The sequence below is a fragment of the Streptomyces sp. NPDC046349 genome, from assembly GCF_055587885.1.
The window spans coordinates 222,026-273,679 of record NZ_JBVJFK010000014.1 but is presented as its reverse complement, the minus strand read 5'-3'; the positions used below and the strand labels follow the sequence as shown (position 1 = coordinate 273,679).

General features: G+C 72.2%; 42 protein-coding genes (1 of these 42 running past the window's edge). 23 read left to right on the top strand and 19 right to left on the bottom strand.

Annotated elements, in window-relative coordinates; translation table 11 throughout:
* The 5 genes from ACZ6JS_RS30300 to ACZ6JS_RS30280 all read left to right on the top strand — a co-directional run.
* Positions 1-495 (top strand): molybdopterin-dependent oxidoreductase (locus tag ACZ6JS_RS30300; protein ID WP_469302637.1); only part of this gene is annotated, 495 nt, incomplete at its 5' end.
* 411 nt (positions 496-906) lie between these two features.
* The gene (locus ACZ6JS_RS30295) at positions 907-1,323 is read left to right on the top strand and encodes a hypothetical protein (protein ID WP_469302636.1); all 417 of its coding nucleotides are present in this window, start codon (positions 907-909) and stop codon (positions 1,321-1,323) included.
* Positions 1,320-1,652 (top strand): winged helix-turn-helix domain-containing protein, encoded by a 333-nt coding sequence (locus ACZ6JS_RS30290; RefSeq protein WP_469302634.1) that lies wholly within the window; start codon positions 1,320-1,322, stop codon positions 1,650-1,652. The genes ACZ6JS_RS30295 and ACZ6JS_RS30290 overlap by 4 nt, the downstream gene beginning before the upstream one ends.
* Before the next feature lie 575 nt (positions 1,653-2,227).
* Positions 2,228-3,682: an SDR family NAD(P)-dependent oxidoreductase gene (locus ACZ6JS_RS30285; protein WP_469302632.1), complete on the top strand. Its 1,455-nt coding sequence runs from the start codon at positions 2,228-2,230 to the stop codon at positions 3,680-3,682.
* Positions 3,683-4,038: 356 nt separating this feature from the next.
* Positions 4,039-5,589: a vWA domain-containing protein gene (locus ACZ6JS_RS30280; RefSeq protein ID WP_469302666.1), complete on the top strand. Its 1,551-nt coding sequence runs from the start codon at positions 4,039-4,041 to the stop codon at positions 5,587-5,589.
* Positions 5,590-5,828: 239 nt separating this feature from the next.
* On the opposite strand, the gene ACZ6JS_RS30275 is transcribed toward ACZ6JS_RS30280, so the two are convergent.
* A complete protein-coding gene (locus tag ACZ6JS_RS30275; RefSeq protein WP_469302630.1) occupies positions 5,829-8,030 on the bottom strand; it encodes an endonuclease in 2,202 nt (733 codons plus the stop codon).
* A 459-nt stretch (positions 8,031-8,489) separates the two neighbouring features.
* Between ACZ6JS_RS30275 and ACZ6JS_RS30270 the strand changes: the two genes are divergently transcribed.
* A complete protein-coding gene (locus ACZ6JS_RS30270) occupies positions 8,490-9,182 on the top strand; it encodes an N-acetylmuramoyl-L-alanine amidase (protein ID WP_469302628.1) in 693 nt (230 codons plus the stop codon).
* Positions 9,183-9,198: 16 nt separating this feature from the next.
* Here ACZ6JS_RS30270 and ACZ6JS_RS30265 read toward each other — a convergent pair whose 3' ends face one another.
* Complete coding sequence (locus ACZ6JS_RS30265; protein ID WP_469302626.1) at positions 9,199-10,674, bottom strand: M1 family metallopeptidase; 1,476 nt, start codon at positions 10,672-10,674, stop codon at positions 9,199-9,201.
* Positions 10,675-10,878: 204 nt separating this feature from the next.
* Between ACZ6JS_RS30265 and ACZ6JS_RS30260 the strand changes: the two genes are divergently transcribed.
* From ACZ6JS_RS30260 to ACZ6JS_RS30250, 3 genes are all read left to right on the top strand, one after another.
* A complete protein-coding gene (locus ACZ6JS_RS30260; RefSeq protein ID WP_469302624.1) occupies positions 10,879-12,273 on the top strand; it encodes an MFS transporter in 1,395 nt (464 codons plus the stop codon).
* Between the two features lie 86 nt (positions 12,274-12,359).
* The gene (locus ACZ6JS_RS30255; RefSeq protein WP_469302622.1) at positions 12,360-14,348 is read left to right on the top strand and encodes a helix-turn-helix domain-containing protein; all 1,989 of its coding nucleotides are present in this window, start codon (positions 12,360-12,362) and stop codon (positions 14,346-14,348) included.
* Between the two features lie 77 nt (positions 14,349-14,425).
* Entirely contained in the window at positions 14,426-15,175 is a 750-nt protein-coding gene (locus ACZ6JS_RS30250) for an SOS response-associated peptidase (protein WP_469302620.1), read from the top strand.
* A gap of 6 nt (positions 15,176-15,181) precedes the next feature.
* Here ACZ6JS_RS30250 and ACZ6JS_RS30245 read toward each other — a convergent pair whose 3' ends face one another.
* Positions 15,182-16,120, bottom strand: coding sequence for a glycoside hydrolase family 16 protein (locus ACZ6JS_RS30245; protein ID WP_469302618.1), 939 nt, complete (start codon positions 16,118-16,120; stop codon positions 15,182-15,184).
* 953 nt (positions 16,121-17,073) lie between these two features.
* Here ACZ6JS_RS30245 and ACZ6JS_RS30240 point away from each other — a divergent pair.
* Positions 17,074-19,161, top strand: coding sequence for a bifunctional polysaccharide deacetylase/glycosyltransferase family 2 protein (locus ACZ6JS_RS30240; protein ID WP_469302664.1), 2,088 nt, complete (start codon positions 17,074-17,076; stop codon positions 19,159-19,161).
* Positions 19,158-20,426 carry an acyltransferase family protein gene (locus ACZ6JS_RS30235; protein ID WP_469302617.1) on the top strand — a complete coding sequence of 423 codons (1,269 nt, stop codon included), beginning with the start codon at positions 19,158-19,160 and terminating at the stop codon, positions 20,424-20,426. Before ACZ6JS_RS30240 ends, ACZ6JS_RS30235 begins: the two co-directional genes overlap by 4 nt.
* Positions 20,427-20,437: 11 nt before the next feature.
* On the opposite strand, the gene ACZ6JS_RS30230 is transcribed toward ACZ6JS_RS30235, so the two are convergent.
* On the bottom strand, positions 20,438-21,472 hold the full coding sequence (locus ACZ6JS_RS30230) for an endonuclease/exonuclease/phosphatase family protein (protein ID WP_469302615.1): 1,035 nt from the start codon (positions 21,470-21,472) through the stop codon (positions 20,438-20,440).
* A gap of 249 nt (positions 21,473-21,721) precedes the next feature.
* Here ACZ6JS_RS30230 and ACZ6JS_RS30225 point away from each other — a divergent pair, with 249 nt between their 5' ends.
* Positions 21,722-22,588 carry an ATP-grasp domain-containing protein gene (locus ACZ6JS_RS30225; RefSeq protein WP_469302613.1) on the top strand — a complete coding sequence of 289 codons (867 nt, stop codon included), beginning with the start codon at positions 21,722-21,724 and terminating at the stop codon, positions 22,586-22,588.
* 59 nt (positions 22,589-22,647) lie between these two features.
* On the opposite strand, the gene ACZ6JS_RS30220 is transcribed toward ACZ6JS_RS30225, so the two are convergent.
* The 4 genes from ACZ6JS_RS30220 to ACZ6JS_RS30205 all read right to left on the bottom strand — a co-directional run bounded on the left by ACZ6JS_RS30220 (position 22,648) and on the right by ACZ6JS_RS30205 (position 27,530).
* Complete coding sequence (locus ACZ6JS_RS30220; RefSeq protein ID WP_469302611.1) at positions 22,648-23,319, bottom strand: hypothetical protein; 672 nt, start codon at positions 23,317-23,319, stop codon at positions 22,648-22,650.
* Between the two features lie 145 nt (positions 23,320-23,464).
* On the bottom strand, positions 23,465-25,468 hold the full coding sequence (locus ACZ6JS_RS30215; protein ID WP_469302609.1) for an RICIN domain-containing protein: 2,004 nt from the start codon (positions 25,466-25,468) through the stop codon (positions 23,465-23,467).
* A gap of 504 nt (positions 25,469-25,972) precedes the next feature.
* Positions 25,973-26,170 (bottom strand): hypothetical protein, encoded by a 198-nt coding sequence (locus ACZ6JS_RS30210; protein WP_469302608.1) that lies wholly within the window; start codon positions 26,168-26,170, stop codon positions 25,973-25,975.
* 859 nt (positions 26,171-27,029) lie between these two features.
* Positions 27,030-27,530, bottom strand: coding sequence for a cupin domain-containing protein (locus ACZ6JS_RS30205; protein WP_469302606.1), 501 nt, complete (start codon positions 27,528-27,530; stop codon positions 27,030-27,032).
* A 909-nt stretch (positions 27,531-28,439) separates the two neighbouring features.
* Here ACZ6JS_RS30205 and ACZ6JS_RS30200 point away from each other — a divergent pair.
* The 4 genes from ACZ6JS_RS30200 to ACZ6JS_RS30185 all read left to right on the top strand — a co-directional run bounded on the left by ACZ6JS_RS30200 (position 28,440) and on the right by ACZ6JS_RS30185 (position 31,836).
* Positions 28,440-29,129, top strand: coding sequence for an esterase/lipase family protein (locus ACZ6JS_RS30200; protein ID WP_469302604.1), 690 nt, complete (start codon positions 28,440-28,442; stop codon positions 29,127-29,129).
* 1,086 nt (positions 29,130-30,215) lie between these two features.
* On the top strand, positions 30,216-30,644 hold the full coding sequence (locus ACZ6JS_RS30195; RefSeq protein ID WP_469302602.1) for a hypothetical protein: 429 nt from the start codon (positions 30,216-30,218) through the stop codon (positions 30,642-30,644).
* Between the two features lie 11 nt (positions 30,645-30,655).
* Positions 30,656-30,871, top strand: a complete 216-nt coding sequence (locus ACZ6JS_RS30190; protein WP_469302600.1) for a helix-turn-helix transcriptional regulator — start codon at positions 30,656-30,658, stop codon at positions 30,869-30,871.
* Positions 30,868-31,836 carry an NAD(P)-dependent alcohol dehydrogenase gene (locus ACZ6JS_RS30185; RefSeq protein ID WP_469302598.1) on the top strand — a complete coding sequence of 323 codons (969 nt, stop codon included), beginning with the start codon at positions 30,868-30,870 and terminating at the stop codon, positions 31,834-31,836. Before ACZ6JS_RS30190 ends, ACZ6JS_RS30185 begins: the two co-directional genes overlap by 4 nt.
* Before the next feature lie 28 nt (positions 31,837-31,864).
* On the opposite strand, the gene ACZ6JS_RS30180 is transcribed toward ACZ6JS_RS30185, so the two are convergent.
* Together ACZ6JS_RS30180 and ACZ6JS_RS30175 are read right to left on the bottom strand one after the other, a co-directional pair.
* Positions 31,865-32,371 carry a CAP domain-containing protein gene (locus tag ACZ6JS_RS30180; protein ID WP_469302596.1) on the bottom strand — a complete coding sequence of 169 codons (507 nt, stop codon included), beginning with the start codon at positions 32,369-32,371 and terminating at the stop codon, positions 31,865-31,867.
* 311 nt (positions 32,372-32,682) lie between these two features.
* Positions 32,683-34,026, bottom strand: coding sequence for a TraB/GumN family protein (locus tag ACZ6JS_RS30175; protein ID WP_469302594.1), 1,344 nt, complete (start codon positions 34,024-34,026; stop codon positions 32,683-32,685).
* Positions 34,027-34,266: 240 nt separating this feature from the next.
* Between ACZ6JS_RS30175 and ACZ6JS_RS30170 the strand changes: the two genes are divergently transcribed.
* Both ACZ6JS_RS30170 and ACZ6JS_RS30165 read left to right on the top strand, forming a co-directional pair.
* A complete protein-coding gene (locus ACZ6JS_RS30170; protein WP_469302592.1) occupies positions 34,267-34,692 on the top strand; it encodes a pyridoxamine 5'-phosphate oxidase family protein in 426 nt (141 codons plus the stop codon).
* A gap of 715 nt (positions 34,693-35,407) precedes the next feature.
* A complete protein-coding gene (locus ACZ6JS_RS30165; protein WP_469302591.1) occupies positions 35,408-36,001 on the top strand; it encodes a DsbA family protein in 594 nt (197 codons plus the stop codon).
* A gap of 447 nt (positions 36,002-36,448) precedes the next feature.
* On the opposite strand, the gene ACZ6JS_RS30160 is transcribed toward ACZ6JS_RS30165, so the two are convergent.
* The 4 genes from ACZ6JS_RS30160 to fusA all read right to left on the bottom strand — a co-directional run bounded on the left by ACZ6JS_RS30160 (position 36,449) and on the right by fusA (position 40,984).
* Positions 36,449-36,874: a DUF6069 family protein gene (locus ACZ6JS_RS30160; RefSeq protein WP_469302589.1), complete on the bottom strand. Its 426-nt coding sequence runs from the start codon at positions 36,872-36,874 to the stop codon at positions 36,449-36,451.
* 401 nt (positions 36,875-37,275) lie between these two features.
* A complete protein-coding gene (locus tag ACZ6JS_RS30155) occupies positions 37,276-38,022 on the bottom strand; it encodes a polysaccharide deacetylase family protein (RefSeq protein WP_469302587.1) in 747 nt (248 codons plus the stop codon).
* Between the two features lie 188 nt (positions 38,023-38,210).
* A complete protein-coding gene (locus tag ACZ6JS_RS30150) occupies positions 38,211-38,750 on the bottom strand; it encodes a heme-binding beta-barrel domain-containing protein (protein WP_469302585.1) in 540 nt (179 codons plus the stop codon).
* Between the two features lie 149 nt (positions 38,751-38,899).
* The gene (fusA, locus tag ACZ6JS_RS30145; protein WP_469302584.1) at positions 38,900-40,984 is read right to left on the bottom strand and encodes an elongation factor G; all 2,085 of its coding nucleotides are present in this window, start codon (positions 40,982-40,984) and stop codon (positions 38,900-38,902) included.
* 454 nt (positions 40,985-41,438) lie between these two features.
* Here fusA and ACZ6JS_RS30140 point away from each other — a divergent pair, with 454 nt between their 5' ends.
* Together ACZ6JS_RS30140 and ACZ6JS_RS30135 are read left to right on the top strand one after the other, a co-directional pair.
* The gene (locus ACZ6JS_RS30140; protein ID WP_469302582.1) at positions 41,439-42,338 is read left to right on the top strand and encodes a thermonuclease family protein; all 900 of its coding nucleotides are present in this window, start codon (positions 41,439-41,441) and stop codon (positions 42,336-42,338) included.
* Between the two features lie 23 nt (positions 42,339-42,361).
* Positions 42,362-42,646 (top strand): hypothetical protein, encoded by a 285-nt coding sequence (locus ACZ6JS_RS30135; RefSeq protein WP_469302581.1) that lies wholly within the window; start codon positions 42,362-42,364, stop codon positions 42,644-42,646.
* Positions 42,647-42,877: 231 nt separating this feature from the next.
* Here the strand turns inward: ACZ6JS_RS30135 and ACZ6JS_RS30130 are convergent, their stop codons facing one another.
* On the bottom strand, positions 42,878-44,251 hold the full coding sequence (locus tag ACZ6JS_RS30130; RefSeq protein WP_469302662.1) for a sensor histidine kinase: 1,374 nt from the start codon (positions 44,249-44,251) through the stop codon (positions 42,878-42,880).
* 85 nt (positions 44,252-44,336) lie between these two features.
* Positions 44,337-45,014, bottom strand: a complete 678-nt coding sequence (locus ACZ6JS_RS30125) for a response regulator transcription factor (RefSeq protein ID WP_469302579.1) — start codon at positions 45,012-45,014, stop codon at positions 44,337-44,339.
* Between the two features lie 135 nt (positions 45,015-45,149).
* On the opposite strand from ACZ6JS_RS30125, the gene ACZ6JS_RS30120 reads away from it, so the two are divergent.
* A complete protein-coding gene (locus tag ACZ6JS_RS30120; RefSeq protein WP_469302578.1) occupies positions 45,150-45,788 on the top strand; it encodes a hypothetical protein in 639 nt (212 codons plus the stop codon).
* Between the two features lie 661 nt (positions 45,789-46,449).
* Here the strand turns inward: ACZ6JS_RS30120 and ACZ6JS_RS30115 are convergent.
* The gene (locus tag ACZ6JS_RS30115) at positions 46,450-47,220 is read right to left on the bottom strand and encodes a hypothetical protein (protein ID WP_469302576.1); all 771 of its coding nucleotides are present in this window, start codon (positions 47,218-47,220) and stop codon (positions 46,450-46,452) included.
* Between the two features lie 558 nt (positions 47,221-47,778).
* Between ACZ6JS_RS30115 and ACZ6JS_RS30110 the strand changes: the two genes are divergently transcribed.
* Positions 47,779-48,357, top strand: a complete 579-nt coding sequence (locus ACZ6JS_RS30110) for an RNA polymerase sigma factor (protein ID WP_220818769.1) — start codon at positions 47,779-47,781, stop codon at positions 48,355-48,357.
* A gap of 815 nt (positions 48,358-49,172) precedes the next feature.
* Complete coding sequence (locus ACZ6JS_RS30105) at positions 49,173-50,054, top strand: IclR family transcriptional regulator (protein WP_469302660.1); 882 nt, start codon at positions 49,173-49,175, stop codon at positions 50,052-50,054.
* Positions 50,055-50,140: 86 nt separating this feature from the next.
* Here ACZ6JS_RS30105 and ACZ6JS_RS30100 read toward each other — a convergent pair whose 3' ends face one another.
* Positions 50,141-50,629 (bottom strand): YfbM family protein, encoded by a 489-nt coding sequence (locus tag ACZ6JS_RS30100; RefSeq protein ID WP_469302575.1) that lies wholly within the window; start codon positions 50,627-50,629, stop codon positions 50,141-50,143.
* A gap of 304 nt (positions 50,630-50,933) precedes the next feature.
* Positions 50,934-51,654: the 3' portion of an ammonia-dependent NAD(+) synthetase gene (nadE, locus tag ACZ6JS_RS30095; protein ID WP_469302573.1), read on the bottom strand. It continues 110 nt past the right edge of the window; 721 of the gene's 831 nt are visible here — the last part of the coding sequence; the start codon falls outside the window, past its right edge; the stop codon is at positions 50,934-50,936.

The window sequence follows — 51,654 nt, the reverse complement described above, 5'->3', positions numbered from 1 at the left end:
GAACCCCTCCCGTTCGACCACGGCTTTCCCGTCCGCATGCTCGTCCCGGGCCTGTACGGGTACGTGTCGGCATGCAAGTGGATCACCGACATCGAACTGACCACCTTCGACGCCTACGACCCGTACTGGGTGAAGCGGAAGTGGGCCCGCCGCGCGCCGATCAAGACCCAGTCCCGCATCGACACCCCCAAGCCCTTCGCCCGTCCCGCCGCCGGCACCGTCGTGGTCGCGGGCGTCGCGTGGGCCCAGCGCCGCGGCATCACCCGGGTCGAGGTCCGCATCGACGAAGGACCGTGGCAGGACGCCGACCTGGGCGCCCGGCACACCGCCGACACCTGGCGCCAGTGGTCCTACCGCTGGAACGCCGCACCCGGCGGACACACGATCACCGTCCGCGCCACCGACGGCACCGGCCAGGTCCAGACCGAGCAGCGCGCGCGGACGATCCCCGACGGGGCGAGCGGCCGGCACAGCGTTTTCGTCACCGTCCCCTGACACCTCTCGAGGGCGCGCAGTCGTTCGACGGCCTGGCCAAGGCCCCCGGGTGATGCACAGGCCCCACCTCGCTCCCGCCGGGCCTGTGCACTGACGCCGGAGGGCGGCGCCCGGGCACCGTGACGCTGCCCCGGTGGGTCCCAAGCGGCCCGGAGCAGCGGGATGGACCTCTTCGAGTCCGGCCACCGAGCCGACGCGTGTCCCCAGAGCCGGCGACCTGATCCACGTCCAGCCGTCGCCCGCAGGTGGATCCCAGGGCCGCCCGCGAAGCGGAGCGCAGCTCGCCACTTTGCTCCGGGAGGCCTCGCGCAGCGAAGCAAGATCCCCACGTCGGCAAGTAGTTGCTACTCTGGCAAGTAGATGCCGGGGCGGAGTACGGGGAGGTCCCGGCGACGACGGGAGGGGTGCGCGATGGGCGAACACAACGATGCGGCCGCAGCGTTGAAGGGGATTGCGCGGATCGAAGCGACCGCGCGGGTGCGAAGCCGCTGGTATGTCGGCTACCTGTGGCTGTTTGCCGTATGGCAGTTGGTCCTGGTTCCCGCCGTGCTGCTGTGGCACGGGCCGACAGGGACACTGGTCAGCACGCTGGCGAACGCACTTGTGGTCATGGGGCTGTCCCTGTTCGCCACGAGGCAGCCTGTCGTTCCGCACGGCTACGGCAGTCTGCACCTCAAAGTGATCGGGACCTGGGCGGGTGCCTACGTCTTGACCCTCGCGCTCGGCTGCACGGTTCTCGTGGACAGTGTCGCCTTCGCGGTCGTAGCCGCTCTGGCGTGCGCCCTCCCCGCCGCCGCGGCAGCCATGCGGGAAGCGCGCGCTGTATGAAGCCGGCACCGTCGACGGCCGTGGGACAGGGCCCTCACCCGCGACACGCACTCGCCCCCCTTCTTGCTTCGGCCGTACGTCTGTCGATCGTCGCAGCCCTCGCGGTGGTGGAGAAGGCCGAGTTCGCCTATGTGCGAGATCTCGTGGAAATCACCGACTCCGCACTGTCGAAGCAGGTCTCGCGCCTGGAGGAAGCGGGCTGGGTGACGGTCGAGAAGGGTCAGGTAGGACGTCGGCCGCGGACCTGGCTGCGGCTGACCGAGGACGGTACAACTGCTTACCGACACCACCTCGCCGCGCTCACGGCAATCGCCGGCCCACTGCGATGACATTGGCGGCGGACTCCCGCGCTGGTCCGCCGCGGCGCCGCCGCACCACGGCGCCGACCGGGCTGCCGAACCGGCCGATCCGCAGGCCGGGGTGGACGCCCGCGACGAGTTCCTCACCGTGGCCGACCGCCTCGGCGCGTACGTACGGGAGTGGACGCTGCGCCACCCCCGCCTGTTCGCCGGCCTCCCGTAGGAGAGGACCCGGCCGCCGCAGGAGGGCCTGGTCCGCTCCCGCGCCACGCTGGAGCGGATCGCCGGGAGGGCGTTACCCGCATCATCCACCCTCGGCGGCAGTGCGCCCACCGACATACAGCGGGCCGAAGTGCGCGACGTGGCAATGCGGTTCCCGCTCGTCCTGGGCTGCCCCCCGTATCGGACGGCTCCGGCTCCACGCCGCCGGAGCCGGAGCGCCGGAGGAAAGCGGCGGGCCGTCCCCGTGTTCTGAGCAGCAGGCGCATGCGTGGTGCTGGTCAGCAGTCATGGCGCTGAGCCCGGGGCCCCGGCCCGGCGGCTGCCTTCATCGCTCCTGAGGGGCGGCAGGCCGCGACGAGCCGGCCGACCCCGAGAATGGGGCGGTGAATTCGAAGACGTGTATGGACAGCGAGTCCGTGGAGAACCTGCTGGAACTCCTGAAGCAGGCCGCCGAGCTGCCGGCGCAGGACACGCAGCGGCGCCGCATCGAAGGAGCCGCCAAGAACCTCCTCCGGCGCGGTCGGCGCGACCGCAGGGCCCAAGCACGCGTACGCGACCGGGAGATCGACGCCGCGCTCCTCGCCACCACGGCCACCGGAGCCCGCGACCGGATCATGGACACCGCCCTCCCCGCCCCGTCGCGAGGCCCGCGGCAGCTCACAGAAGCGGGATCCGACGCCGAGCCGTCCGCGGAGACGCCGACGCCCGCCGGCCAGCGGCCCGGGTCCCTCGGCACCTTGCGCCGCGGCCAGCGCTGCTACATCTGCAAGGACCACTACCGCGAAGTTCACCCCTTCTACCACCAGCTGTGCATGCCCTGCGCCGCATCCAACCTTGAGCAGCGCACAGCGCGCACCGACCTCACCGGACGCCGCGCGCTGTTGACCGGCGGCCGCGTCAAGATCGGCCACGAACTCGCCCTGATGCTGCTGCGTGACGGCGCCGACCTGACGGTCACCACCCGCTTCCCCCGCGACGCCGCCGCCCGCTTCGCCGCCGCCCCGGACCGCGACCGCTGGTGGAATCGACTGACCATCGCCGCGCTCGACCTGCGGGACCCGCGTCAGGTACTGGCCTTCACCGACCAGGAGCTGGCCCGTGCCCGCCCGCTGGACATCCTCGTCAACAACGCTGCACAGACGCTGCGCCGCGCACCCGAGGCGTACGCGGCCCTGGCCGCAGCCGAGTCCGCCGGGCTGCAGGCCGCGCGCCACTGGGCGGCCCCCGGCTTCGTCGTGCCCGGCAGCCCGAGCCTCGCCCTGACCGCAGGCGGCCCACCGGCCTCCACCGCAGCCGGCATACCCGTGGGTATCGGCGCTGCGGTCGACGCGGCAGGACTGCTGCCCGACACGGCCCCGATGAACTCCTGGACCCTGCAGCTCGGCCAGATCAGTGCCGCAGAACTCATCGAGGTACAACTCGTCAACGCGGTCGCCCCGTTCCTGCTCGCCGACCGACTGCTGCCGCTGATGGAGGCCTCACCCCACCCCGCCCGCTACCTGATCAACGTCTCCGCGGTGGAAGGCCAGTTCGGCGCCCTCAACAAGTCGCCCGACCACCCGCACACCAACATGGCCAAGGCCGCCCTGAACATGCTCACCCGCACCAGCGCCGCCGCTCTCGCCTCACGAGGAATCCACTGCTGCTCCGTCGACACCGGCTGGGTCACCGACGAGAAGCCCTCAGCCGCCCGCGCACGACACGCGGAGACGGGATGGAGGCCGCCGCTGGACGTCGTCGACGGCGCGGCGCGTGTCTACCACCCCATCCGCGAGGGCGAGGCGGGTCGGCCCCTGCATGCGGTGTTCCTCAAGGACTACCGTCCTGCCGCCTGGTAGCCGCACAGGGCGGACGGGCGGGCCGACGCAGGCCCCCGTGCCCCCCGGCGGGACCCCGCCGTGGCCGACGATTGCGCAGGGCCGGGTTCCCCGGGGCCGCTCGGCGCGTCGCCGGGGGTTGCCCTCCGTGACGTCATCGTGTCCTGATCTCCGCCAGAGCCTGACGTTCCGCCCCCCGTTGCCCTTTCGAGACGCGTTCGCAACACTCTCGACGGGTCCAACTCGCCTTCCCGGACGTCACATTCGCAGACACCGATCGTCCTAAGGGGGACCCCATGACGTTGCGCAAGCGCAGCCGCGACCGCAGCCGCGACCGCAGCCGCGACCCCGGCTGCAACCGCAACCGCCGACCGGCGATGCCTGCCGTGCTCGCAGTCGTCGCCGCCGGGGCGGTGCTGCTCTCCGGGTGCAGCGCCTCCGACAGCGGCCACGACCGCAGCGGCGGCACCTCCCAGGAGGGATCTCGGGGGAGCCACGGCGGCCACCCCGCCCCGGCCCCGGCCCAGGGCGGGCCCGGCACCGCCGACCGGGCCGACGGAACGGCGCAGGGCGAGGACGACGGTCGCCGCACCGGGGCACCGCCCACGGACCACCTCTCCACCTTCGCCCTCGACGTGGACACCGCGAGCTGGGGCTATGCCCGCCGGACCCTGGCCGACGGCAACCTCCCCGACCCCTCGACCGTCCGCCCGGAGGAGTTCGTCAACAGCTTCCGTCAGGACTACCGGCAGCCGGACGGCAACGGCTTCTCCGTGACCGTCGACGGCGCCCGCACCGACGCCGCCGACTGGTCCCTGATGCGCGTCGGACTCGCCACCCGTACCGGCCCGGGCAACGACCGGCGACCGCCCGCCGCCCTCACCTTCGTCGTCGACATCTCCGGTTCGATGGCCGAACCCGGCCGCCTCGACCTGGTCCGGAAGTCCCTGGACCTGATGACCGACCGGCTCCGCGGCGACGATTCGGTCGCCATCGTCGCCTTCAGCGGCGAGGCCGAGACCCGGCTCCCGATGACCCGCCTGGACGGCAACCGCAAGCGCGTGCACGAGGCCGTCGACCGACTGCGCCCCACCGACTCCACCAACGTGGAAGCGGGCGTCACCCGCGGCTACGACACCGCGGTCAAAGGCCGCCGGGCCGGCGCCACCAACCGCGTCGTCCTGCTGTCCGACGCCCTCGCCAACACCGGCGCCACCTCCGCCGACGCCCTGCTGGAGCGGATCGACGGCGCCCGCCGCGACCACGGCATCACCCTCTTCGGGGTCGGCGTGGGCAGCGACTACAACGACTCCTTCATGGAACGGCTGGTCGACAAGGGCGACGGGCACACCGTCTACGTCTCCGACGAGGAGGAGGCCCGCAGGGTCTTCTGCGATGAGCTGCCCGCCCAGGTCGAACTGCGGGCCCGCGACGCCAAGGCCCAGGTTGCGTTCGACCCGCGCAACGTCGAAAGGTTCCGGCTGATCGGATACGACAACCGGCGCGTGGCGGACGACGCCTTTCGCGACGACTTCGTCGACGGCGGCGAGGTCGGCCCTGGCCACACGGTGACCGCGCTGTACGCGGTGCGGCTGAGGCCGGGCGCTTCCGGTCACGTGGCCACCGCCACCGTCCGGTGGCTCGACCCCCAGGGCCGGGCTCCGCACGAGGAGTCCGGCCGGGTGGAGGCCGCCGAGCTGACGGGCGGAGCCTGGGAGCAGGCCGCGCCCCGCTTCCAGGTCACGGCCGCGGCGGCGTACCTGGCCTCGTCGCTGCGCGAGCGGGGAGGCGGCTGGGACCCGGTCCCGGGCGCGGTCGGTCTGGGCAGGCTGTCGGATATCACCGCCCGACTGGCCGAGCGGACCGAGGACCCGGAGGTCCGGCAGCTGTCCGAGGCGGTGCGGCAGGCCCGACGACTCCTGGGCTGACCGCCGGCCCGGTACCGGCAACCCGGCCCCGCCGGTCCGGTATCGGGCCCCGGCCCCGCCGCCCGTCGCGCCGGCCCGGTACCGGCAGCCCGGCCCCGACGGTCCGCTCCGGCGGTCCGGTCGCGATCCCTCGGCGGCCGGCCCGCCGCTCTGCCGCAGGCCACTTCACGACGGCCTGCGGCAGCTCCCGCAGCCCCTGTTCCGGTGGTGTGGCGGCCGTACCTGACGGGACCGTCGGCTCAGGGCCAGGCACCTGCGAAGTCGATCTCCTCGGCCCACTCCGGGTGGTCTATCAGCGGATTGCGGTTGCCCTGCATCTCGGCTATCGCCGCGTTGCGGTGCTGCTCGTAGACGCCCACCGGATGCTCTCGGTGCCAGTTCAGCAGCACCTCGAGACCGGTCCGCTGGAGTTCGCGCGCCTCGTCGCCGATCTTGCCCGGGTAGCGGAGGAGGAAGTAGAGCGTCGCTCTGGCGACCGGTCCCTTGCCCTGCGAGGGCTCGAACCGTCCGGGCTCCCGCCGCCCGCAGGCGGGCCGGATGACCTCGTCGAAGTCCGCGAAGTCGAAGTAGGGGATGTTTCCGCGGAAGCTGTTGCACGTCGACTCGCAGGCGAAGAGATGGTGCAGGTCTCCACGCATCGGCTCCTTCTTGGCGAACCAGGACTGGGGCACGACGTGTTCGCAGTTGAAGGGCAGCGACGCCTCCAGGAGGTCGAACTCGGCCTCGATGGCCTCCCGGCCGGGTGCGCCCTCATGGAGCATGAACTCCTGCCAGCGTCCGATCCGGGCGGCCTCCACCGCCGCGTCGGCCTCGATGAGTTCCTGGGGAGTGAAGCCCTTGTCCGAGTAGATGCCGTGCAGCTTCTCGTCGGGGTGCAGGTCCACCCACGGGTAGAGCAGGCGCATCGGCTTGTACGCGGGCCGGCGCTCGTGCGTGGACTCCAGGCGCTCGGTGAGCGCGAGGCGCAGGCTCGTGGGATTGCCGACATGAAGGCCCGCATAGTAGTCGTCGCGTGCCCTCAGGTCCGCTGCCTCGTCGTAGTAGGGACGGGCGCGGAAGGCCGCGAGGTTGGCCATGGCGGCCGCCAGGTCCCGCTCGGCGGGCGACTGACCGTCGATCCTTCCGATCCCGTCGGGCACTCCCCCGTACGAGGGTGTGGTCGCAGGCGGCACCGGACCCGCAGCGGGTGATGAGACCCGGTCCTGCAGTGCGTCGCCGTCGAGGCTGACACTGATGTGCAGGGGGACGCTCCAGCGGACCGTTCCTGCCGTGGCGTGCCGTTCTCCGCGCCGGTCCGAAGCCCCGTTCCGGGACGCGGCGCCGTTCATCCGGTCCGGCCCGACCGTCGGCGGCGAGACTTCCACGGGATGCAGGGAAGAGCCGGCAGCGAACAGCTCCGCGCGGAGCGCTGCGGCGGCGCCGGACAGAGGGAACTGCTGGATCACGCCGAGGATGCGGCTGACCCGCACGCCCTCATTGGCCTTCCAGTCCACCCGGTGCTCTCCCACGCCCGGATGCCAGCGGGTTCCGTCGACGGCCAGCACATTGCCGTCGCCGTCCTTGCGGGGAGCTCCCGCGTGGTGCAGGGCCACGACCTCCCACTGGTCGTTGAACACGGGAGCGCCCGAGGAGCCGCGCGCCGTGTCGGCCGAGTAGTGCACGAAGTCGTCCAGCACGTCCACGATCCGGTTGTCCCGGAGGGCAAGTTGCTTGGGTTCGCCATTGGGGTGCTGGATGATGTTGACCAGTTCCCCGATGACGGCCTTCCCCTGAGCCTCCTTGAGGGGCAGTCTCCCGAAGGTCGCCAGGGCTTGGCCGTCCCGGGAGCGGTCGGAGACAGCCACCACCGTGAAATCGAGGTCACGGTGCGTGACGAAGAAGCTCTGCGGATCGAGAGGGAACACGACCGGAACCAGCGGCTGCCCGCCCAGGCCCGCCTGGAAATCGAACTCGATCACTCCGGCGGCCGCCTCCTCGGGCGAGCCCAGCACGTGGTTGTTCGTCATCAGCAGTGAGGGGGACACCAGGAAACCGGTGCCGTGGTGGGACGCACCGGGGGTCCGGACGGTTATTCGGCCGATCGAGCGGGCGGCGAGGAACCCCACTTCGAGGTAGTCGATTCCGATCAGATCGTTGCGGCCCATGAACCGTTCAAGCGTCAACAGGTCGGTGCTCACCAGCTCGCGGTCCAGATCCAGGCTCGTACCGGTCGTGGCGGTCGCCGGTGTCCGCTCGATCGCCGTGGCCATCGCCCAGTCGCTGCCCAGACGGGTCAGCCTGCTGTCGACCCGCTCCCGGGTGTCCGCATGAAGGATGCCGTACCGCTCGAGCGCCTCCAGGTGGCCGTCGCGTTCGCCGGTACGGCTTGCGTACCGCCGACCGGCATCCTCCATCTGCTCCAGGAAGGCCCTGTCGACTGGTGACAACTGCTCCACGGTCATTTCGGCTCGCCTCCTCGGCGCGCTCTTCATGCCCGGATGTCGGAATTCCTCCCCTCAATTCAGTATGGGCACAGGGCCCGACCGAGTGCCGCTCAGCCGAACAGAGCGGAGTTCCGCAGTGGTTGCCGCGTCAATTTCTCGACGGCGCACGGCCCCGTGAGGCCCCTCCTCGGTGGCCGCACGGGCGCGGTGCCGCGGCACGCCTTTCCCGCCCCTTCGCCTCGCGGGGTGGGCCCGGACGCGTGCAACCCCCGCCGCTTTCCGAACGGGCCCCTCCGCTCCGGCTCTGCCGGGCCGGTCACGGGTGAGAGCGTGCGCCGAGTGGTGGAGGACCGGCTTGCCGGGGTGCGGGCACTGGTGAAGCATCAGGTTACGGGACGTGCCGCCTGCGCAGTGTGATGCCGGGATTCGCGGCGCGTCGTCCTTCTGCCTGCCTGCTCGACGTCATGAGGAGTGGCCATGGATGACAACCCGCTGAGCCGTCGACGGCTGATGTGGGGTGCTGCCGGAGCGGCGGGTACGGCTCTGGCCGCTGTCGGGCTGCCCCAGCTGATGAGGCCCGAGGAGAAGGCGAAGGCCGCGCCGCCCGGTCCCGGGCGCAAGGCCCCGGTTGCCGCAGGGCCGCCTGCGACGCCGCGAACGGACTCCTCGGTGGACTACGCCCCCGCGGTCTGGGTCGAAGCCTGCGAGTCCAACTACACGGCCTCCGACCGTCCCGAGGCGTACCCCATCGAATACGTCGTCATCCACCTGACGACGGACATCATGCCGGTCATGTTCGCCAAGTTCAACGACGCGGCCGAGAGGGTGTCCGCCCACTACATGATCAGCGCAAGCGGCACGCGGATCGCCCAGTGCGTGCGCGAGCGCGACGTCGCCTGGCACTCCGGCAGCGTCTGGTACAACTACCGGAGCATCGGCATCGAGCACGAGGGCTGGACCGATCAGCCCGCTTACACCGACAAGATGTACGAGGCGTCCGCCGTGCTCACGGCCACGATCTGCGCGAAGTACGACGTGCCGGTCGACAGGGACCACATCCTGGGCCACGTGGAGGTCCCTCTGTCCACCCACGACGATCCCGGGACGGTGTGGGACTGGGACAAGTACATGAACCTCGTCGAGACCGCGCGCCGGCGCATCAGGACCTGACACCGCGTCGACCCCGTCACGCGGGCTTGCCGTCGCCGTAGAGCCACGAGTCCCAGATCGAGTCGAGGTCCCGGCCGGCCTTGGCTTCCACGTACGCGGTGAAGTCGCCCGTGGAGGCATGGCCGTGGCGGTGGCGCAGGGTCCACCCCCGCACCAGGGCGCGGAAGTCCTCGTCGCCCAGGGCCTGGCGGATCTTGTGGATCACCATCGCGCCGCGCACGTACACCGGCTGGCCGGAGATGTCCGACGCGCTCGGCGGCTCGGCAGGCGGGAAGTCCCACTCGTCGTCGTCCGCGGCCTTGGCGTGGTTGCGGTCGAAGTGGTCCTGGGCGCTGGCCCCGCCGTGGTCTTCGGTCCACAGCCACTCCGCGTAGGTCGCGAAGCCCTCGTTGAGCCACATGTCCCGCCAGGTTCGCGGGGTGACGGAGTTGCCGAACCACTGGTGTGCCATCTCGTGCACGACGTTCGTGGTGTGGAAGACGGCGGCCGGAATGGTCGGCCTGGTCTGGGTCTCCAGGGCATAGGGCACATCGGCGGCCTGGTCGACGATCACCCCGGCGGCGGAGAAGGGGTAGGGGCCGAACCTCCCCTCCGCCCATTCCATGATCTCGGGGAACCGGTCTAGGACCGCTCCGTCCTCGTCCACGCTCGCGGTCGTGTCCATCGCCGACACGACCGGGATGCCGGCCCGGGTCCGGGAGGTCCTGATGTCGTAGCTGCCGATGGCCACGGTCGCCACATGGCTGGCCATGGGTTCGGCCTGGTGCCAGTGGAAGGTGGCGCGGTCGCCGCTGGTGCGCCGGGCGCGGAGCTGTCCGTTGGAGATCGCCTGGACTTCCTTGGGGACCGTGACGGTGATGTCGTACGAGGCCTTGTCCGAAGGGTGGTGATTGCCGGGGAACCAGGACATCGAACCGGTCGGCTCACCGAACGCGACCGCCCCGTTCGCCGTCCTCAACCACCCTTCGCGCCACCCGTGGTCATGGGTGATCGACTCCGGCGTGCCCGCGTAGTGCACGACGCTGCGGAAGGCGGCGCCCTTCCTGAGATGATCACGCGGCTGCAGGGTCAGCTCCTGCCCTTCCTGGCGAACCTGCGCCGTGCGGCCGTCGACGGTGGCGCCCGACACCTCCATGCCGAGGAGGTCGAGATTGAAGGCGCTGAGGTCCGCCGTGGCCTTCGCAGTGATCTCCGCGGTGCCCTTGAGGCGGCCGCTGCCAGGGTCGTAGTCCAGGGTCAGGGCGTAGTGGGTGGCGTCGTATCCGGCGTTGCCGAGCTCCGGGAAGTACGGGTCCCCTGCGCCTGCGGCGCCCGGGCGCCCGCCCCGGAACACCGTGCCGTGTCCCTGCGCCGGAGCGGCTTGCCCGCCCGGATGGGCACCCGCCCCACCGCCGGCGCGGCCGTCGGACTCCGAGCACGCGGGGAGGGCGGCGAGCAGGCCCGCGACCGCGAAGGCGGCCAGACGTCCGGAAGTCTTCACGCAGCCGATCATGACCCAGGCTCCGAGCGACCCGACCTCGCCACGCCGTGCCCATGGCCCCTACGGCGGGCCCGCCGTGCCTGCGTCCGCGGTGTATGGGCCGGGCACACGGGACGGTCCCCGAATGTGATGCCCTGCCACATACGCCGCCGCACTGCGTGCTTCTACGGTGTGGCCACACGGAACGTCCCCGCAGACCCCCGGGAAGTGGTGCACATGACCTCCCCCGCAACGGCCGCCGCCCCGGCCCCGTCCGGCATCCGGAGAATCGTCGCAGCGAGCCTGATCGGCACCACCATCGAGTGGTACGACTTCTTCCTCTACGGCTCCGCCGCCGCGCTGGTCTTCAACGAGCTGTTCTTCCCCGACAGCGAACCCCTGGTCGGCACCCTCCTCGCCTTCCTCACCTACGCGATCGGCTTCGCCGCCCGCCCCCTCGGCGGCCTCGTCTTCGGCCACTACGGTGACAGGATCGGCCGCAAGCAGCTCCTCGTCCTCAGCCTGCTCCTCATGGGCGGCGCCACCTTCGCCATGGGCCTGCTGCCCACCCACGCGAGCATCGGCGTCGGCGCGCCGGTCCTCCTCACCCTCCTGCGCCTCATCCAGGGGTTCGCGCTGGGCGGGGAGTGGGGCGGTGCGGTGCTGCTGGTATCCGAGCACGGCAACGACGGCAACCGCGGCTTCTGGGCCTCCTGGCCCCAGGCGGGGGCTCCCGGCGGCAACCTGCTGGCCACCGGCGTTCTCGCGCTCCTCGCCGCCGTCCAGTCCGACGAGGCCTTCCTCGCCTGGGGCTGGCGCATCCCCTTCCTGCTCTCCGGTGTGCTCGTACTGATCGGCCTGTGGATCCGGATATCCGTGTCCGAGTCCCCGGTCTTCCTGGAGGCACAGGCCAAGGCCGCACAGCGGGCCGCCGCCGGTGTCGTGGCGAAGCCGCCCGTGACGGAGGTGTTCCGTACGAACTGGCGCGGCGTCCTGACCGCGATCGGCACCCGCCTCGGCGAGAACATCTCCTACTACGTCATCACCGCCTTCCTCCTCGTCTACGTCACCAGCCACCTCGGCCTGCCCAAGAGCGACGGCCTGAACGCCGTCCTGATCGGCTCCGCCGTCCATTTCGCGGCCATCCCCGCGTGGGGAGCGCTCTCCGACCGCATCGGCCGACGCGCCGTCACCCTCATCGGCTCGGTCGGCATGATCGGCTGGGCGTTCGCGTTCTTCGCCCTGCTGGACTCCAGGTCCTTCCCGGGGATCGTCGCCGCCGTGACCGTAGGGCTGCTCCTGCACGGCGCGATGTACGGACCGCAGGCCGCATTCATCTCCGAGATGTTCGCCACCGAGGTCCGCTACTCCGGTGCCTCGATGGGCTCCCAGCTCGCCTCCGTCGTCGGTGGCGCCCTCGCCCCGATCGTGGCCGTGGCCCTGCTGAACGACTACGACTCCTCCGTACCCGTCTCGATCTACCTGGGTGCCGCAGCAGCGGTGACCACGCTGACCGTGCTGGCCGCCAAGGAGACCCGCGGGCGTAGCCTGGCCCGCGAACACGCACCGGCAGACGGCTCGGTTGCCGTCCCGCGCACGACCGGGCCCGAACCGGTGCCCGCCGACACCTGAACCGGACCCCGGACCGGCCGCAGGCCGGGCACCGCCGCCGCCGGTGTCCGGCCGGCCCCGGCCACCACGACGACGGAGAGCGCCCGATGCCCACCAGCGCAAACACCGCGAGCGCCACCGCCGACGCCAGCCCCGAGGAGTCCTCGAGCGCCCTGCGCCACCTGCGCCATCTGCTGGACCTGCTCGACCGGGGCGCCCCGGCCGAGCAGTTCGCACCACCGGCCGCGTCGGCCCGCGGCCCCCACCTCGCCGAACCGGAGGCGGCCGTGGTCGCGGACGCCACTCGGGTCGCGCTCCGCATCCGCCGCACGCTCGGCCAGCACCGCCGCCGCGAAGCCGAACTCGCCGCGCTCTTCGACACCGCCGGTGATCTGGCCCGGCTCAGGGACCTGGACGCCGTGCTGAAGGCCATCGTCCGCCGCGCCAAACTCCTCCTGGGCACGGACGTGACGTACCTGTCCCTGAACGACGACGAGGCCGGCGACACCTACATGCGGGTGACCGACGGCTCGGTCTCCGCCGCGTTCCAGCAGGTCCGCCTCGGCATGGGGGAGGGCCTCGGCGGTCTGGTCGCGGAGACGGCCCGCCCCTACTCCACCGGCGACTACCGCGACGACCAGCGCTTCCGGCACACCACGACGATCGACGGCGCCGTCGCGGAGGAGGGGCTGCGGGCCATCCTCGGCGTGCCCCTGCGCCTGGGCACCCGGGTGATCGGCGTCCTGTACGCGGCGGACCGCACCGCCCGCACCTTCATACCCGAGGAGGTGGCCCTCCTGTCCTCCCTCGCCGACCACGCCGCCATCGCCATCGACAGCGCCCGCCTGCTCGAGGAGACCCGCAGCGCACTCGTCGACCTCAACCAGGCCTCGCGGACCATCGAGGCGCACAGCGAGGCCATGCGGCGGGCCGAGGAAGCCCACGACCGGCTGACCGACCTGGTGCTGCGCGGCGCGGACATCTCCGACGTCGCCACCGCCATCGGCACCGTCCTGCAGGGCGGCACCCTGATCCACGATGCCGACGGAACCGAACTCGCCCGGTCCGCCACCGATTCCGGGCCGCCGTCCGCCCGGGCCGTCGGCGCGTCCCGCACCGGAGGGCGCGCCGTGCCGGCCGAGGGCACCTGGGTGTGCGCCGTCCTCGCGGGCCCCGAGCTGCTGGGGAGCATCGCCCTGACCGGCCGCCCCGACCTCGGTGACGCAGACCGCCGCCTCTTCGAGCGGGCCGCAGTCGTCACGGCCCTGCTGCTGCTGCAGCGCCGCTCGGTGGCCGAGACCGAGGACCGCGTGCGGGGCGAACTCCTCGGCGACCTCCTCACCGGTGCCGCGGACCCGGCGGGCCTGCCGGCCCGAGCCCGCCGGGTCGGAGTGAACCTGGACCACCCGCAGGCGGTGTTCGTCCTGCACTCCGCCACCGCCCCCAGGCAGCGGCTGCTGGCCGCCGCCACCCGCGTCGCGCACTCCCGCAAGGGGATGTCGGGGCTGCACCACGACGACGTGGTTCTCGTCCTCCCGGCCGAGCACCCCGGACCCGGACCCGGATCGCAATCCGGATCCGGATGTGGTCGCGGTGCCGCGAGCCTGGCGGCCGAGCTGGGTCAGGTCCTCGCCGGCCCCGTCACGGTCGGCGCCGCCGGCCCGGTCATCGGGCCGCGGCGGTTCCCCGACGCCCATGCCGAAGCCCTCCGCTGCCGGACCGCCCTGCACGCGCTCGGCCGGGAGGGCTCCGGCGCCGCCCTGGCCGACCTGGGCTTCCTCGGCGTACTGCTCGGCGACCGGACCGACCTCGGCGGATACGTGCGCCGGACCCTGGGCCCCGTGCTCGACTACGACGCCAAGCGCGGCACCGAACTCGTGCACACCCTCCGGACCTACTTCGACCAGGGCACGAGCCAGGCCCGGGCGGCGGAGGCCCTCCACGTGCACGTCAACACCGTGGTGCAGCGCCTGGACCGGATAGGCCGCCTGCTCGGCCGCGACTGGCAGCGCCCGGAGCGGGCCCTGGAGCTCCAACTCGCGCTTCGCGTGCACGGGGTCCAGCGGCCGGACGGTTCTGCTCCGCCCCGCGCGTAGCCCGGTCCGCCCCATGCGCCCGGCCCGGTCCGCGGCGCAACCGGCCGAATCCGCCGCCAAGTGGCAAGGTGGAGGACATGTGCGGCCGTTACGTCTCCACCCGTGGACCCGAGGACCTCTCCGGCCTCTTCCAGGCGGCGCCCCCGGATCCGGGGCATGTGCTGGAGCCCAGCTGGAACGTCGCGCCCACCGACGCGGTCTGGGCGGTGCTGGAGCGCGCCGACCGGGAGAGCGGGCTGCTGGAGCGCAGGCTGAGGCCCCTGCGGTGGGGCCTGGTGCCGTCGTGGTCGAAGAGCCCGTCCGGCGGCCCGAAGATGATCAATGCGCGCGTGGAGACGGTGCACGAGAAGCCCGCCTACCGGCGTGCCTTCGCCCAGCGCCGCTGCCTGCTGCCGGCGGACGGGTTCTACGAGTGGCAGGCCGTACCCGCCTCCGCCGGCGTGAAGGCCTACAAGCAGCCGTACTTCATCCGCCCCGAGGACGGTGCCGTCATGGCGATGGCCGGGCTCTACGAGTTCTGGCGCGACCCCGGCGTCGCCGACGACGATCCGGCGGCGTGGTGGGCGACCTGCACGATCATCACCACCGAGGCGACCGACGCGGCCGGCCGCGTCCACCCCCGTATGCCGCTCGCGCTCGCCCCCGCCGACTACGACGCCTGGCTCGACCCCGCCCACCAGGACGCGGACGCACTGCGTGCCCTGCTCGCCGCGCCCGGGGGCGGCCGGCTGGACGTCCGGGCCGTGTCGACGGCGGTCAACGACGTGCGCAACAACGGGCCCGAGCTCCTCGACGCTCCCGAGAACCCCGCGCCGACGGCGGAGTGAGGAAGGTCAGGCCTTCGGCACGGTGTTCACGTAGTCGGTGCCGGCACTGTAGAAGCCGTCCACCGTCTTTTGGACATCCGCGGGGGAAACAGCCTCATCGGCCTTGTAGTAGACCCAGTTGACCTTCACGTCCCACGTGCGCGGGCCGCCGGTGAAGGGCAGGTCGATGAACCAGTTGCTGAAGTGGATGTCCATCTTCTCGCGCGGGACGTACTTGCCGGAGCTGGTGAACAGCGTCTTGCCGTCCAGGGAGTAGGTGACCGATCCGTTCATCGCGGTGATCATCAGGGTGTGCCAGCCCTCGATGCGCTGCTTGAGCGTGTGGTTGACCCGGTCCGGCGGATCGGCCTTGTACCAGCTGACGTTGTCGAGCCGGGGACCCGCCGTGCCCCAGCCGCCGTTCGGCAGGTACTCGAAGTCGAGTTCGCTGTAGTCGTCCGAGGCGTCCGAGGGGGAGATCGGGAAGAACGTCTGGACCACGTGGTCGCCGTTGCGGCCGCTCGTGGGCTTGTCGCTGAAGTGGACCCGGGCGGCGTAGGTCCCGGTGAAGAGGTTCTTGCCGGTCCCCTGCATTTCGACCTGCCCGGTGCCCTGCTTGGTGCCGTCCGTGGAGGACCGCAGCTGCAGGACCCTGCCGCCCTGGGCGGTCGCGTCGGAGGGGAAGCTCGCGCCGGACGCGGTCCAGGTGTCCTTGATGCCCGGGCCGCCGCCGCCGGTGCGGACTTCCCAACCGTGGGCGGCGAGCGCGGGATCGTCCGGACCGCTGTAGTGGAAGCTGTCGAACAGGGTTCCCGGCGGGCCGGACGGGGTCGGCGAGGCGCTCGAGGCGGACGCGGCGCCATCGCCACCCGGGCCGCCGGAACACGCTGCGAGCACGCACAGGAGGGCAGGTAGCGCGAGCGCGGTCCACACGCGGGAACGACGGGTGCGGTGGGGCTGGCTCACACGGGCTCCTTGGGGCGTAGAGGCGGTACCTGGACACGCCCTCTGCAGGGGGATCAGCTGCTGATCCGACGAGTGCGTCATCCTAGGCGCGCGGTGACCGCCGCCGTGACCGCCGGGGTGGCCGCCGGGCGGCCCCCGGCCCGCCGGCCCCTCCGGTCCCCGTGCCGCAGGACCGGCTGAACGTGCACTGATCAGGCCCGGACCGAGGTGCGAGCGGCCCTACTAACCGGTATTACGTATTCCGTTTCGATCCGGTCACGACCTCCGAGTAGATCACTTCAAATCGGACATCCGGGCCAAGCCGCCTCAGTCCGGTGCACTAGCGTTCGCCCTGCGATCCCGCGGTCTCCGTACCCTGCAATGAAAGGCCTCGCAAGGTGCGCCCAGTCATCACCCCTGTGCAACGCGGGTCGACATACCAGCCGAAGTTTGAAATGTCCGAGTCGGATGCCGAGGAGTCCGCTCCCGCACCGGTGTTCGTCGACCAGTCGGGCCTGCGCGGCCGTCTCCTGCGGGGTTTCGGCTGGCCGGTCTCCGTGGTCGGAGCAGTGCTGGCGATCGCCATGGGGGGCAGCCTGATCGGCGTGCAGGCGGACGCCCCGGCGATGGGCATACCCGCGCAGCCCTCGCGCTCACCTGCGCCGCCGCTGTCGCCGACCCCGTCCTCGGGGTCGTCGGCGTCGGCCGCGGCGTCGCCACCTCGGAAGGTCACGCGGTCTGCGACTCCAGGGGCGAAATCCTCTGCCGCCCCCTCGAAGTCCGCCGCAGCCCCGCCGAAGCCCGCGTCCCCCGCTTCGAAGCCCGCCGCCCCCGCGCCGAACGGCGCGAAACCATCGGCCCGTCCGGCCAAGCAACCCTGATCACCCGCACCACCGCCTCCAGGAGCGTCATTGTCCCGCCACCAGCGCCGCCGGCAGTCCCTGCTCAGGCCGCGCCGACTGGCCGCGCCGCCGCTGCGCTTCTTCATGCCGCTGTCCCTGCTGGCCTGCCTGCTCGCCCTCCTCGTCCTGCGCGGCCTCGCCACCAACGAGGCGTTCCACGACTCCCGCATCGCGATCTCCGTCGACAAGACGACGGTCCCGCAGAACCTGCTCAAGGGCGGTCCGGTCATCGACGCGCGCGGCGCGAAGAACGAGCACCCCGTGAGCTACCACATCCCCGACCGCACCGCCGTTCTGAGCTTCGACGACGGCCCTTCGCCGGAGTGGACTCCGAAGATCCTCGAGCTGCTCGCGGCCCGCAAGATCCGTGCGGACTTCTTCGTGACCGGCGCGATGACCACGCGCAACCCGGACCTGATCCGGCAAATCGTCGCGGGCGGCCACGAACTCGGGGTGCACACCTTCACCCACCCGGACCTGGTGTACCAGTCCCACGCCCGGATCAGCTGGGAGCTGGCGCAGACGCAGCTGGCGTTGGCCGGCGTCGCGGGCGTCCACTCCGCGTTGTTCCGCCCGCCCTACTCCTCCGACGCCACCGCGATGGACGACTGGAACTACCCGGTGATCAAGTACGTGGGTGCGCGCGGCTACCTCACCGCGTTCATCGACCGCGACACCGAGGACTGGAAGCGCCCCGGCGTGGACGCGATCGTCAAGGCGGCGATGCCGGCCAAGCCCGGTGCGGGGGCGCTGATCCTGCTGCACGACGCGGGCGGCGACCGCACCCAGACCCTTGCCGCGCTCGTGCAGATCATCGACAAACTGCAGGCCCAGGGCTACCGCTTCACCACCATCTCCGAGGCACTGGGCGCCTCCAGCGCGACCGTGCCGGTGCACGGATTCCAGCTCTGGGCGGGCAAGGGATTCATCTGGGCCACCCAGGTCGCCGTGCGCACGCTGCCGGTGCTGGTCGGGCTGCTGGCCCTCGTCGGCTTCCTCAACTTCGGACGGTTCGCGCTGATGCTCGTCCTCGCACCGATCCACGCCCGCCGTTCCAAACGCCGGGACGCATGGGGGAGGCCCGTCACCGAACGGGTCACCGTACTGGTCCCGGCCTACAACGAGCGCGAGTGCATAGCCAACACCCTCCACTCCCTGGCCGCCAGCGACCATCCGATCGAGGTGATCGTCATCGACGACGGCTCCACGGACGGCACCGCGGACATCGTCGAGGAGATGGCCCTGCCGTTCGTCCGGTTGATCCGCAAGGCCAACGGCGGCAAGTCCAGCGCCCTCAACACCGGTATCGCGGCCGCCTCGCACGACATCATCGTGATGATGGACGGTGACACCGTCTTCGAGCCGTCCACCGTGCGGGAGCTGGTCCAGCCCTTCGGCGACCCGTCGATCGGCGCCGTCGCGGGCAATGCCAAGGTCGGAAACCGCGAGAGCCTGATCGGCGCCTGGCAGCACATCGAGTACGTCCTCGGCCACAACCTGGACCGCCGCATGTACGACATGCTGGGCGTCATCCCCACCATCCCCGGCGCGGTCGGCGCCTTCCGCAAGGAGGCCCTGCGGCGGGTCGGCGGCATGAGCGACGACACCCTCGCCGAGGACACCGACATCACCATCGCGGTGCTCTGCGACGGCTGGCGGATCGTCTACGCCGAACACGCCCGCGCCTGGACCGAGGCTCCCGCCAGCCTCCAGCAGCTCTGGTCCCAGCGGTACCGCTGGAGCTACGGCAGCATGCAGGCGATGTGGAAGCACCGCGGCGCCGTGACCGCCCGCGGCCCGGCCGGGCGCTTCGGCCGGATCGGGCTGCCGCTCGTCGTGCTGTTCGGCGTGATCGCCCCCCTGCTGGCACCCCTGGTCGACCTGTTCCTGCTGTACGGCGTGCTGTTCGGGGACGCCCCGATCACCCTCACCAGCTGGGGCGGCTTCATCCTGCTCCAGGCCGCACTGTCCTGGTACGCCTTCCGGCTCGACAACGAGAAGCCCTGGCACCTCATCAGCCTGCCGATCCAGCAACTTGTCTACCGGCAGCTGATGTACATCGTCCTCCTTCAGTCCGCGATCACGGCGATGACCGGTGGCCGGCTGCGCTGGCAGAAGCTCCGGCGCACCGGCGAGGTCGCCGTACCGGTGGAGGCATGACCGTGTACGCATCAACCGAACCCGGTCGCACCCGGGACACCGTCCAGCTGAGGGTTCCCGCCGCTCTACGAGCTGAGCCGGAGCCGCAGCCGGAGCCGCAGGCGCCGGTGCCGACCGGGCACGAGGGCGGCCGGAACCGCTACTTCGACCTGCTGCGCGCGCTGGCGCTGGCCCGCGTGATGCTCTACCACAATTTCGGCTGGTTCTGGCTGCCCCTCGTCTTCCCGTCGATGGGCGTGATGTTCGCCCTGGCCGGAGCGCTGATGGCCCGCTCGCTCAGCCGTCCCGCCCTCGGCGTGATCCGCGGCCGACTGCGCCGACTGCTGCCGCCGATGTGGCTGTTCGGCGCCGTCCTGATCGCCCTCCAGATCCACGCCGGCTGGGGCCCCCAGTCCGAGGGCCACCCTGGATGGTGGTGGTCCAAGCTGGCCTTCTGGATCCTGCCGCTGAGCACCCCGCCGTACGCGGACGAGCTGTCCGGCTTCCAGCTCGTGGAATCCACGTGGGCCGCGCAGATCACCGTCCCGCTCTGGTACCTCCGGGCCTACCTCTGGTACGTGCTGCTCTCGCCGCTGCTGCTGCGGGCCTTGCGACGGTTCCCGGTGGCTACGCTGGCCGCCCCCCTGGCGATGGTGATCGTCATGAACGTGTTCCTCCTCGACCAGGAGTTCATCTACGGCCGGGTCTGGGAGACCGCCAACGACTTCGCCACCTTCGGTGCCTGCTGGGTCCTCGGCATGGCCCACCAGGAGGGGCTCCTCAGGAGGATCCCGCAGTACGTGCTGCCGTCCGTCGCGCCGCTGATCATGGTGGCGGCCCTGTGGTACCTGCAGACCCGTCCGGTCGACCCGACCGTGCCGACCGACATCGAGTCCTGGCCGATCGCCCAGGCCCTGTGGTCCATCGGCTTCGTCGCCATCCTGCTGCACGTCAGCCCGTCCTGGGACCGGTGGCCCAGGCCGCTGGAGCGCTGGAACGGCCTGGTCGGCCTGCTCAACGCACGCGCCGTCAGCGTCTACCTCTGGCACCAGGTCGCCCTGGTGGTCGCCATCCCGCTGATCGACCCGCTGTGGAGCGTCCCCTTCGTCTACGCGAACTTCCAGTGGCTGCTGGCCAGCCAGTGGTTCACGCTGCTGGTGGCCATACCGCTGCTCGGACTGCTGGTGCTGACCTTCGGCTGGGTCGAGGACCTGGCGGCCAGACGTCCGCCGCGGCTCCTGCCGTACCCGCGCCGCCCACGGGGCAGGCGCCGGGCCGCCGACTGACGCAGGCCGCTTCAGCGCCCGCGGGAATCCGGCCGCGAGCCGGTCGCGGGGTCCCAGGTGATGCGGGCGACCACCGGCAGGTGGTCGCTGCCGGTGGCGGGAAGCGTCCGGATCCCGGCGACGGTCGCCGACCGCGCCAGCACCTGGTCGATCCGGGACACCGGGAAGGACGCGGGCCAGCTGAGGGCGAACCCCCGCCGGGGCGCCGCCATCCGTGAGGTCAACGGAGCGAGCCCGCGGTCGTCCACGGTGCCGTTCAGGTCGCCGAGCAGGACCACCCGGTCCACCGGCTCGGCGGCGACGGCCGCGCCCAGCAGTCGCGCGCTCTCGTCCCGCAGCTGCGAGGCGAAGCCGGACGGCCGGATGCGGACCGAGGGCAGGTGGGCGACGTACACCGCGATCTCGCCCTGCGGGGTGCGCACTCCGGCCCGCAGGCCGCGGCTCCAGCCCTCCCCGATCGCCGCCGGCTTGATGTCCAGGCGCCGTACGTCCGTCAGCGGGTACCTCGACCAGAGGCCGACCGTGCCCTCGACCGCGTGATGCGGGTACCGCGACTCCAGCGCCGCCTCGTAGGCCGGCAGAGCGGCGGGGGTCACCTCCTCCAGGGCGACGAGCTCCGGTGCGGCAGCGGCCAGGGCGGCCGCCGTGCCCGCCGGGTCCGGGTTCTCGTCGCTGACGTTGTGCTGGACCACCGTGAGGTGGGGGGCGCCGCTCTGCTCGGGCAGGAGCAGCCCGCCGAACTGGCCCAGCCACGCCACGGCGGGCAGCAGCAGCGCCACGAGAGCCACGGCCGACCGGCGCACGAGCGCCGCCACGAGGAGCAGTGGAACCGCCAGGCCCAGCCAGGGCAGGAACGCCTCGAGAAGGCTGCCGAGGCGCCCGACGGCATCGGGTACGGCGGAGTGGAACGTCAGCACCGCGGCGGTCAGCAGGGCGAGCAGGGCGAGAACCCGCCCGCGAGTACCCCCGGCCGTCCGCCACCGGGCGATCCAACGCACACCGCCGGCCGCACCGCCGTCCCTCTGCCCGGCCGAAGCCCCGCCCATCCGTCCCGCCCGTTCCCGTCCTGCCCCGACCTGTCCTGGAGTGTCCCGTCGCGCCGGGATGTGCAGCAGCACGACACCATCCGCTACGACGCTCGAATCCCCGCCGGGGTTCCCGTCCGCCACCGGCGCATACGCCGCCGCAGGGTCCGCGGACCTGCCTGTGCGAAGGTGACCGCCGGGGTCCGGTCGCAGGGCCGGCCAGGAACGAGAGGACGGGACAGCCGGATGGGTGCAGCGAGGGTCGCGGTCGTGACGAGCGACACCGGACTCGACCAGGACGCCGACCTGCCGATGCTGCTGGAGGCCCTGCACACGGCGGGTCTTTCCGCGGAGCCGGTGGCCTGGGACGCGGACCCCCGGCAATGGCGAGGTTTCGACCTGGCCGTCATCCGCTCGACCTGGGACTACGTCGGACGGCTCGGCGAGTTCCTCGCCTGGGCCGATGCCACGGCCCGCGTCACCCGGCTGTGGAATCCGGCCCCGCTGGTGCGCTGGAACAGCGACAAGCACTACCTGCTCGACCTCGCCGCGCGAGGGGTTCCCGTGGTGCCGACCCGCTGCATCGCACCGGGCGAAGAGTGCGCCGAGGAGGACTTCGACGGCCCCCACGGAGTGGTGGTCAAGCCCTCCGTCTCCGCCGGCGCGCGGGACACCGCACGCTACGAGCCGGGCCGCGCGGCGGACGCCGTACGCCACGCCGGCATGCTGCTGGAGCAGGGCCGTACCGCGATGGTCCAGCCGTACCTGCCGCTGGTGGAGGAGGGCGAGCGCGCCCTGGTCTTCTTCGCCGGGACCTTCAGCCACGCGATCCGCAAGCAGGCCCTGCTGACCGAGCCCGGGCAGATGGACAATTCCCGCGTGGCGCATCCCGGCGCCGCGCTCCACACCCCGACGGGGGCGGAGTTGCGCACGGCGAGGGCGGCGCTCGCCGCGGCGCCCGGCGCGGGCGAACCTCTGTTCGCCCGGGTGGACCTGGTGCTGGACGAGGCCCGGGAGCCGGTGGTGATGGAACTGGAGCTCATCGAGCCCAATCTGTTCCTCGGACTCGCCCCTCGGGGAGCGGACGGGCTCGCCCGGGCTGTGGCGGCGGCGACCCGGGAGGCAAACGCCTGGTAGAGGCGTCATTCCGATCAGGCCGGGTTCGTGCGGCCCGGCCCGACCGGTCGGCGAACCGGCTATGACGTCCTGCACGCGCCGCGCATCCGGCGGCGGCGCAGCAGCAGGCCGACGCCCGCCCCGGCCAGGGCGGTCACCGCCACACCCGCCGTGGTCCACCAGACGGCGTCCCCGTCGGCGCCGGCCGCCGCCCGCGTACCGGAGGGAGCCGGAGCGGAGGACGACGAGTCCGCGGAGGTCGCCGCGGCGGAGCCGGAGCCGGAGCCGGAAGCTGCGTCGGGCGTCGGGGCCGAGACGGCCGGAGTACCGCCGGCCGCACCACCGGTGCTCGCCGCGCCGGTGGTCGGCGCCGGGTCCACCACGGGCACGCCGACTTCGAGTTCACCCTTGCCGAGTGCGGGGAACCCCACCTCGACCGTGACCTTCCACGAACCGGGCGGCAGCGTCTCGGCCGTGGTCCAGCCGGCGGGCGCTGCCGCCGGGTCGCGGACCAGGCGCCAGGGGCCCATCGTGCGGGTGCCGTCGACGCTGACCGCGTTCACGGTGGCGGCGACGGTCTCGTCGACGGCGTCCCCGTCGTTCTCCCAGGTGATGTCTGTGGTGACGTGGCCGGCGCGTTGCCCGGTCACCACCACCTTCAGGGTGTCTCCGTGGGCATGGGCGGCGGTGGGGATCAGGAACATGAGACCGAGTGCGGTCAGGGTGGCCGAGAGAGCGATTCTTATGCGCATCGTCGGGTGCTCCGGTCGAGATGAGGGGAACCCGGCGGACGGCCGCACGGGGGCGGCCGTCCGCCGGGGTGGGATCACGGCGTCACGGGGTGGTCCCGGCGCCAGGGCGTGCGAGCGCCTGGGCGTCCGGGCGTGGCGGCAGTGCTCAGCCGGACTTCTGGAGGGTCCAGGCCTGCGCCGCGCGGCCGTCCGCACGCTGGAGGTCGAGCAGCCAGTTCCCGTAGTAGGGGCGGTTGCTGACGGTGAGGGCGAAGCCGCCGCTCGCATCCGTGACGGTCACCGCGCCACCGCGGGTCGTCAGCTTCCAGGCCTGCGCGCCGTTGTTCTTGTCGCAGGGCTGCTGCGAGACCCACATGCCCGGGGCGGGCGCGGAGCCCGGCTGGAGGCACTTGCCGGAGACCGCGGACCGGATGCGGACCTGCCCGCTGCCCGCGTCGTCGAAGTACCACTGCTGCTGGGCGTAGCCGTTGGCGCGGCCGCCGACAAGCACGGTGCCGTCGGCGGTGCGGCCGCCCCACACCTCGGCGGCCATGCCGGTGCTGCCGTTGCCGAGCGTGTAGCGGCTGCCCGGGGTGGTCGCCCCGCCGCCGGCGCCGGTCGTACGGAAGGTCGCCGCCTTCCCGGGACCGCTGTCGCGGCCGGAGGCGTCACGGGCGGAAACGGTCACCGTGTACGAGGTGTTGGGCTGGAGGTTGTAGATGCGCAGTACCTGCGACTGGACCCATGCCAGGTGCTTGCCGTTCAGCATGACCTGGTACCAGGCGGTGCCCTCGACCTTGGGCCAGCTCACCACGACGGAGTCGGACTGGATCTGGGCCGCCGTCGCGGTCGGTCCGCCCGTGGGCTTCTTGGTCGGCGTGGGGCTCGGCTTCTTCGTGGGTGTCGGGTTCGGGTTGGGACCGGGGTCCGTGCCGCCGCCTCCGCCCTTGCTCTTCATCAGGAACTGGTTGTCGGCGATGTTCCAGTGCGTGGCCAGGTAGCTGCCCGGCTTGGGACTGGTGTGGAAGTAGTCGTCGTGGTTGCAGTCCAGGATGTTCTCGGACGCCTGGTTGGTGCAGATGTTGCGCATCTTCGGGTAGTACGGGGTGTCCGAGTAGCACATGACGTCGTACTCGTCGGTGCAGTGCGCGCCACGGCTGGTGTTCGGTGCGCTGTTGTTCACGGCGCCCAGGTTGTGGCCGAGCTCGTGCGCCGCGGTGTGACCGCCCCAGCAGCCCGAGTCCGTACGGCCGTAGGACGGGCCGAAGTTGCTCTGGTTGGCCTGGCCGGGACGCTCGTCGCCCGCGAAGGTGCCGATGCCGCAGTAGACCTGGCTGTCGGCGAAGATCATGTACTTGCGGTCGCGGCGGTCGAGGCCCTTGGCGGCGAGTGCGTTGTTCGTCGCGCTGAACTCCGCCAGGGCGTTGGCCGGGAGCTCTATGTTGAGCACGGTGGGCGTGCAGTCCGCGGCGGTGACGTAGCGGATGTGCCGTACGCCGCCGGTCTCCTTGGCGCTCGCCGAGTAGATCAGGTCGGCGTCGGCCGCCCACTTGCGGAACGAGGCCACGTACTCGGAGTAGCGGTCCTTGCCGGGGGCGTGGACGTACACGACCTGCACGCGGTTGCCGGTGCTGCCGTCACCGTCGCACTGGACGGTCTGGCCCGCGGGCCCTGCGGCGACGGCCTGGCCCCCCTCTGCGGCGGCCGGCTGGGGCGCGCTGTCCTTGGTGGCCGCGGCGTCGGCCGCGGGCGCGTCCTGAGGACGCCCGCCGCCTTCCTTGGTGGCCGGGTCGTCGGTGGAGGGCTTGGCCGGATCGGCCGCCGGTGCCGTCTCCTTGACGGCCGGCGGGATCTCCTTGGTGATGTCGACGCCCTTGGGCGGTGCGTCGGGACCATGGGTGCAGTGCCCGTCCCCCGTGCGGTAGACGCCGACGCAGCGGTCGCCCTTGGGCGCGGGCTGAAGGCCGTCGTAGACCATCCCGCGCGCGCTCTCGTTGGCGGGCGCCGCGGAGAGCGGTTCCGGCTCCTTGTCGCGGGCGGGGGCGGCGGCCGGAGCGGAGGCGGCGGCCTCGACGGTGTCGGCGGCCTGGGCTCCGTCTCCGAGCCCGGAGTAGGCGATGCCCGCGGCTATCACCGCTCCTGCTGCCACGGCGGCGGTGGCGAGTATCAACCGCCGGGGTTTACGGCGGTGGTCGGCTGCACGTCTGCGACGTCCTGTCATGGGCACCTCAAATCGATGTCGGACTAGTGGGTGCGCGGAAGCCTGCCAGACGAATGCTGCGGAGAATTCGGACAAACGGGGGCGTGGTCCGAGAAATCATTCCGTTACCTGTCGGCATGATTTGACGAACACTCAACTTGCAATAAAAACAAGCGAGTTACGCGCGTTGCGCAGGAAAGGTCCAGTCCTTTCCGGTCGGGTTGTTATCAAATCGAGATATGATGCGGAGGCTTGTTGACGGGAATTCAGTCAGGAATTCACCTAATTACTACCTCCTGAATTCTTTCCGTCACGAGCGGTAAGGGCCGGCACCCCGCTCCCACCCGTCGGTCCGTCGGTTCCCTTATGGAGCCCGCCAGTTGCCTCCGTAGGCCGCCCGGGGCCCGGGCCGCAACCGCCCCGCACGCGGGCGGGGCGGCGGGGAGGGGCGGCGGGGCCGGGGCGTACGGCCGATCAGTCGTCGAAGACGCCCAGGCCGTTGCGGGCGAGATGCTCGGGATCGGTGAGGATGTCGAGCGCGACGACGCCGGGTGGCCCGTTGACCAGCGCCGGACGCGCGGCAACGGGAAGCCCGTGCGCACGGCCTGGCTCCCGCTGGTGTCCGAGGCCCGCCCGGACCGTCGTACGCTCCCGCTCCGACTGTGCGGGCACGTGCCCCGCTGCTCCCGGACCACTGCGTGCCCGATGAACCGCATCCGCAGCGCTGCCTGGTGCACCACCGTCTCGTCGGGTCCCGCTGACCCGCCCGAACGCAAGAACTGACCAACCCCGTCATGGGTGGGTCCTTCTGCTTTCCGCTCCCCACGTTCCCGGTCGGTTCACTGCGTGGACCGAAGGGGCGAAGCTGCAGTAAGCGCAACTCGAGATCCGCATCGTGGTCAGCGGTACCAGATACTGGCCCTGGCCGGACTGGCCGGAGTGCGCCCGCTTCCTCGGGGCCGCTTCTTTTTCCGTGTGCTGTCCGGGCGCCGGGGGAGGGGGCGGACGCGGAGGGAGCTTGGAGGACGAGTCCGCCGCTGCGAAGCGGCTCCTCGGCTGGCGCGGGAGGACGGCACACGACACCGCGAGGCAGCTGAGGACGACGGGGTGCGACACCGGCTCAGGCCGTGCTTCGGTCCAGTGAGGTTTCGCACGCCAGCCAGTCGTCCGCTGGATCGCGGGCAGCCCGACCGCCGACCTGCCGGCCGCCTTCCGGCGGGGCAGGTAACCCTTGCCCGGACGCTGTCAGGGCCCTTCCACCTCGCCACCCTCCCGTCGGCTGCCGGAAGCCCGTTGAGGACGGCCCTCGTCTCAGTCGTCACCGTCCTGAACGACGAGGTCTGGGCGCCGCCCGAGCAAGGAACCCCGGGGCCTCCCATCACAACAGCGAGTCGGGCGGAAGCGGGCTGGCCGCCCCACGCCGTGCTGCCCGCACCGGCGCGAGCGACTTCCAGACCTCACCGTATGCACTCCGCCGCCGCTCGGCCGACACCGCCCCCCCCTCGAAAAGAAGCAGAACTGCCTGGTCGCGCTACGGGCGACCCGGTCGGCAGTAGCGCTGGACGAGGTCGGCGTGCTCGGGGAAACGGGTCATGAGCTCGTCCGGGCGGGCCAGGGTCATGTCGGCGTAGTCGAAACCGGGCGCCACGGCTTCACTGATCAGGGCGTGGTCACCGGCGACGAGGTGGGAGGCCTTCCAGACCCCTCCGGGCACGGCCAGGGTGAGGACCTCTTCTCGGCCGACGTCCTGCCCGAGGACGGCGCGGCTGTAGCGACCGTCGGGGTGGAGCAGGTGATAGGTGATCGGTTCGCCGTGGTGGTGGAAGTGCAGGACGTCGGATCGGTTGACGTGCCAGTGACCCACGGGTGACCAGTGCGTGAGGAGGTAGTGGATGGAGGTCAGCGTGTAGCGCTCACCAGCGGGTGTCGGGATGCGCGGACGGTGATCAGCCTGGAAGGTCCGCCGGAAGTATCCGCCTTCGATATGGGCTTCCAGCCCGAGGGCGTCGATCCAGTGCTGCGCTGTGATCAAGTCGTCCTCCGGTGCCCGTGAAGGCGGCCACATGCCTGGGCCGTGCCTCTGTCCAGGTCAACCTATGCGCAATAAGCCGCGTCCGGCGGTGTGGTTCGGAACGGCACCGAGGCGCGTTCGAGAGGGACCTGGCGGCCAGTCGGCCGGCGCGGCGCCGTTTCCGAGCACCGACCACGCCATTCGCGAGGATCCGGAATGCCGACAGGGTTGCGAGCTGCCGTCGCCCTCGCCGGCCGGCAACGCACCGTCCTCGGCGGACTGGGGACGCGGACGTCCGGTGGCCTCGGCGTGTGGCTCACGTGTGCCGACGGCGTGGGCCGTCGCAGCACCCCACGTGTTCCAAGGGCAGGCGACCTGCGGATGGGCCCGACCAGGGTCAGGCCTCCACTCCCACCTGGGCCCACAGCAGTTCCGCAAGCCGCTGACGATACTGCGACGGGTCGACGCGGACGCGGCCTGTAAGGCCGGCCGTGAGCCTGCCGCCGGAGGGGCCAGGCCCTGCTGGTCGCCGCTAACGGGTGCACGCACCTGACCGCGCGCCAGCTCGCGCCCCTGTCCGGAATCCGAGCACGGTGTGGCCGCCGCGCCGACCGGTCCGGCCCATAACAGCCGGCTCCACGAGGCTTTGCCCGGGCCGTTCAGGCGGCCGGGTAGTCCGGGGGCGCCGGGGCGGCGGGGTGCGAACATGCCGCGTGAGCAGCTTCCGCCCCGCCCTCACCGAACGTCGGTCGCCCTGGGTCTCCTTCACTTCCCCCCCGCCGACCCCTGGGGCGGCCGAGGCAGAGCCGCGGGCCCGGGGCGGGATCGTCCGGCGCCGTCACGTTTCTGCGGTGAATCACTGCCCCCGGGCGGGTGAGTGAGCGCAGGAGAGCCCCGGAGAATCCGCCGCGGCGCGGTACACAACAGGGCATGAGCAAAATCCTGGTACGGAGCGCGCGCGTGCTCCTCCTTGCCGTCGTGCCGCTGCTTCCCACCGCCTCTCCCGCAACCGCGCAGGTCGTTTCAGCCGAAGCGCTCACCCCCGATCCCGTGGTGTTCGTGCACGGCTGGAACCCGGACCCCTCGCCCTGGCAGGCCCTGGCCGACCGACTCCACACCGACGGGTGGCCGCACAGCCACCTCGACCAGTGGAGCTACAACCACACGCAGTCCAATGCCACCACCGCCGAGCAACTCGCCGAGGAGATCGACCGTGTCCTGAAGCGTACGGGCGCCACCAAGGTCGATATCGTCAGCCACTCGATGGGCGCCCTGTCCTCCCGCCACTACCTCAAGCACCTTGGCGGCGCCGACAAGGTCGACGCATGGGTCTCCCTGGCCGGCCCCAATCACGGCACCCACACCGCTCGCCTGTGCGCCGGCGCTCCCTGCGTCGAAATGCGACCCGGCTCCACCTTCCTCAACGCCCTCAACGCCGGTGACGAGACCCCGGGCGCCACGCGCTATGCCACCTGGCGTTCCCCCTGCGACCAAGTCGTCAACCCGCCCGACAGCGTCACTCTGGCCGGGGCACTCAACCGCACTACCGACTGCTTGGGCCACAGTGAACTGCGCACCGACGAACATGTCCATGATGAGGTCAAGGCACACATCCAGTAGTGCCCCGCCCTACCGCTCCCCGGCGCCAAGGCGTGGGGCAGATCCGCCCCCCGGGCCGTACGAAGTACGGCGGTAGGGCGGCGAATCCCTGTGCGAGCGAACTCGTTCGAGACGCCGTTCGAGAACGTGGCACCCTGTACTGCATGACGATCAACCGAAAGGCCCATGCCGCGTAGACGGCCAGGGCATATCCGGGCCAGCATCCCGGACCGCCAGCATTCGCGGCACTCAAGGCCGGCCATCGACCGCCTCTCCTCGCGAGCGTTGTCCGAGATAGTTCGCCTTGAACGCACTCGGAACTATCTTCAGCCGGGCGACATCAGCGCGGCATTGCGCCTGTGGAAGGACTACGTCCACCGCCCCGCACGCGACCTCTGGCACGACGACGAGTTCGGCAACGCGCACTGGTACTGCTGTGGCAACCCTCTCGATGGCCGTGCCCTACTCGACGGCGTGATCCGAGCGATGTCGCCTCGCGGAGCCCGCGAACTCCGAAAGATCATCGAAGAGCTCGACGCCTCCATGGGCCCGTTTTACCCGGCCACAGACCACCGAAGATGAAGAACAAGGTTAGGAGGCAGACGACATCACCCCCCGCCCTCGAACGCCCGCACCCGGGAAGTGAGCCGGGACGCTTGGGTGTCGTTGTCCGTCCTGTGCGGTCAGAAGCAGAAGCCCAAGCATTGGCGTGGGTGGTGCCCGGCGCGGTAGCCGCTCCTGCCGCGGACCGGCCGTCGTTGCGCAGCGCGTCCTCGGACGTGGCGGCCAGTCAGGGGCGGGGACGGTTGCGCTGCCCTGCCGGCCGGCCGCGGCCTCGAGCCGGCCCTCGGCGTGGGGTTCGTCGGGTCCGCGGATGTGGGCGCTCTCCGCTCTGTCGGCGCTGCACGTGAGGCTGCCCGGGGGTCCCAGGGGTGCGCGCGTGACCGTACGAGGGGTGAGGCCCCGGTATGTGCAGAAGCCCCGCGCGGGCCGCCGAGGGGCGTCGGGGCGGGGGTGGAGCACCTCGGCGGTGTACAGAATTATTGACATGGTGTCTCGAATCCTTGACATTGGAGGTGTCGGGTTTTCTTTACATGAGGAGTGGCCGTGGCAGTCGAGGAAAAACGCGCGTGGATCATGATCGTGGTCACGCTCGCGTCGTACGGGGCCTACCTGGCCATCGTCCTCGGCCGGCCGGGCAGTGGGCCCCTCGCCGACGCGCCGTACGTGGCCGCCCTGCTGTGGACCGTCGGCGCGTCCGTCGTCGCGTCGATCGCGCTCCATACCGCCGTCGCCCTCCTCACCCCCGAAGAGGACAGGGCCAGGGATCAGCGCGACCGGGAGATCCACCGCTTCGGCGAGTACGTCGGACAGTCCTTCGTCGTGATCGGCGGTGTGGCCGCGCTCGCGCTGGCGATGGCCGACGCGGACCAGTTCTGGATCGCCAACGCCGTCTACCTGGCCTTCGTGTTGTCGGCGCTGCTCGGCTCCACGGCGAAGATCGTCGCCTACCGACTGGGGTTCCAGCCGTGGTGAGGCCGACGCTCGTGACCAACAGGATCCGGGCCCTGCGCTTCGCCCACGGCGAGATGACACAGGCCGAGCTGGCCCGCCGGATCGGCGTGACCCGGCAGACCGTCATCGCCATCGAACAGGGCCGGTACTCGCCCTCCCTGGAGAAGGCGTTCCAGATCGCCCGCGTGTTCGCGGTACCGCTCGACGCGGTGTTCCAGTACTCCGAGACCGAGGGAGACCAGTCGTGAAGGCCATCGTCCAGGACGTGTACGGACCGCCCGAGGTGTTGCGGCTCGAGGAGACGCAACGGCCGGTCCCGGGCCGCGGCCGGGTGCTCGTACGGGTCCAGGCCGCAGCCGTGGACCAGGGGGTCTGGCACCTGATGGCGGGCATGCCGTACGCGGTGCGTGCCGCCATGGGCCTGCGGGCCCCCCGGACCCGCGTGCCGGGCATGGACCTCGCCGGGCGGGTGGAGGCCGTAGGCCCGGACGTCACCCGCTTCCGGCCGGGCGACGATGTGTACGGCAGCGGCGAGGGGTCGTTCGCCGAGTACGCGTGCGCCAAGGAGAGCGCCCTCGCGCCGAAGCCGCGGAACCTCGGCTTCGAGCAGGCCGCCGCCGTGCCCGTGTCCGGGTGCAGCGCTCTCACGGCGCTGCGGGAGACCGGCCGGGTCAGGCCCGGGCAGTCGGTCCTGGTCATCGGCGCCTCGGGAGGCGTGGGCTCCTTCGCCGTGCAGTTGGCCAAGGCGTTCGGGGCGCACGTCACCGGCGTGTGCAGCGCCGCCAAGGCCGACTTCGTGCGGTCCCTGGGCGCGGACGCGGTCATCGACTACGCGGTCGAGGACCCCGCCGACGGCAGCCGCCGCTACGACCTCGTCCTCGACATCGCGGGCAACCGCCCCCTCACCCGCCTGCGAGGCGCACTCACCCCGCGCGGGGCCCTCGTCATCGTCGGCGGGGAGGGAGGCGGCCGCTGGCTCGGCGGAAACGAACGCGCCCTCGGGGCGCTGCTGCTGTCGCCCTTCGTCTCCCACCGGCTCCGCCCGCTCGCCTCCGTGGTGCGCGCCGGCGATCTCGAGGCCCTCACGGAGCTCCTGGAGGCGGGCTCGATCTCCCCGGCCGTCCACCGCAGTTACCCGCTGGCGGAGGTTCCTGACGCCATCCGCGACCTGAGGGCGGGACGCGTGCACGGGAAGGCCGTGATCTGCCTTTAGGCCGGCTCGTACGCCGGGGCCGCGGGGTTCACTGCTGGCAGCGCCCGAAAGTCACCACATAGGTTCCGGCCTGGCTCGCTCCGGCTCCGGCCCGGTCGGCCGCACCCGGCTGGGCCCAGGCGCCGATCTCCCGCATCGACGGGTCGAGGATGATCTGGCGGTGCCCCCACGTACTGACGTTCATCCACCAGTTGACCGCGGCGTTCGGAGTCCCCGAACCGCCCCAGCCCGTGTACGTGATCTCGGCAACCGCCCATGACGTGGGATTCGGGCAGTAGCCCGCGGCCCTGATCCGGCTCTGCGGTGTCGAACCGGTCTGCGGATTGCGGTGCGAGTCCTTACCCGGTCCCCACCACTTCAGCTGCACCGCAGCGGCCGCGTGCTGCTGCGCCGCGGTTGTCAGTGCCTGGTTCGTGGTGAGGGCGGCCAGCCCCCTCTGTGTGCGTTGGTTGTTGATGAGGCACACCAGCGCGTTCCGTACGGCGGTGTCGTTGCTGCCGCTCGGCGCTCGGGCGGCAGCCGCAGCGTCGCACACGACTGCCGCCGCAGGTGCCGCCGATATGGGTACCACTGCGGCCGACAGGACTCCGGCCAACGCGAGACTCCGTGCGGTTCTGGTGAGTGGAGCGTGCCTGCTCAAGGAAGTCCACCTCCCGCGAACACGAACTGTGGTTTCCGGCGGTGGAAGTGCCAGGTCGCGCGATGGCGGCCCATGGCTCGTTCCGCCGCAACGGCTTCTCTTCCAGGCTGACAGCCGACGTACCGCGCCGCCAGCCGGGCCCGCCGACACAGGCCCGCTTCACCGGCTCACCCCCGCCGGCCGGACGGGGACGCCCGGCCCGGCCGTCAGGAGTTGGACAGGCGGCGGAAGCGGCCGTCGTCCTGGTAGCCGACCGCCGGGATGCCCAGCAGGTCGTCCACGCCGGGAAAACCCTCTCCCGCCCGGAACTCGGCGCCGTGCACCGACGCGTTCACCGGCGGTCCCTCGTACATGCCGGTGTGCGCGCTGCCCAGCTCCATGAGGTAGCCGCCCGTCCCGGACGGACGGCGCCGGTCGTCGGTGACGACCTGGGCGGCATAGGTGTTCATGGCCGCGACGCGTTCGTAGAGGGCCGTCGCCGACATCGCGGGACGGCGCGCCGGTCGGCCGTCCAGGCCCTTGACCCGGATGTGGTGCGTCCTGGCGGCTTCCAGCACCGCTCTGAGCCCGGCCGCGCCCAGGTTCATGCTGCGGTCGTAGCGGGAGACGAATGCCTCCAGCTCGGGGCTCATGGTCCCGCCGTCGAGGTACGCGTCGACGTGCGTCTGGTATCCGTCGTCCCGGATGCTCTCCAGGTAGAGGGTGCGCACGCCGGCGGCCTCGATCTGCTCCATGTGCGCACACAGGAACTGCCAGATGCGTGCCCCGGAGTGGCTGCCGCCGATGGCCACGCCTTCGAACTGCTCCAACAGTGCGCCGAGGTCGCCCATCGCGTCCTGGGAGTCGGCGCCGGCCAGAGCGCCATCGACGGTCCGGTGACGCTCCTGCCGTTGCTCGGCGGTCTCCGTGTACGCGTCGCGGGTGGCTCGGGCATCGCGGCCGAGCTGCGCGTCGCGTGCGTCCTGGCTGTTCCAGTGGCCGAGCGTCCGCGGGTCGGCTCGGCCGATGCCCTCCAGCACCTCGTTGCGTCCCGCCGTCGCCGGAACGCCCGGCGCCAGCCTGCGGACGTTGCCCAGGTTGTAGTGGAGCAGCGGATCGGTCTCCTGGAGTGTCTGCGGATCCGCGTCGACGGCCAGCCGCTCCTTGTTCGCGCCGTCCCGGGTGCTCTGCGGCAGACCCTGCCATTCGGCGGCCGTCAGCGCGTTGGGCGTTCGGTCGCGGGCGCGGGAGTTGCGGGGACCCCGTACCCGGATCGCGGGACCCGGCGGATGCCCGTGCAGTTCGTCGTGCTGCATGCGCTGGACCACGGGAGCGGGACCCGACGGCTCCGCCCTGGTCCGGGCTGGGGGCATGCGCCCGCGGTCCACGGTGTGCGTGTGCCGCTGCGCCTCGACGATGCGGGACACCACCGCGTTCCCGGCGGCACGCTGGAGTTGCAGCATCGGCTCCAGGGGTGCTGCGCCGTCGGACCAGGCCGGTCGCGCTGCTTTCGCGGCACCCGGGCGCCGCGGTACGCTCCGCTGCTCGTCACCGGTCTGCTGGGCCCGCATGCGACATCCCCTCTGCGACATGGACTGGGAACGTCCAGCGTCACCGCCCCCTTTGCTCCGGCGGTACGGCCGGACGGGCAGGTTCGGGTGCAGGGGCCTTGCCCTTCACGCGCGGCTCGGAAGCGGGTCCGCCCGCCGTTCCGGCGCGCCGGCCGTGTCGCGCACGGGGAATGGCCCGGCGCCGGGACGGTGTTCTCGGGGAGTACGCCTTTGTTTCCGCCCCGGTAGCAGGAGGACGTCATGGCACTGTCCCGGACCGAGCGTGAGCAGTTCCTCGCCGAACCGCACATCGCCGCCCTCTCGGTGAGCGCGGGCGATGACCGCGCCCCGCTGACAGTACCGATCTGGTACGACTACTCCCCCGGCGGCGATGTCTGGATCATGACCGGACGCGACTCCCGCAAGGCGGGGCTGATCGCGTCCGCGGGCAGGTTCAGCCTGATGGTCGACCGCGTGGAGCCGACGATCCGCTACGTGTCGGTCGAGGGCCCGGTCGTCTCGGTCGTGCCGGCCACGCGCGGGCAGCTGGAGTCGATTTCCGCGCGCTACCTTCCGGCCGACAAGGTGGACGGCTACGTGGACGACGCGTGGAAGAACCACGGGGAGCAGGTGGTGATCCACATGCGTCCGGCCCGGTGGGTGAGTTCGGACCTCGGCCGGGTGTGATCACGCCGGCGGCCTCCGGCCCGGGACGGCCGGCCCGCCTACCGGTCGAAGCCGTCGGGGACCTTTCCGCAGGGCGCGAAGAGGCCGACGGCGAGCGTCCCGGCCCCCTCGTACCAGCGCACATCGACCTTGCCGCCGGTGTCGGATGCTCGAAGCGGAAGCCCATGCCGGACGTGTTCTCCCCGGTGGGCTTCCAGCCGTGCTCCGACAGCCGGTTGCGGATGCGTTCCTGGCCGGCACGAGCCGTGGCCCGCGGGACGTCCCGGGTACTCCAGTCGTTGTCGAAGCTGCGCACGTCGCCGCGGGCCTCGTCGATGTGGACACGGACGACAGGAGGACGACGCCGCCGAGCCCCAGCGCCGCACGGAGGAGGCGCTCACCCGGGCGGCGGGGTCGGGCTGGGCCGGGAGGGGCCGGACGAAGTGCATGGTTGAAAAGGTGGAGGTGAGGGGCGCGCGTCCCATCCGTTCGCGTATTCATCCGGCGTGAGGAGGGGGCGACCCGGCGAGGTCTGCGGGTTGCGGGGAAACCCGGTGCGTGGTCGGGGCCGGGAGCGCGTAAAGTCTCCCTGTTGATCAGGGGGGAAAGGGCATTGATGCAGGTCAGAACCAGACGTGGGTTTCTCGGTGCGGCCGCGGCGATTGCCGTGGCGTCGTCCGTCGGAGCGTGCGGGACCGGGCGGAGCAGCGGGGGGCGGGGCCAGGACCCGCTGGACGTGTCGGCGAGTGCGGATCTGCCCGCGGCACGGGAGTCCCTGGCCGCGGACGGCACCACGATCGTGATCGGCAACCCGTCCGCTCCCCTCTCGGTACGGGTGTACGAGGATCTGAGCTGCCCGGCCTGCGCCGAGTTCGAGCTGGACGGCAACGGCCCCTACCTGAAGCAGGCGGCCCGGAACGACGCACTGCAGCTGCAGTTCACCCTGGGGTCCTTCCTCGGCCCGGGGTCGAAGTTCGCCGCGAACGCGCTGCGCGCCGCCGTGGACCACAACAGGTTCACCGAATACCACGAGGTGCTGTACCGCCACCAGGCGAAGGTGCGCAAAGCCGGCGGGTTCACCCGGGACCGGCTGCTGGCCATGGCCGTCAAGGTGCCGGGCCTGCGCGGCCCGGAGTTCGACGCGGCCGTGCTGGAGACCAGGCACCGCGGGTTCGTGGAGGCCGCGGACGAGGCGATGCGCAAGTCACCGGCCGAGGGGACGCCCACCATGGCGGTCAACGGCGCCCTGGTCCCGACGGACAGCCGCGGGCTCTACGACGACCGCGACCGCCTCTACCGCCACCTCCGCAAGGCGGCGGCCCGGTCCTAGACCGTCCCTCGCGGATCGGCAGGTCGGCGCCGCCCGCACTCCGCTTCGACCTGCCGCTGGTACGAGCGCCGGTGACCCGTCACGACGAGGCGGACACCCGATTGCCGCCGCACGGGGCCGCCAGCACCGCCGAGACCATGTCCCTCGTCGCCGCCGGGCTGCCGGGCGACGTCCCTGCCAAGGGGCTGGGCCGTGATCCCCGGCGGGCGCACGACAACAGGGCCGGAGTAGTGGCCCGCCGCCCCCGGACCGCGATGACACCTCCGACTCCCAGGCGGGAGATGGCTGTTCGTCTTCGGAAGAGCCGGGAGCGGGCCCGGGCCGACCACCCTCGACGACCCCGCGCGGCACATCCGTGCCGACTGCGTCCAGCGGGGTGCGTGCCCAGGTGACGCCGCCGTCCGCGTACCCGCGGGCACGGCGCCGGCGACGACGGCGTGCGCGGCGTCAGCGGTGGCGGCGGTGGAGCCGGAGGGTGGCGAAGACCGCCACGCCGAGGGTGAGGTGCATGAGGGACAGGGCCGCGACGGTGCCGCCGTCGGCGTCGGCCGACAGCGGGCCGGCGACCGACAGGAGGGCCAGCCCACTGCCCGCGTACTGCGCGATCCGGAGGAAGACCGGCTTCCAGAGGGCCAACAGGAGGGCGGCGCCCAGCCCGACGAGCAGGGGCACGACGGAAGACCCGATGACGCCTCCGACGGTGATCGGGTGTTCTTCACCGGCGTCGACGACGACGAGAGAGGCGCCGGCCAGCCCGGCGACGGCGAAAACGATCAGATTGACCACGGCCGCGCCGACCGCGCCGACGACCAGCACCTTCCACCAGCCGAAGCCGGAACGGCGGACCGGGTTCTGAACTGCAGTGCTCGACATGAGAGTTCCCCCAACGCGTGAAGTGCCGGGCTGCGGTTCGGCCGCGGCATACGCAGAAGCGTCCGACCTGAACCTCGCTTGAGGTCAAGCCCTCTCCCGGACGGCGTCGAGCCGGCCGACGACCGCCCGGAGCCGGCGGGCGCTGCGCCGTGGCAGGGCCCGGATCACGGCGTCGAGGAGGGGCGCGGCTTCGAAGGGTCTCCGCAGCCGTGCCAGTGAGGGTCACCCCGTCGCACACCTGCCACAGCAGGCGCTCGGGCCGGTGCGCGTAGTCCTTCCACAGGAGTACGGCCGCGCCGACGTCGCACGGACGCAGAGGGCTGGGGTCTGCTCGAGACGGGGTGCATCGCGCCGTGGCGGTGGGCGATGCACCGAACGGCGCGCAGGGCCGGCCCGAGGCCCTACGCGACGAGGAAGTCGCGCAGGTCGACGATCGTGTAGCCCTCTGCCTCGGCGGCGTCGACGATCAACGGGAGTGCCTCGGCGTCGAGGACGATGCCGTCACCGTTGCTGCCGACGTGCATCTGAATGATCGCGCCCGGCGTCAGCGCGTCGATGGCGCGCTCGGCGGCCGCCTGCGCGCTCATGCCGCCCTGCGGGCCGAGGTAGCCGTTGGTGTCCGCGGTGAACTCGATCGCGGCGTATCCCATGTCGTTGACGTCGGCGACAGAGTCGCCGGTGGTGGAGCTGTAGGGGAAACGGAAGAACGGCAGCGGCTCCGTGCCCGACGCCGCCCGGATCGCCGCGTCGGCGCGGCGCACCTCGTCCGCCCGCTGCGCCGCGCTGAGCCCGTCGAAGTAGGGGTGGCCGTACGAGTGGTTGCCCAGGCCGTGCGCGGCGCCGATGGAACGCACCGCCGCCGGGTGAGCGTCGGCGAATGCTCCCGTCGGGAAGAAGGTGGCGGCCAGTCCGCGCCGCCGCAGTTCCGCCAGGACGGTGTCGATCCCGGCCTCGTCCCACGCGGCGTTGAAGGTGAGCGCGACGACCTTGCGGGACGTGGGCAGCCGGCGGATCTCACGGCCCAGCAGCGAGGCCGGCGGCCGCGGGCCGGAACGGGGAGCCGCGCCGTTCGCCGCCCGGGCGCCGGTGCACGGTACGAGCCCCGCGGCGAGCAGCGCCGCCAGCGCGGCGCGTCGTCCCCTGTCCACCACTGTCGCTCCCTCCGGCACGGCACCGCGTCGGCGCCGCCCTGCCACGACTATGCGGCGGCGCGCGCCGGAGCGGCCGCAGCCCGTGCCGCGCAGCCGGGTGAAGCGTCCGGGAGGTGTTGCCGGTGATGCCGGACCGGGGCGCGGCACCAGGGCCCGGGGGGCCCGGGCTCGATCAGCAGGACCCCTCAGGGCCGCCGCCGCAGGTGTGTCGTCAGGTGGTGCTGGAGGGGCCGGCCCACCGCGGCCATGTCGTGCACGACCGTCATCTCCCCGCCCTGGACGGTGTAACGGCGGCGCGTGGCGGTGACCTCCTTGGCCAGTGGCGTGAGCGACACGTCCTCGGTCTCGATCTCGAACTGCGCACCGGACGCCCGCCCCACGTACGTCTCGACGACGCCGGTGGGGTGGGCGAGCACGACCTCCAGGGAGGCGTCGGGCGTGACCCGCCACCACCCGGCCTCGCGCCCCGCCGGCCGCACCGGCGCCCCGGCTTCGTCGATCAGCCACGCCCGCGCCTCATAGCGCAGGAAGGGGCGGCCGTCATGGCTGAAGACGACCTCCTGCTCGTAGCGGAAGTCTTTCTCCAGCGTCGGGTACTCGCCCCGGCCGCGGCCGTGCCAGCGACCCAGCAGCGGCAGGACGGGCGCCAGTAGCGGATGCGGATCCGGACCCTCGCCGAGGACGTGGCTGTCGGGGTACGGATTCTCCTGTACCGACTCGGACATTGTTCACCCTGCCTGTCTGCGTGACCCCGCCGGAACCGAACCGAACCGACCGAATCCGCAGCATAGGCGGTGCACCGGGGCGTTCATGCGGCCCGGCCCCGCCCCGCCCCCGAAGCAGGGGACGGGGCGGGGGCGCCGGCAGCCGCAGGTCACCGGGCCGGCGGGCTCCCCGTGACCGAGGACGCCACCGAGGCCGGTACCGGAGCCAGGCCGGCCGGCCTGGTGGTGAAGACGCCCCGGCCCCGGGTACGGCCCCGCAGCCGGGACGCGTAACCGAACAGCTCTGCCAGCGGCACGGCCGCCGTGATCACGACGGTGCCGGCTTCGGCCCGCTGGCCCGAGACCCGGCCCCGGCGGGCCGCGAGGTCACCCAGCACGCCCCCGACACCGTCCTCCGGAACGCTCACGGTGACCTCCACGACCGGCTCCAGCAGTTCCACCGTGCTGAGCCGCAGCGCTTCGCGCAGCCCGAACCGGCCCGCCGCCCGGAACGCCATCTCCGAGGAGTCCTTGGAGTGGGTCGCCCCGTCGGTGAGCGTGACGCGCAGCCCGGTGACCGGGTACCCGCCCAGCGGGCCCTCGGTGAGGGCGTCGCGGCAGCCGGCTTCCACGGCGCGGGCGTACTCCTGCGGCACCCGGCCGCCGACGACCGTCGAGCGGAACTCGAAGACCGGCTCGTCCACCGGCTCCACGTCCAGCACGACGTGCGCGAACTGGCCCGCGCCACCGTCCTGTTTGACGTGCCGGTGGACCAGGCCGGTCACCCCGCGCACGACGGTCTCCCGGTACGAGACCTGTGGCCTGCCCACGACGACCTCCACCCCGTGGCCGCGGCGGATCTTCTCCACCGCCACCTCCAGGTGCAGCTCGCCCAGCCCCGACAGCACGGTCTGCCCGGTCTCCGCGTCGGAGCGCACGACCAGCGAAGGATCCTCCTCCGCGAGCCGCGCCAGCGCCGTCGCCAGCCGACCGGTGTCGGCGTTGCGGCGGGCCTCGACGGCCACCGACACCACGGGCTCGGCCACCGTGGGAGGTTCGAGCACCAGAGGCGCTCCGGGGGCGCACAGGGTCGTGCCCGCCCGGGCGGACTTGAGCCCGATCACGGCGACGATGTCACCGGCCACCGCCTCCTCCCTGTCCTCGTGCCGGTCGGCCTGGACCCGCAGGATCCGGCCCACCCGCTCCGTGCGGCCCGTCGCCGCGTCCAGTACCGTCGCGCCCTTGCGCAGCGTGCCCGCGTAGACCCGCAGGTAGGTGAGGCGTCCCGGCGCCGTGGCCGCCACCTTGAAGGCGAGGGCCGTCAGGGGCTCCGCCGGGTCGGGTGCGCGTTCCTGCTCCGCGCCGTCCGCCGCACCGCGTACCGGCGGCATGTCGGCGGGCGCCGGCAGGTACGCGACCACCGCGTCGAGCAGCGGTTCGATCCCGCGGTTGCGGTACGCCGAGCCGCACAGGACCACGACGCCGTCCCCGCGGAGCGTCAGCTCGCGCAGGGCCCGGGCCAGGGTTCCGTCGCGCAGTGCGGTATCCGCGCAGAACTCCTCCAAGGCCTCGGCGTGGAGTTCCGCCACGGTCTCCTCGAGCAGCCTGCGCCGTTCGCCGGCTTCCTCCCGCAGTGGTTCGGGTACCGGCCCCGACTCGAAGCCGGCGGAGTCGGCCCGCCAGCGCAGCGCACGCATGGCCACCAGGTCGACGACGCCCGTGAAGGCGTCCTCCCGGCCGATGGGCATCTGTACCACCAGGGGTACGACGCCCAGGCGCCGCCGGATCGACGCGACGGCGGTGTCGAGGTCGGCGCCCGCACGGTCCAGCTTGTTGACGAACGCGATGCGCGGCACCCCGTGGCGGTCCGCCTGCCGCCACACGGTCTCGCTCTGCGGCTCGACCCCGGCGACGGCGTCGAACACGGCGACGGCTCCGTCGAGTACCCGCAGGGAACGTTCCACCTCGTCGGAGAAGTCGACGTGCCCGGGGGTGTCGATCAGGTTGACGTGGTGCCCGCCCCAGGTGCAGCTCACGGCCGCGGCGAAGATGGTGATGCCGCGGTCGCGTTCCTGCGGGTCGTAGTCGGTGACGGTCGTGCCGTGGTGCACCTCGCCCCGCTTGTGGATGGCGCCGGTCGCGAACAGGATCCGTTCGGTGATCGTGGTCTTGCCGGCGTCGACGTGGGCGAGGATGCCCAGATTGCGGACAGCGGTGAGGGAAGTGGAGTCGAGGGAGCGTCCGTTGGCGCGCATGGCCCGAGGCCTTTCGAGTCAGGAGATGAAGAGGGCGGCGCGAATTCCCTGACGACAGCCCCGTCACCCGTGATCGGCAGCCGCGGACGGCCGGCCCGCCCGTGGCCGGAGCGGTTCCGGGCAGGCGGTGGCGTACGAACGGCGGGGAGCGGGACGGGACCTAAAGGTGCGTCACGGGCATACGGTGACGGCCGCGCAGCCGGCACCGAGCGTCACGAGACACCGGGATCACGTCGTACCGGGACGGGGGAGCGAAGGCGGTGGTGCGGTAGGTGCACATGGCGCTGCTCCCCTTCTCTTCGAACTCGGCACGAGGCGCGCAGTGCCGTGTCGGCAGCGCGTACGGCGAGTCTAGGGAGCGCAACGGGGCGGGGCACCGCATTTTCGAGAAGGGCGTGTACCGTGAGTGATGATACGCCACGGAAAGTGACCGTCTCGTTTCTCGGGAGTCGCCATGCCCATGCTGCTGATCAAAGGTTCGTTCCGGGTGGACGGCGGTGCCGAGCCGGACGGCGACACCCTTCCGTTCGTCCCGGACGACGTGGCGGACTGGAAGCTCGTGGGCGGGCGCGCCAGGGTGGTGCCCAAGGCGGACGGCCGCGCCGCCGTCCGGCTGGAGGGCGTGGACGCGCTGGAGACGCACTACAGGAAGACGGGCTACGGTCCGGAACGCCACCAGCCGAGACGGTTGGGGCACCAGGCCGCCGACGCAACGCTGAAGCACCTCGGATTCACGAGCATCGACCGTCACGAGAACGAGACTGTGACCACCGTCCCCGTACAGGTGCCCGGTTTCATCCTCACCAGTGGCGCCGACGCCTACGGCCGCTGCATCGCGCTGGCCTTCGACGGCAGCGTCCGCCCGCCCGTGTACAGCGGCTACGAGGTCTCGGTCGACGACGACCTGCTCAAGAGGAGCGTCAACTACCGTCTGGTCGAGGACGGCCTGGCCTATCCGATGTTCTACCCGGGCCTGCCCGGCCATCTGCGCGACGTCCTCAGGGACGCCGCCCGGGAGGCCCGCGCTTCCGTGCCGCCCAAGGGGGTGTGGGCCGAGGACAAGACCATCGGCGGGGCGTTGATCGACGGCATCGGGTCGATCACGGACGACGACACGGGCGTGGTGATCCTGCCGAAGCTGTTCCGCCGGCTGAAGGACTACCTGGACTCCGGTTCGGGCGTCACCTCTCTCGCCGGTTTCTCCGCCTATCTGGCCGGAGCCGCCGACGAGTACCGCTTCCTGCCCGACGGCAAGACCAGGACAGGCCTGCACAGGCTGATCGAGATCAGTGAGGACGGCAAGACGCTGCGGATGACCCGTTCCAGCGACGAGCTCCTCTTCCTGGACAAGTGACCGGACAAGTGAGGAGACCAGCCATGTACGCGGTGGTCCGGCGCTACGAAGGGGTGACCGACCCGGCCGAGGCGGGACGGCTCGTGGATGAGGGATTCGTGGCAATCCTGCGCCGAGTCCCGGGATTCGTGGCCTACTACTGGGTCGACGCCGGGGACGGGGTGATGGTGTCCACGAGCGTCTTCGAGGACCGGACGGGGGCCGATGAGTCGGTCAGGAGGGCGGCGGACTTCGTCCGGGAGAACCTCGCGTCCCTGCTCCCCAACCCTCCCCAGGTGACGGCCGGGCAGGTGCTGGCCGCCGGATAGCGATCCGCCCGCCGTTCGGCCGGTCGGCCGTGTCGGCGGCGGCATGCGGGGCACAAGCGCCGTATGACCCTTCTTCTGCTCGTCCTGCTGCCCCTCGGCCTGGCCCTCGTCCTGCTGACGACGGACCACCCGCACAAGCACGGCCGACACCGCCATACCCGCTGAACCCCGGGGGCGCGGACGGCCGGGTCGGGCAGGCACCTCCGGGCCTGCCCGGTCAGGACCGCCGTGTCAGGGCCGCCGTGTCAGCGGCAGTCTGAGGACCAGTCGGGCGCCGCTCGCGCACTCCTCGGCCGTCAGCGTTCCGCCATGGTGCGCACTCAGGTCACGCGCTATCGCGAGGCCCAGGCCGGCCCCGCCGTGGTCGCGGCTGCGCGAGTCGTCGAGCCGTGTGAACCGTTCGAAGACCCGTTCACGGTCCGCCCCGGGGATCCCCGGACCGTCGTCGACGACCTCCAGCACGGCGGTGCGCGGCGCCGCACCGCCGCCGCCCGTCGTGCGCAGCGTGACGTCCACGCCGTGTACGGCGTACCGCTGCGCGTTGTCGACGAGGTTGGTGACGACACGCCCGAGCCATAGGGCGCCGGCGGTGACCTCGACGTCCGCCGCGAGGTCCGCCCGTACGGGTACCCGGTCGCCGAGGCGCGCCTCCAGTACCTCGCGGACCAGGGCACCCAGGTCGAGCGGTACGGCCGTCACCGGCTGGGCCGCGTCGATGCGGGCGAGCAGCAGCAGATCCGCCGCGAGGCGCTGGAGCCGTTCGATGTCCTCCAGGGCGCCACCGATCAGCTCGGGCCACAGCTCCGGGTCCGGAACGGCCAGCGCCACCTCCAGCTGGGTGCGCAGCACGGTGATGGGACTGCGCAGTTCGTGGGAGGCGTCGGCGATGAACTGCCGCTGACGGATCCCGGACGCCTCCAGCCGGTCCAGCGTGGCGTTCATGGTCTCGGCCAGCCGGGCGACCTCGTCGCGGGTGGCGGGAACCGGCACCCGGCGGTGCAGGTCCCGGTCGGAGATCTCGGCGACCTCGGCGCGGATCGCCTCCACCGGCCGGAGCGCGTGCCCCGTGACCCGCCAGGTCACGAGCACGACGGTGGCCAGGAGCAGCGGCATGCCGATCACGAGCGCGGCCGTGGTGGTGTCGTCGGCCGCGTCCGCGTCCCGCAGCGAGGCACCCGCGTAGACGGTGGCCGGCCCGTCCGGCGTCTGCGTGACGACCTGCACGACCCGCTGCCGGTGATCGCCGTCGACCGGGCGGACCCGCCAGGTGTGCATCCGGGTCCCCGGCGCCTCGGGCGGTGCCGGCGGGAACGCGGGCACCCCGATCAGGTTCGGACTGGAGAACAGGACCCGTCCGTCCGCGCTCACCACCTGGACGAACTCGACCGCACGGCCCGGTGGCCTGGCCCGGCCGAGCTTCCCGGTGGCGGCGAGCTGCGCCACGGTCTCGGCCTGCCGCCGGGCGTCGTTCTCCGCGTTGCGCAGCAGATTGGCCTCCAGCAGCCCGAGCAGGGCGAACGAGGCGAGCGCCAGGGCAGCGGCCACCACCAGGCCCGCGCCCACGGTGGCCCGGGCCCGGACCGTGGTGGGCCACAGCCGCCGCAGGACCGGCCACCGGCCGAGGGCGGCGCCGCGGAGCGAGCGCAGCCCGTCGCCCACGCGCCCGCGGAGGTCGGAGGTTCCTGCAGTTTCAGCCACCGTCGGCCGCCAGCCGGTACCCGGCTCCCCGTACGGTCTCCAGCGCGGCCCGGCCGAACGGGGCGTCGACCTTGCGGCGGACCGCGCTGACGTGGACCTCCACGACGTTGGGGTCGCCGTCGAAGGCGGTGTCCCACACCTGTTCCAGGATGTCCCGTTTGGAGACCACCTCCCCGGACCGCCGGCCCAGGTACTCGAGTATCGCGAACTCCCGGGCGGTCAGCCGGACCTCCGTACCGCCACGGGAGCACGTGTGCCGCGCCGGGTCGATCAGGAGGTCGCCGAACCGCATCACCTGCGGGCGCCGGCCACCGGTACGGCGGCCGAGGGCACGCAGCCGTGCGACCAGCACGAGGTAGGAGAACGGCTTGGAGAGGAAATCGTCGGCGCCGGTGTCCAGGGCTTCCGCTTCGTCGTACTCGCCGTCCTTGGCGGTGAGCATCAGGATTCCCGCCTCGTTGCCGGCCGCGCGCAGCTTCGCGCAGATCCGGTAGCCGTTCAGCCCGGGGAGCATGATGTCGAGGACGATCAGGTCGTAGTCGTGCTCGGTCGCCATCCACAGGCCCTGGGGCCCGTCGTGGGCCACGTCCACCGAGAACCCCTCGGACTGCAGACCCCGCTGCAGGGCCACGGCGAGCCGCCGTTCGTCCTCCACCACCAGTACGCGCATGCCGAACAGGATCGCAGGCCCGCGGGACGCCCGGCTGAAGAGGTCTTCAGGCGGCTTCAGCTGGGCTTCAGCATCGCCTCGGCATGCTCTGGGGCGAGCCGGGCAGCGCGTCCGGCTGTCCGGAGGAGTAGCCGTATGTCTGAATCCGTGCCGCCGCCGACCGAGCAGCTGCCCGAGAACGTGCCGGGGACCGGTGCACGCAAGCGCGTGGCGCTGTCCCGGCTGGTGCCCCGCAGCAGGGGAGCCCGCTGGGTGGCGGCGGGCGCTGTCGTGGTGGTCGTGGGCGGTGGGGTCGCCGTGGCGGCCGTGGCCGAGCACCACCATCACGAACGGGCCGACCGGGGGCCGCACACGATCCGCTTCGAGCCCGGCCACGGGGGCGGGTTCAAGCGGGGGCCGCAGGGAGGGGCGCCCGACGACGAGCGCGCGCGGAAGGCACCCGATGGCGAGGACGGGCCCTGGATGCGCGAGCGGTTCGGCCACCCCGAGGCCCCCGGGCTGCCCGGTGCCCCCGGCCGGTCCGAGCGGCGCGAGGGTTCCGGCAAGGGGGGACGGGCGCCCGCGCCGCTGCCCTCGCTGTCCATCGGCGACGCGGCCGGCAAGGCTGCCGCGGCCGTGCCGGGCGGGAAGGTGGAGAGCTTGCGGGCGGTCGCACAGGAAGGCGGGGGCGGCGCCTGGCTGGCCGTGGTCCTCGGTCCCGACGGCGTCCGGCACGCGGTCACGCTGTCCGGTACGGACGGTGCGATCACCGGCAACACCACCCTCGGCGGATAGCGGATAGCGGATAGCGGATAGCGGATAGCGGATAGCAGGCAGCGGGCGGCGACGGCCCGGATGGCCGGATGCCTGGGCGGTGGGGACGCGGCACGGCCTACGGCGCCGTAGCGCAGCCCCCGATCCCGGGGGCCCGTCGAGCCGGCCCTGCCACCAGGCGGCCATCCCGTCGTCGTCCGTGGCCCCACTCCGGGGTCCGCTCCACCTCAGCCCGGCCCGGCCGGCGGGCCAGCGCGGCCAGTTCCCGGCCGACGGCCCCGCGGGCCCGGTGGTAGCCGTCCAGCGGCTCCTCGAAGGCCCGAGCGGCGCCGGCCGTCCGCCAGGGCGCCGCTCGCGCGGAGTTCGACGGCTGCTCGTCATGCACGCAGAGCCCCACGTCCCCGGTCCTCCAGCCGGCCGCCCGTCCGCTCCAGGACCGTCACGTGCCCGGCGCCCGCCGCGCCACAGCCGTGGCGGCCGCGCAGCCCGCGATGCTCCCTCCGATCACCCCAACCGTCTCGCCCCGCCCAACCGCCTCCTCGCCTGTCGTCTGCTGCCTGTTGTCCGGTGCCTGCCGTCTGCCGTCTGCTGCCCGCTCCGAACGACAGCGGCCTGCCCGCACGGAGTCATCCGTGGCCCGACCACGTCGTTGCATCCCCCCGCCGGGCCGTGACCGATGCGTTCACCGGCCCTCGGGCGCCGGCTCGGGTGCCGGGGGAGTGGGCTGCGGAGATCCCTGCAGGGCTGCCGCGGTGAGCACCACCAGCGCGTCCGTCCAGCCCAGCGGCGTGACGGAGGACGGCAGTCCGGCCCCGTTCACCGTTTCGGGCAGCTCGCCGAGGCCGTTGCGCTTGGACAGCACCCAGTCGAGCACTCGGCCGGCCTTCGCCCGCTCACCCGTGCCGGCCCAGGCCAGGGCGAAGAAGCAGGTGCTGGCCGTCCAGGCGTACGGCCCCCAGCTGAAGTCCGGGTCGTTGCCGGGCGAGACGCCGCCGTTGGGCAGCAGCAGTGCCCGGTGGGTGGAGTCCAGCGCATCCTGGAGCCCCGGCGGGGCGGAGTTGAACGGGGGCGCCATGAACGCCACCGCGCTGTCCCGGCCGTGCTTGCCGTCGACGGTGCGCTGGTAGCCCGACGGGGCGAAGGCGGCGGCGATCCCTGAGGCGATCGCCGAACCCGCGTCCGAGCGCACCCGGCGGACCTGGGCGGTCACCGTCCCCGTCGCCGCCCCGCTGCCCAGCCAGACGCTCGCCACGGACAGCCGGGTGCCGTCCACCCTGAACTCCTGGGCGGCGGCGTTGCCGGTGGCCTTCACACTGAAGAGCGCGCTCTCGTGGCGCACCTGCCCGGCATACGGCATGCCGGCCGCGGCGGCGACATCGGGCAGCGCGGCCGGAACACCGGCCAGGGCCAGGGAGAGCAGGGCGGCAGGCAGTGCGGTCCTCGCGAACGCCATTCGGATACGGCCCTTCCTCCTCGAAGGGCGCGCGGGCGGAAGTGCCCGGCGCCGCATGCGGGACCCACCCTGCAGGCAACCGGCTCCGGGGCGGGGAGAGTCCGCACATGTCCCACCGGATCGGGTCATGGCGCCATCCGATCGGGGGCGTGCGCGGGGGGCCAGGGGCGCGCGTAGAAGCGAATGCGCTTCGTTTCCGGGATTCCCGGGGACCGGCTTGCACGATCGGGCTCGTTTTCCGATGGGGTGGTGATTGGGAGCGCCCGGCGCTCCGCGGCCGCTGGTGCGGGGGCAGGCGGCCGGTTACGCACACTCCACCTGGAAGGTTCGCTCCGACGTGAATGTCGCCGAGACGCCCGCCCTCGCTCCGTTAGTCACGATCACGGTCGGCGTTGTCGTGATCGATGTGTTCCGGGCGCGCATGCGCCTACCGGGCCCCGGAACGGAGAGAGGAACCGGCGAGCCGTCCGCAGGCCGCCGACCAACCGTCCCCGCGGCCCGCCACCGTCCGGTCCCCGCCACCCCGACGGGCGGCGATGAACAACTGTGGGGGAGCGTATGAACGAAGGAGAATTCGACCCATCAGGAGACCGCGCGGTCTCCAGTGAACTGGCCGGCGTGCTGCCGGTGGAGTTCACGGCTTTCCACTCCCAGCAGCACCGCGCCTATCTGCGCTACGCCCACCTGCAGCTGGGAAATCCCAAGGACGCCGAAGAAGTCGTCGACGACGTGTTCACCTTCCTGCTGAAGGTGTGGCGCCAGGCACTGAAGGAGGCGAGCCTCCACGGCTTCGCCTGGGCCGTGCTGCGTGAACACGTCGAGCGGCGGCTGGCCGTTCTGGGCCGACAGGTGGCCATGGTCGAAACGGCCTGGTTCGCCGCACTGCGCCGCTCGTCCCGGGAACGCCTGGAGCTGCTGGAGTCGAAGCTCGGACTGTACGCGGCGATCGCGGGCCTGTCCGAGCGGCAGTACGACGTGGTGCTGCTCGCCTTCCTGCTGGGCAACGACTGCGACACGGTCGCCCGGATGATGGGGATCTCCCCCGCCACCGTCCGGTCGCACATCCGCGGCGCACGCCGAACCCTGTCCCGCAAACTCGGGGTGGACTGGATCCCCGGAGAGGAGAAGGACCAGTGAGGGACATGCCACGCCACCGCGACATGCCGCTGTGTGAACTGGACGCGTCCCTGGCGGACGCGACGGTGCTCGCGGAGGAGTACGCCGGATACGACGAGGGCGCGGCCCGGCGCCGCATCGCCCGCCGGATCGCCGCGGACCGCGCCCGCGCGGCGACCGGAACCGCCGCGGCCGGCGCGGCGGCGCGCGGACGGGCCGCCCCGGCCGAGGCCGACGAACTTGTCCTCGACGCCGCCTGCCACGTGCGGGCCGCCCGCTGCCTGGACGACCTCACCTGGTGCCTCGTCGAGAGCCGGGACTTCGCCGAACTCGCCCTCGCAGTCGACTCCTGGCCCCACGGCATGGACTCCGCGCTGCTCTTCGGCTGTCTGCTCCACCTCGCCGACCGGACGGAGGGCGCGCAGTTCTGGTTCCAGTACGCGGCTGGGGCGGGCTCGCAGACCGCGGCCCGCTGCCTCTACCTCCACCACCTGTCGCGTGCGGAGGTCGCGACCGCCCGGTACTGGAAGCGCCAGGCCCCCGTCCTGCCGCCCGACGACCACCTGCCGCCCCTGCCGCAGATCCCGCACGATCTGGAAGATGCCCTCGGGGCCTCCGTCATCTGGACGTCCCCGCCCATCACCACTCAGGACCTCACCTCCCTGACCGGCGGGCCGGGCGCGTCCTCCAGGCCGCCGCTGCGGCTCCCGGCGCGACTGCGGCAGGCGCTCATGGGGCGCCCCCGCAAGGAGCACCCCGACCTGGGGGAGGTCTTCACGCCCGGGCCGCAGGTCGCCGTGGCCGTCGCGCAGAACGCCCGGCTCAACCCCCTGCACCTGACGGAGCAGGCGAACGGGTGGTCACTCGAAGCGCTGAAGCAGCCGCAGTCGACCCATGCGGCCCGTCCGTCCCCCGAGGGACGGACGGCCCCGGCGGCGCTGGAGTACGTTCACCGGGCGCTGCGCGTCCTGGAAGTCGTCAACCGCCACTCGGGCGGTGTGAACCTGACACAGATCGCCCGTGAGACCAGGCTGCCGCAACTGGTCCTCGCCCGGGCCGTGGAGCAGTTGATCCGGGCCGACCTGGTCACGCCGATCGGACCGGACGCCTACGTCGCCGGCCACGCCCTCCCGCTGAGCGAGACGGACGGCGGGGAGGGCCGCGGCCACCTGCGCGAGACCCTGGCCTGGGTGCGGGACGCGGTCGGCGCCGCCGTGTACGTCGCCCGCTACACCGACGGCGAGGTCGCCATCACCCTGTACGCGGACGGGCCGGCCGCGCCCGCTGTCGAAGAGTGGGTCGACTTCCGCGCCGCGGCCCACGCCTCCGCGGTGGGCAAGGCGCTGCTGGCCCAACTGGACCACGACGACCGGCGGGACCACCTGTCCCGCCACCGGCTCACCCCCTTCACCACCCACACCCTCACCAGCCGGCAGGTCCTCTTCCGGCAACTGGACGACCGCCCGCCCAACACGCCGCTCCTCGACCTCCAGGAGTACGCCCTCGGCACGGTGTGCGCGGCGGTGCCGATCACCGCCGGCCCCAACCCGGAATGCGTGGCCCTGTCCATCCCCGTCCCCGATCCGGGCCGGTTGAAGCAGGCCGCCCACATCCTGCAGAGCGAGGCGGCCGCCGTCTTACTCGCGCTGATCGTCGCCGGCAGCACCCGCCCCACGGCCCGCAGGCCGGAGGACACCATCCTGTCCACGTCAGCCTAGGAAGGAAGCGCAGCCCGACGCGGGCCGGGACCGGCCGGTCCCGGCCCGCGCCTTCGAGGAGGGCACGGCCGGACCGGTCGGACCGGTCAGGAGATCCACACCAGCAGCGCGTCGCCCTCCCGGGCGGCCGCGCGCGCGAGGGCGGCCCAGTGGGACGCGACCCAGTCCGGTTCCTCGCCCCGCTCCCAGATGATCTGGGGGTAGACGTTCGCCGCGGCCAGATCCGCCGGGGTGACCCCGTCGGCCAGAGCGTCGGGAGCATGGGCCTCCAGGGCGTCCACGGCGACGCGCACCCGCTCCGCCGTCAGCAGCCGGGGCGGGCCGTAGCCCCAGTCGGAACCGGCCGGCCAGGGCATGTCCGCCTCCCCGAAGACCACGTCCACCGGAAAGCCGCGCCGGGTCAGCAGGAAGTCGAGGGCGTGCCAGGCCTTGTCCGTCTCGTGGACCCGCGCGGCGCCGGCCGCGTCGTCGCGGTCGTACAGGGCGTGCGCGCGCTCGGCCGCCCAGTCGGGGTCGCGCGAGGCGCGCTCGAGTTCGGTGGGGGTGAGACGAAGGTATTGGCCGATCATGCTCATGCCCGCACCGTACGCGCGGCCACCGACAGAGCCCTCGTGTCCACCCCGCGACCACCGTCCTTTGGCGGTTCAGCGGAGCCCAGCTCGGAGGCGGCCATCGCACCCCCCCTCCAGGTGGAAGGTCCCCTCATCACCGCCCGGCGGGTGCGCAGGGCCATGGACCTTGGGCCTGCGCAGGGGCGTGTACGAGGCAGGGGCACATGCCGGGGCCGAAGTCCCGGCCCCGGGCCGGGACTTGGCCACCCGGTGCCGGTCAGGGGCACCGGGTGGCGACGGCCCGGAAGCCTGCGGCGGCCGGATCGGCTCAGGGGGCGATCGGCAGCTGCCGCTTGTGCTCGGTGGCCCGGTAGCGGTTGACGATGATGTCGAGGGCGGCCGGGTCCACCGGCTTGCCCTCCAGGACGTCATCGATGTCGTCGTAGGTGACGCCGAGCGCCTCCTCGTCGGCCAGGCCCGGCTTCAGGGTCTCCAGGTCCGCGGTCGGGGTCTTCCAGATCAGTGAGGACGGCGCCCCCAGGGCCTCCGCCGTGGCCCGGACCCGCCGCTTGGTCAGGCCCGTGAGCGGAACCACGTCGGCCGCGCCGTCACCGAACTTGGTGAAGAAGCCCGACACCGCCTCGGCCGCGTGGTCCGTGCCGACCACGAGGCCCGCGTGGGCGCCCGCGACCGCGTACTGGGCGATCATGCGCTGGCGGGCCTTGATGTTGCCGTGCACGAAGTCCTGGTGGTGCGCGTCACGGAAGGCCGTTCCGCCGGCCAGCACCGCCTCCAGCGCGGCGTCGCTCGACGCCTTCACGTCGACGGTCAGCACCTGGTCGGGCCGGATGAACTCCAGCGCCAGCTGCGCGTCCGACTCGTCCGCCTGCACTCCGTACGGCAACCGCATCGCGAAGAACGTCGCCTCCTGACCCGCGGCGCGCACCCGCTCGACCGCGAGCTGGCACAGCCGGCCCGCCGTCGTGGAGTCCACACCGCCGCTGATGCCCAGCACCAGCGAGCGCAGGCCCGTCGAGATCAGCCGGTCG

Bases quoted from the DNA above. Each gene is read 5' to 3' on its own strand.
- ACZ6JS_RS30235 (WP_469302617.1), top strand. From the start codon at position 19,158: ATGACCGTGTACGCATCAACCGAACCCGGTCGCACCCGGGACACCGTC.
- ACZ6JS_RS30200 (WP_469302604.1), top strand. From the start codon at position 28,440: ATGAGCAAAATCCTGGTACGGAGCGCGCGCGTGCTCCTCCTTGCCGTC.
- ACZ6JS_RS30290 (WP_469302634.1), top strand. From the start codon at position 1,320: ATGAAGCCGGCACCGTCGACGGCCGTGGGACAGGGCCCTCACCCGCGA.
- ACZ6JS_RS30220 (WP_469302611.1), bottom strand. From the start codon at position 23,319: ATGCGCATAAGAATCGCTCTCTCGGCCACCCTGACCGCACTCGGTCTC.
- ACZ6JS_RS30230 (WP_469302615.1), bottom strand. From the start codon at position 21,472: ATGGGCGGGGCTTCGGCCGGGCAGAGGGACGGCGGTGCGGCCGGCGGT.
- ACZ6JS_RS30175 (WP_469302594.1), bottom strand. From the start codon at position 34,026: ATGCGGGCCCAGCAGACCGGTGACGAGCAGCGGAGCGTACCGCGGCGC.
- ACZ6JS_RS30250 (WP_469302620.1), top strand. From the start codon at position 14,426: ATGTGCGGCCGTTACGTCTCCACCCGTGGACCCGAGGACCTCTCCGGC.
- ACZ6JS_RS30170 (WP_469302592.1), top strand. From the start codon at position 34,267: ATGGCACTGTCCCGGACCGAGCGTGAGCAGTTCCTCGCCGAACCGCAC.
- ACZ6JS_RS30100 (WP_469302575.1), bottom strand. From the start codon at position 50,629: ATGAGCATGATCGGCCAATACCTTCGTCTCACCCCCACCGAACTCGAG.
- ACZ6JS_RS30260 (WP_469302624.1), top strand. From the start codon at position 10,879: ATGACCTCCCCCGCAACGGCCGCCGCCCCGGCCCCGTCCGGCATCCGG.
- ACZ6JS_RS30120 (WP_469302578.1), top strand. From the start codon at position 45,150: ATGTCTGAATCCGTGCCGCCGCCGACCGAGCAGCTGCCCGAGAACGTG.
- ACZ6JS_RS30270 (WP_469302628.1), top strand. From the start codon at position 8,490: ATGGATGACAACCCGCTGAGCCGTCGACGGCTGATGTGGGGTGCTGCC.
- ACZ6JS_RS30140 (WP_469302582.1), top strand. From the start codon at position 41,439: ATGCCCATGCTGCTGATCAAAGGTTCGTTCCGGGTGGACGGCGGTGCC.
- ACZ6JS_RS30110 (WP_220818769.1), top strand. From the start codon at position 47,779: ATGAACGAAGGAGAATTCGACCCATCAGGAGACCGCGCGGTCTCCAGT.
- ACZ6JS_RS30115 (WP_469302576.1), bottom strand. From the start codon at position 47,220: ATGGCGTTCGCGAGGACCGCACTGCCTGCCGCCCTGCTCTCCCTGGCC.
- ACZ6JS_RS30275 (WP_469302630.1), bottom strand. From the start codon at position 8,030: ATGACCGTGGAGCAGTTGTCACCAGTCGACAGGGCCTTCCTGGAGCAG.
- ACZ6JS_RS30295 (WP_469302636.1), top strand. From the start codon at position 907: ATGGGCGAACACAACGATGCGGCCGCAGCGTTGAAGGGGATTGCGCGG.
- ACZ6JS_RS30160 (WP_469302589.1), bottom strand. From the start codon at position 36,874: ATGTCGAGCACTGCAGTTCAGAACCCGGTCCGCCGTTCCGGCTTCGGC.
- ACZ6JS_RS30150 (WP_469302585.1), bottom strand. From the start codon at position 38,750: ATGTCCGAGTCGGTACAGGAGAATCCGTACCCCGACAGCCACGTCCTC.
- ACZ6JS_RS30135 (WP_469302581.1), top strand. From the start codon at position 42,362: ATGTACGCGGTGGTCCGGCGCTACGAAGGGGTGACCGACCCGGCCGAG.
- ACZ6JS_RS30255 (WP_469302622.1), top strand. From the start codon at position 12,360: ATGCCCACCAGCGCAAACACCGCGAGCGCCACCGCCGACGCCAGCCCC.
- ACZ6JS_RS30280 (WP_469302666.1), top strand. From the start codon at position 4,039: ATGCCTGCCGTGCTCGCAGTCGTCGCCGCCGGGGCGGTGCTGCTCTCC.
- ACZ6JS_RS30265 (WP_469302626.1), bottom strand. From the start codon at position 10,674: ATGATCGGCTGCGTGAAGACTTCCGGACGTCTGGCCGCCTTCGCGGTC.
- fusA (WP_469302584.1), bottom strand. From the start codon at position 40,984: ATGCGCGCCAACGGACGCTCCCTCGACTCCACTTCCCTCACCGCTGTC.
- ACZ6JS_RS30125 (WP_469302579.1), bottom strand. From the start codon at position 45,014: ATGCGCGTACTGGTGGTGGAGGACGAACGGCGGCTCGCCGTGGCCCTG.